Below are 57,671 nucleotides of genomic sequence, written 5' to 3'. Positions count from 1 at the left end.
TTCCCTTTTAAAAATGTATTGTTTGGTTAAGACTGCCCCAAATGATGAAAGCCCGGACACTTAAATTTTTAAATAGCAATGAACCACCTGAACAAATCAATGAAATAATAAACCGTCTAATCCTCTATTCACAGCTACACCCCTGTTAAAATCTGATAAATCCACCCAACAAAGCATTGATAGTACAGATAAAAAGAAATCAAAGATTAAACTAAAAAGGTATAACAGGGAGTATGCCGAACAGAGAATAACCCAACAGTTCAATTACAACAAAAACCTCCCTGAATACTTTGAAAACACATACTTAAATCAGAAATTTAAGGAACGTTCAGTCTTGCCAACAATTATTATCATGGACGAAGAGAAAAAAACTGCAAATACAAGACAGGTCGCACAGGCATAACTGGTTTATGTTCTTTTTCTATAATGAGCAGGCCTGTAATTACAGTTTATCAGAGATAGTCCATGAGACCTGAAGTTGAATGAGAAAAGGTTACCAATATGGTGGTAACCTTTTTCAATAAAGACACAGATGATTCAAGGTGCAGCCAATCAATAAGCATCAGAAAAGGTTACCAATATGGTGGGAACCTTTTTGAATAAAGACACAGATGATTCCAGGTACAGGCAATCAATAAGCATCAGAAAAGGTTGCCAATATGGTGGGAACCTTTTTACCAGACCACAGTGAATCTATTAACTTTATGATTATCCCTTTCCTGATTATTGGGAAAAGATTTTCTGATTTGAAAAACTTTGTCTGCAAAGTGAGGGTAACCTGAAAAATAATTGTCTTATTTATGCAACGCACAAAAGTTTTTTTGCATCTTATTTACAACTGTATCAAAATTATCGATTTCAAACTATACTTAATTTATGAAAAAGCTACTCTCATTATTTATTGTCGGACTATCAACCGTTACTATTTCTTTGGCTCAGGACAAAGAAACTCCCTATTTAGTAAAAACTTATCAGTCATCTGAAGTACAAAACCTGAATGTGCGCACCTCAGGTGGCGGCATTACCGTAACAGGTCAGCCGGGTAATGAAACCCGTGTTGAGGTGTATATCAGACCCAATAACTGGAACGGAAATTCATTAAGCAAAGCCGAAATAGAAGAGCGTTTGGAAGAGTATGAATTAAGTGTAAAAAAAGAAGGAGGAACCGTCTATTGCCTGGCTAAAAGAAAACGTGAAAGTGGCTGGAACGACTGGAAAAAATCATTGAATATTACTTTCAAAATTTATTCACCTGAGAAGGTCTCTACAGACTTACAAACCAGCGGTGGTGGAATTAATCTCAAAAACTTAACCGGAAATTTAGAATTTACTACCAGCGGCGGTGGTTTAAAATTAGCTAACTTAGGTGGCAATATTAAAGGAAGAACCTCTGGAGGTGGAATTGACCTGACAGGCTGCCGTGATGTAATTGATGTATCTACCAGCGGTGGTGGCATTGGCGCTGATAACTGCAAAGGTGATATCAGACTAAGCACTTCTGGCGGTGGTTTGCGCTTAAAAGGGCTTAATGGTACCATTAAAGCTACAACCAGTGGCGGCGGTGTAAGAGCAGAAGAAATCAGCGGTGAATTGATTACTTCAACTTCGGGAGGCTCTATTCACTTAGACGACATCAGAGCCAGTGTAAAAGCGTCAACAAGCGGTGGTGGTATTGATGCCGATATTAAATCATTTGGCAAATATCTTTCTTTATCAACCAGTGCAGGTAGCATTAATGTAAGAATGCCTATGGACAAAGGCTTAGACCTTGATTTAGATGCCAACCGTGTGCGTGTACCTGAAATCAAAAACTTTAGTGGAAGAATTGAAAAAGACCGTGTAAAAGGTTCGGTAAACGGTGGCGGGATTCCGGTAACAATGGATGCTAACTCCGGTGGTATTCACATTAATGAATAAAATTGTAGCACTAACTTCCCGTTCGCCATATTACATTTTTCCCCTGTTAGTATAAGAATCGAATCACAACGGCGAGCTTCCAGCTCGCCTCACAAATAATATAAACATGAAAAAACTACTTATTTTCTTTTTCTGTGCAGGTATTATCAGCACAGTATCGGCACAAAAAGAAGTTTCAGCTAAGACTATTTTTGATGCCATAGATAAAGGCCAGTCGGTTAACTATGACGGAGTAACCATCACAGGTAAATTAGACCTGACTGAACTTTCTAATAAACAACGCGTGAAAAAGAACAGAGATTACGAAGAATTTAAAAGCACTGTAGAAGTACCGGTTTCTTTCAAAAACTGTACTTTCAAAGATGATTTCATCGCATATAAAAACAATGAAGATAAAAGAGGCGGCAGAAATTGGAGTATAAGTATGGGTGATGGTGAAACATATACCACTGATTTCGAGAAGAGCGTGATTTTTGAAAATTGCACTTTCGAAGGCCTGAGTGAATTCAAATATTCTGATTTTGCAGAAAAGGCATCTTTTGCCGGTACAAAGTTTGGCAAAGAAGCGAATTTCAAATACGCTGACTTCAAAAGAGAATCAAACTTTGCCAATTGTACTTTCGGCGAATATGCCAACTTCAAGTATTCAAAATTTAAATACGACGCTGATTTCTATAGTGTGAATTTCAGAGAAAATGCTGATTTCAAATATGCCAACTTCAACGAACGTGTAACTTTCAAGAGTTCAACCTTTAATAATCACGCTGATTTCAAATATACTGAATTTAAGGATTCAGGTAATTTTGACAATACAAAATTCAAAGGTGGAATTGATATGAAGTACTCAAATGGCAAAAAATACATGAACCGATAACACCTTTTTTATAACCCTACCCCTTGTCCGAAGGCGTACAAATCTTGTCCGTTTTCGGACATTTTTATTTTACAATATCAATATAAACAACTGATTTTCAGGCAATTAAATTTAATGGCATAAACTTTGGCATTTAGATATATATCTTTTAAATCTGGAAATCGGCCAAGAAATACTATCTTAACGCATAGAACTAATCAATTCAATCAAAATGATTCAATTAAAAAACATATCTAAATACTATCCTGCAGGCTTCGGAAAAATTTATGTATTAAGAAACGTCAATCTTACTATCAATCAGGGTGAGTTTGTATCAATCATGGGGCCATCAGGTTCTGGCAAATCCACCTTATTACATATCTTAGGTTTGTTAGAAGAAGCATCAGAAGGAGAATATTTATTTGAAGATGTACCCGTACAAAAACTTTCAGAGAAAAAACGTACTGAATTACATAGAACCAGTATTGGCTTTGTATTTCAGGCTTACCATTTGATAGATGAACTGACTGTTTATGAGAACATAGAAACACCGCTTTTGTATAAAGGGCAGTCGAGTTCTGAACGCAAAAGCCGTGTTGCCGACGTATTGGACAGATTCAACATGGTAGCGAAAAAAGACCTTTTCCCAACACAGCTTTCGGGTGGGCAACAACAATTAGTAGGTATCGCCAGAGCCATTGTAGCAGAGCCAAAAATTATCTTTGCCGATGAACCTACCGGAAACTTACACTCCGAGCAAGCCAGACAAATTATGGAACTATTTAAAGAATTAAATGAGAAAGATGGGGTAACTATCGTACAGGTAACACACTCAGAAGAAAACGCCGCTTTTGGCAATAGAATTATCCGACTGAAAGACGGCTGGGTAGATTAACATAAGATTTTTGAAATTAGTGATTTAAGCAATACAATGAAGAATTTAATCAAATACTTACTGTTTTTTTCGTTTACATTGAGTCTTTCAGGTGCATTTGCACAAAATAGAATGACCCTGAAAGAGTGTCTTGATGTAGCCATTAAAAACAATTTAACTTATCGTGAAAGCCAGATACAAGCCGAGGTAGCCAATGCAGAATTGGTGAGAGTCAAATCCTTACAATATCCAAGAATAGGCTTTGGTGTCGGCCAGGATTTACGTATCGGTAGAAGTATCGACCGTTTTACCAACTCTTATATTGAAGAATTGTATAGTACCAATGGTTTCGGAATTGATGCCAGCGTTACTTTATTCAATGGTTTTCAGATTAAAAACCAGATTCAACAAAATATTCTGTTAAAAGAAGCCGGGGCAAAAGGTATCGAAGCAAGCCGCAATCTGATTACTATAAACCTGCTGCAAGCCTATTTACAGGTATTGGCATCTCAGGAATTAGTTGAAGTGGCACTCCAACAGGTTGAAACATCAAAAGCGCAATTGGATAGAATAAACAAGATGGTAAGCGCAGGGATTGTGGGTCAGGCAGAGTATTTCTTGGTAAGATCTCAACTGGCTAATGATGAGTTTTCGTTTGTCACTACGAAAAACTCTCTTAAAACCAACCGTTTGCTGTTGTTTCAGTTAATGAATCTGACACCAAGCAATAATATTGTTTTTGAACCTCTTGCCGACGAGGTAAATATTTATAAAGTAGATGATAATTTCGTCAATCAATTATATGACCAGTCTCTTGCCAATTTCCCATCTGTTAAAAGAGCTGAATTACAATTAAGAAGTTTCGAGAATCTATTAAGAGCAACCAGAGCCAATGTGATGCCAAACATTTCGTTATCGGCCAGTTATGGAGCCTTTTACTCTACTTCAAACAAAAACGAAAATTATGTGCAACAGATCAATGGTACTCGTAATGGTTCATTGTCCTTAAACTTTAATATTCCGATTTTAGGAGGTTTACAAAACAGACCACGTATTGCAGCTGTGAAAGTACAGAGACAACTGACTGAAAATAATCTTAACTTAGCAAAACTTCAGTTACGCCAGGCCATTGAGCAATCATTCCAATCGTTTGATGCTGCCTCTGAAAGATACAAGGTGGCTACAGACCAGGTAAATATCAATCAGGATAATATCAAAGCAGTAGAAAGCAAAATCAGTGCAGGTACCGTTAACTCTGTAGAATATGTATTAGCTAAAACCAATTTTGATCGTGCCAGAAGTAATCTGGTGCAAGCCAAATATGAGGTTTTATTGCAACAAAAAATACTGGATTTCTACAAAGACGGAGAATGGAAAATTAATTAATAAATATAATTTTTAAAAACTGGCTACGGCAGATTGTCGTAGCTATTGTTTTTTATCACCTCGCTTGTATCAGCACAATTAGCCAGTAAGGTAGCATTAGTTTGTTGCAATTGCGGGTGTACAAAGTCAGGAGCAACTTCTGCCAGAGGTGTTAATACAAACCGACGTTCCTGAATAAAAGGGTGAGGAATGGTGAGATGAGCCAGATTAATAATTTCATCATTAAAGTATAAAATGTCAATATCTATTGTCCTTGCTCCCCATTTTACTTCACGTATTCTACCCATCGACTGCTCAACTGCCAATACCTTTGTCAATACTTCCACTGCTTCATATTCGGTATTAATGCAAATAACCTGATTCAGAAAATCGTTCTGCTCTTTCAGCCCCCATGCGGCAGTCTCATAGATACTCGATTGTGCCACAGTGGCCCCGATAGTCTTGAAGATACGTGTGCAAGCAAGTTCTAAGTTTTCCTGCCTATCGCCAAGGTTTGACCCAAGTCCAAGATAAACCTGATTGATTTTCACTAAACAGTTGTTAAATTAAAAGATTGAAGTACTTCTGCTATTTCAGGAAGCAAAGTAGGATTTTTCTCGAAAGCATTGCCGATAACAATAATATCAGCCCCTGCTTCTAAGGCATCGTGTGCTTTTTCGGCAGAATTAATACCCCCGCCCACAATAAGCGGCGCATCAATATTTTCTCTTACCCGACGAATCATCTTAGGTGCTACCGGGTACATAGCTCCGCTACCCCCATCAAGATATATCAGTTTTAAGCCTAATAATTCTCCTGCTATGGCTGTGCAAGCGGCAATATCAGGTTTATCGTGAGGAATAGGTGTCGTATTGCTGATATAAGAAACAGTAGTCTGCCGTCCGCTATCTATCAGAATATAACCTGTTGATAAGATTTCCAAACCACTTTGTTTAAGGATAGGAGCTGCAATGACGTGTTGTCCGATGAGATAATCAGGGTTACGTCCGGAAATCAATGAAAGCAATAATATGCCATCGGCCGAGGGTTCAATATGCAGACCATTACCAGGAAAAATGATAACAGGAATATTGGACTGGCTTTTAATGATTTCAATCATTCCGGCCATAATATTATTGGTAATCAGGCTTCCACCTACAAAAAAGAAATCTACCCGATTTTCGACGCAGTTGTATAAGAAATGTTTAAAAGCGGTGGTCTCAACTTTATCAGGGTCGAGTAAAACAGCTAAAGCTTTTTTCTTTTGCTGTTTGTTTTGTAATATTTTATCAAGAAGTTGCTTCGGCATCTTTCGTTGTGAGGTGGTCAATCAATTCTAACAATTTTTCTTTTGCAACAGCCAACAGCACTGAAGTAGCGGCACCTTTCAGAGCACCCCATAATAAAGAATCTCCTTCTTTTTCTTTTACAGGTTCAGGTTCTTTAAGTAGCAAAGGCTCATTTGCTATTGTTTCTTCATCCCCCTCAGGCAAAAGCAATTCTGTTATTGCATATACTGCAACAATAATCCCTCCGATTACCAGTGCATTTTTACCTGCCTTTTTCAAGTCTCCTATCTGGGTTTCAATAGCTCCTAAATACTTATCTATAGACTCCTGCAATAACTCCTTGCGTTCTTCTCGATTCGTTTTTGGTGGTACAATCGGTACTCTTGTTATAGTTTCTCTTAGATTTTTCACTTTCCCACAGATTTTTGTTCAAAATTATTGAAAAATGCTAAAAAAAGAAAGATTACTGCCTGTTTATAGCAATTTAAGCTAGTAAACGTAATAACTCAATGTATAGTATAATAATTTTTATTGTCTATACTAATTGATCTTGCCTTTCAATATTAAACTTTGACACCCCTATAAAAGTTTCAGTTTTTATAGCTAATTTTTATCAGCTTTGGTAACAAGCAGTTATTGCTTATAACTTATCTATACAACCAGACATCATATTTTTCTCCTATTTTGAAACGCTCTTTCTCCATGGGTAATTCTATAAAAGCATCTGTCTCTACCAAACTTGCCAGATCACCTGAACCATTCCCCTCGATGGGTATAGCTTTCCAGGTTCCTGTCTCGGTTTTTTCTAATTTTACCTGTAAAAAGAACGTTAATTCAAACTTGACTACAAAATCCTTGCCCAATTCAGCACTGATGCGTGTGGTATTAAGTCCTTGCGAAGCATCAAGCCAAAGTTTGAAATACCGATGCAAACACATAAAAGTTGAAACAGGATTCCCAGGCAAAGCAAATACCACCTTTTGCTCCTTTACTCCAAACCAGAATGGTTTACCTGGTCTTTGAGAAACCTTATGAAATAGCTTACGAACACCCTGACTCTCTAAAGCCTTTGGTACAAAGTCAAATTTCCCGGCAGATACTCCTCCACTTAAAATCAACACATCATAGGTCTCCAGATATTCGCTTATCTTCTGCTCAATTATTTCCTGACTATCGGGTAGTAACACAGTATCAGCAGTTATACCCCAGTTTTTTAAACACGCTTGTAAAGCATAACTATTAGAGGTGCGTATCTGATGTAGCAAAGGGGTTGAAGTAATTGGCACAATCTCTTCTCCAGTAGAAATCACAATGGCTTTTATTTGCCTTTGTACTAAAATCTCGTTTTTACCGATAGTCGCTGCTATCCCTATTTCAGCCGGACTTATCTTCGCACCCTTGGTTACTATGATGTCATTCTGCTTACGGTCTATACCTTTTTTATGAATATTCAGACCAGTTTTAGCTGGTATAACCTCAATCGTCGCTACTTTATTCTTAATGCTTATGTCTTCATATCGAATCACAGTATCAGTTCCAACAGGCAACATCGCCCCGGTCATTATTTCTATACAATGTTTAGGATTTTCTAAAGTAGCCTGTGGTTTGCCTGCGGCTACGGTTTGTTCAATCGGGAACTCTGTTTGCCCTTTTTCTATCTGCTCATACGCAATCGCAATACCGTCCATAGACACCCTGTCAAAAGGCGGAAAATCTCGGTCAGCCTGCAAATCTTCTGCTAACATCCGACCCAAAGCATCTTCAATGTTTACCTTCTCACTTGTAAGTCTTATTTTGTAAGTCAGAATAATTTCTTCGGCTTGTCTAACGGTTATCATATATAGCTATAATTAAGTATTTCTTTTGTAAACTGCTATTTGTTTAGCTGGGTTTCAAGAAATAAGCCTTAAATTAAGGCAATAAAACTCAATTATGAAGCAATTTATTTTTCTAATATTTTTATCAAGCACCCTGCAAGCTCAGAATATCAAACTAACAATTGATGATTATGTTGTTAAAAACATTTCAGAGATAACCCCTTCTTATGTATTACCCTTGGTTTCTTTCGAAATTAATAAACAGGTCTATTCAAGTTTAAATAAAGACTGGCAATCAAAGTTCAGTATCAGCACTACTGATAACGGCTATTTCAGAAATGCGTTGAAAACTACTATAATCTTTAAAAATATTTCGAAAGATACCCTTACAATTAGAAACGTAGTACCTTTTGGAATTTCAGAAAAACACGTGTATATAACTGGCTTAGGTGACCATTGGCTTTCGAGAACTCATCTCTTCCAGCCGGATAAATTACCAGTAAATGTAATTGTTCCTGACAATGCCTGGGAAATGGGCTTTACTACCATTGCGTTAAATAATAGTAGTAAAGTTTGTGCGATAGCCCGACGGAAGAGCTGGGAAAATGCTACTCGTAGACGCTTTGAAACGATTGTCGCACCTGAAGGATCTGTTATTTATGAGGTCTTTACTGATTTTTATCAGGGCACTTGGCAAGAGGGTTTGAGAAAGGTTTTTCAGGAGAATTATTTATATGATACCGAAAAATTTGATGAAACTCTCTACCAGAGGAAAGATTTACATTGGATACAGGATACCTACGTGATGCACCTGATTATGGCTTGGGATAAGTGGTTTTATAATGAATCGACCGCATCTGAAGAACAGGAAGGGTACAATGCCTACAAAATTTTTTTGGAACATGGCAAAAAACTCTACGGCGGAAATGATGTTGTAGGAATCTGGCCTACATGGCCCACTCTTGGACTTGACCAACGCAACCAATGGGAATTGTTTAAAGACCTACCGGGTGGCTTACCACAGCTCAAAAATTTAGCAGAATATTCAAGAAAGCAAGGCACCAAATTCTTTATTTGTTATAATCCCTGGGACGAAAGTACGAGTTATAGCACTTCGGCCAAAGAGGGTAGTAAGGGGCATTTAGATGGTATGGCTGAACTGATAAAAGAAATTTCGGCAGATGGGGTGGTATTGGATACCAAAGGAGAGTCGAGCAAAGATTTGCAAGAGGCAGCTGACCATGTGCGGAAGGGCGTAGTGATGTATTCGGAGGGAATGGCTGTACCAAAAAATATGCCTGGTATTATTTCGGGCCGTGTACACAATGCCTTGTATTATCCACCTATCCTTAACCTCAACAAGTTTATCCGACCAGACTTCGCTATTTTCAGAGTTGCTGAATTATATCTTGAACCCATCAAACGAGAATTCGCCACAGCATTCTTCAACGGCTATGGTACCGAACTGAATATTTTCAGAAACGGTAAACCTTTAGAATGGTTAGATGAGCAATACCGGTATTTAGGAAGAACCTCAAGAATATTAAGAGAAAACTCAGCCTTGTTTCATACGAAAGCCTATACTCCCCTCATTCCAACCTTAAAAGATAAAATCTATGTAAATGCCTGGAAGAGTCAGGAAACTTCAAAAAATGATGTACAACTCTATACCATTTTCAGCTTGATCGCTGAAGGATTTAAAGGTGCATTATATGAAGTAGATTCAAGTGCTGATTTTCATTATATAGACTTATGGCATCATAAGGAATTAAGTCCTATACCACAAAAAGATAGTAAACGATTCTTTATTGAAGCCGAAACAGATGCTTTTAATCAATCATGGTCGGGTACAAACAATGAAGGCGAAGTAGATTGCATAGCAAGATTTCCGAAACTATTAGAAATTGAGTTGAATGTCTATGAAGATATATTGAAAGTGGAAGCCAGTTCCGGTACTGAAATCCGAATATGGGCAGGTAAACCCAGTTATGAAAAAATCTTTCAGTCATTCAGCATTCAAAAACCTTTATCTATCAAATTGATGGATTATTTTGGCACCTATGAAGGTAAATTTGTAATACAATTATTCGATAATAAACAGCTAATTGATGAAAGAATTGTGGAGATAAAAACAGGTACACCTCGGTTAGTAAGTAAAACAATGCCAACTAAAGCATCTGGCGGTAATCCAACAGATATTGTCAAAGTTCCGGCAGGAAAATTCAGGTTTACTATTACCAGAGATGATGACTGGGTATTTTATCCTGATGGCCAAAATGGTACAGAATATGAAATGAAAAATTTCTCTATCGACCAGAATTTAGTAAGCAATAGAGATTTTGACGAATTTCTGAAAAGAACTGCTTATAAACCTGTCAATGCCGCTAACTTCTTAAAACATTGGAAAGGGCGTAAGATGCCTGATTCTTTGGCTCAGTATCCGGTTTTTTATGTGAGCTATGAAGATGCCCAAAAATATTGTACATGGAAGGGTAAACGCCTGCCTACTGAACAAGAATGGCAATACGCTGCCCAATATCCTGATAACAGAGATTATCCCTGGGGAATGAGTTTTGACTCTACCAAAGCCAATACTGGTAATGGAAGGATAGATAAAATCGGTCAATATCCAACAGGTGCAAGTTCTTTAAAAATAAATGATCTGACAGGAACTGTATGGCAATTAACTAACGATATATATCAGAATGGGTCTTATAAGTATATCATGCTGAAAGGCGGCTCCTATTTTAAACCTGTATCCAGTTGGTGGTATGTGCAGGGTGGTCCACAAAAGCTTTCGCATCGCCAGCATTTACTAAGGGTATCTCAGGGTTTTGAGCGAAATGCAACGGTTGGTTTCAGATGTGTGAAAGATTAATCAGGGCGTTTTAGATACTCGTTTATACGCTACAGCTAAATAGGTTTTATTCAGACATTTACGCATCGATATATCGACAATCAACAAAAGACCTATTGAAAAAACAAGCTTGCCAATGGTATAAAGAAAAGCCGTATAAGTAGCAAAAACAAACAGGCTCAGATACACATAAATATCAAGCACAGCTATGGCAATTGTACCAAGTATAATCTTATACCAGTTTTTTGAAAAGGCTTTGTCCACAAAAAAACTCATACAAACACTAATGGTAGTTATAACCATAGCCAGCAATACAATAAAAAAAAAGAGTTTATTTGAAACATAATATTCCTGATAAACCTTCAGTAAAGAAAAACTAAAGCCTATCACAAAAAGTACCCCTGTAAAGGTCGCATAGCTTATATTTTTGACGTTGACTACCTGATCTCTCAACTTTACCCTTTGTTTAATAAGAAGCGTTAATAATACAGTATAAATAAGGCTGTTATTGAAAATATTAACCGCTAATAAAGACTCTGCATTTACTGAATAATAATAGATTTCAGAAAAGACATTAAGAAAAAGAAACATCATTACCAGATAAAAAATATCCGGGTTTTTTATTCTCTTTCGCTGTACCCACAGATAGCCCATACATAGTAACACAGGTGCCTGATTTAATAATTTAGATAACAGCAGTTCTTCCCATGCAAGCATTTTTGGCAAGGGAACAAACTGAAAAAACAAGGAAGTCAGAATGACAACTATCCCATATAAGGTAACAAATTTGAATGACATGCAAATAATATTTTACAAAAGCTAACGTACATAATTTAATACAGCAGTTTATTCTAAACTCAATAACTAAGGCTTTTCAGATAAGAAATTTCAGGCAGGTGTTGAATAATAGTGAACAATAATATTTTACTTTCAAGAAAAAACCAAATTTTAGCTATCATAAATCGGTTTATTTCTAAACTTAAGCCTTTTTGCATCTCTACCGGAGAAGTTTGTACGGATTTCAGCACATACAGATAAGGCAATTTCTTCTGGCGTATTTGCTCCGATGTCTAAGCCAACGGGGCTGAAGATACGGCTTTCATTTTCGGGTGTAATCGGTTTCCCTTCCTCATTCATCCGGTCATACATCTTTACTGTGCGCTTTTTAGGACCTAAAAGTCCTATATAGGATATATCTGTTTTCAGCAGTGTTTGTAAATTGTGATAATCAGTTTCGTAATCGTGGCACATCGAAATAGCCGCTGTATATTTATCAATTACAGGTACATAGTCTTTAGGCATTACAGCATCGGCTATAGCAAAGAGGGAACGGTGCATTTTGTTAGGATTACAAACCACAATTACTTTCCAGCCTAATTCTTTTGCCATACGTACCATAGGGTACACATCATAATTACTACCGTAAACATACAATTGTATAGCTGGAGGGATAATCTCAATGAATAAGCTAACAGACAAGCCATCAGCCAGAGTGTAGGTTCGGGAGATTGATTTAGTATTTACCAAAACCAGCCGAATTTCCTCTGTCAACTTTTCTTTAATATCATCTAAAGGAAAAATCTCATTAAAATGGTCAGTAGAATCAAACCTAAATACCTGGCCTAATTGAATAACTTCATTACTTCTGTTTAATGCAGTTATGGTAACTATTACATTCGGACTACGCTGGTCAAGGCAATACCTTATTTGGGAAACAGCATTTAGCTTATCCTGTGGTTCAAGAGGGGTAATCAATACGTCAATAATGCCGTTACAGCCAAGTCCAACGCCTATCTGATAGGGATCATCGTCAGAAGTATCATAAGTAATCAGGGTTGCTTTGTTTTGCGACATAGCCAGCCGTGCCTTTTTCAGGGCATCCCCCTCTAAACAACCACCACTTATCCCACCAACCCACTCTCCAGATTCCATCACTAACATCCGTGCGCCTGTACGTCTATACGAAGAGCCCTCTACACGTACTACTGTTGCCAAAGCTGCTTTGTTTTGATTAAAATCAATTTTCTGATAGGCTTCAACAATTTTTTTAATTTCTTTCATATATATCCTGAAAAAGGGCATAGTATATTTTTATTAATCCTCATTATTCTCTTTTTTTGCCCAAAGCACAAAGGCAGCCTGAGCTTCGTCGCGAGCCAGAGGTTCAATTGTGATTTTTCTTTCAGAAAGTGGTAAAGGTATTTCATGATAAAGAAAAGCATCATCGAAACCTATTGCAGCGGCATCATTACGGGTATTACCATAGTAAATTTTCCCTAACTTTGCCCAATAAATTGCGCTCAGGCACATAGGGCAAGGTTCACATGAGGTATATATTTCGCAACCTTGTAATTCATAGACACCTAATTTCTTACAGGCATCTCTGATAGCTACTACCTCAGCATGGGCAGTGGGGTCATTATAAGCTACTACATTATTATGCCCCTGACCTACTATTTCACCATCCTTTACTATTACCGCTCCAAAAGGGCCTTGTCCGATACCTTCCTGACTACCTATAAAAGATAGTTCAATGGCCTTACGCATAAATTCTTTTTTTTGATCATCCATGACTTTTTGCTACAATTCTGGGAATCGTCTTAAAGTGAATTTTGTCAGATGTCTTACTATAATTCTAATCTACCTCCATTCTCCGATGATTTGAGAAACCCGTTATACAATCAGCCTGACACACTCTTCATTTGACTTACTACTTTTATTATATGTTCAACAGCAACCTCAATGTCTTCGCCCTTAGTCATTCTCCCTAAACTAAACCTGATGGACCCATAGGCTGAATCATCATCCAACCCCAGTGCCTTTAAAACATAAGAAGGTTCAGTAGAGGCCGAATTACACGCCGACCCATTCGATACTGCTATTTGATTTATGCTCATTAACAGCTTCTCTCCATCTATTTTCCCGAAACAGATATTAGTTGTATTAGGCAAGCGTTGTGCAATGGCACCATTTATTTTTGTCCCAGGTATGGCTTCCAAAATGCCTTTTTCTAATAAATTCCGTAAGTTTTGTATTCGTATGATTTCCTCTGGTATATTTTGTCTGCAAATCTCGCAGGCTTTGCCTAATCCAACAATTCCTGCCACATTTAAGGTTCCTGAGCGCAAACCTCTTTCATGTTTTCCACCATCTTGTTGGGCAACAATACTTAGTTTTTTTCTGATATACAAAGCTCCTACACCTTTGGGGCCATAAAATTTATGAGCAGATAGACTTAGCAAATCTACCCCATCTGCTATTACATCAATTGGCAATTTCCCCACTGCTTGTGTAGCATCAGAATGAAATAATACTTGATGTCGGTGGGCTATCTGCGCTATTGTTTTTAGCGGATACGTAACCCCAATTTCATTATTAGCTGCCATTACTGAAATCAGAATGGTAGTAGGGCGAATACTGTTCTCGAGCAATACTAAATCAATATTGCCCTCACTATCTACGGGCACAAGAGTAATTTCTGCTCCTAATTTCTCCAAATGCTGGCAAGTATCTAATACTGCCTTATGCTCTGTCTCAACTGTAATAATATGATTCCCTTTCCGGTTCAAGGCTTCGTAAACACCCTTAATTGCTAAATTAACCGATTCTGTAGCTCCACTTGTAAAAATAATCTCTTTTTCAGAAGCACCCAAGAGATCCGCCACCTGCTGGCGAGCTATACTTATTGCCTCTTCGGCTTTCCAGCCAAAGACATGAAACCTGCTGGCAGCATTACCGAAATGTTCTGTCAGATAAGGCAACATAGCTACTAATACCTCTTTGTCAAGAGGTGTAGTGGCATTGTAATCCATATAGATAGGATATTTCATCAATTAATCATGAACAGGTCCCACCTGTTATTTTTATGAAAGTAAAATTACTGATTTTATAGATTATCGAGGCTTAAAAAGGAATGTCTTTCAATAGAATTGTTTTATCTTTTGAAATATTTTAACTTTTTCAAGAAAAACCAAACTTTATTCGGTAAAGGAATCAAAATACAGTAGATTTTTACGTAGTTTGTTTCGTCAAAACATTAATACTCGTAAGAAAAATGCTGGAAAATTCTATTGATTCTGTTTTCACACAAGAAATTCATAATAAATATCTTGTATTTAATACGCTTTTTTCAAGGTTGCCTTATGATAAGATGACTAAAATCGGCCAGTTAATGCCTTTTCTGCACGACATGTCAGAAGCCGATTTTGAAGCGGGCAAAGAGCCAAAAGAAATTATTGACACGTTTTTTAAGCAATATACCTCTATCAAAGAAGAAAAGGAAAAAATAGATCTTTTGTTCAGGTTTATTACCTATATAGAACGGCAGGTTGTATTGTTTGACAGTGTTGAGGATTCGGCTTTTGAGAAACTCAATCCCTTGAATGGGAAGGGTACTTTGCAAGGTACTCTTGATTTAGCTCTGCAACAAGACAAGTTAGCAGAAGTACATGAGAAGTTAAAAAACTTTAAGGTTCGCATTGTTTTTACAGCTCATCCTACCCAATTTTATCCAAGTAGTGTTTTACGCATTATTCAGGATTTAGAGCAACTGATTCCTAAAAACGATATTAATGGTATTGATTCTCTTCTACAACAGTTAGGTAAAACGCCTTTTATAAACGAGCAGAAGCCAACACCTTTAGAAGAAGCCCAGAGTATTATCTTCTACCTGCGCCATGTGTATTATCAGGTAATTGGCGAAATTCATGATAAACTCAGGTCATATTTTCAGAACGGAAGCGGAGGATTTAACCCCGTATTGGAATTAGGTTTCTGGCCAGGCGGTGACCGAGACGGCAACCCTTTTGTAACGGCTGAAATATCGAAAAAAGTATCGATAGAACTTCGCACAAGTATTCTGAAATGCTATTATAACGATTTTAAAATTATTTGTCGTCGCCTGACATTTAAAGGAGTTATGCCTTTATTGACAGCTATCAGTAATCGCATTTACACTAACATGAATGGGTTGAAACATGATTTAACCCTACATGAATTACTGTCTTCTTTAGATGAAGTAAGACAACTCCTGATAACCAAACACAAAGGTATATTCCTTAATCTGTTAGACAGGTTTATTCAGCAAGTAAAACTATTCGGTTTGCACTTTGCCAGTCTTGATATTCGTCAGGATAGCAGCATCCATGAAAATGTAATGGAACAGATTAATCAGAAATATGGTATCTCTGACAAACCTTATGATAAGTGGAGTGATGTTGATAAACTCCGGTTTTTAACAGAACATGAATTAACAATTAAGGAAGAGGATTTTGAGGAAACCTTGACAAAAGATACTTTCAGGACGGTTCGTATTATCAAAGAAATACAAGAGTTAAATGGTGAAAAAGCCTGTCATCGGTATATAATCAGTAATTCTACTTCTACGTTTTCAGTATTAGAGGTATTAGCTCTCTTCCGTTTTTGTGGTTATAAAGCAGCTGAAATCAAGGTAGATATAGTCCCATTGTTTGAGACCATTGAAGGGTTAGATAACTCTCAGAGTACCATGACAAGCCTATACCAATTGCCATTCTACAAAAACCATCTTGAAAATCGTGCGAATCACCAAACAATCATGTTAGGCTTTTCTGATGGCACAAAAGACGGAGGTTATGTAAAAGCAAACTGGGAAATTTATCAGGCTAAAGAAAAACTGACCCGCATTTCAAAAAAGAATCAGATAGAGGTTATTTTCTTTGATGGCCGTGGTGGCCCTCCAGCGCGTGGCGGTGGCAAAACCCATCAGTTCTACGCTTCTCAAGGGCCTACTATTGCCAATAATGAAATTCAGATAACAATCCAGGGGCAAACCATTACTTCTATGTATGGTTCACGCTCGCAAGCCATGTATAATTTTGAGCAATTATTGTCGGCAGGTATCATTAATGATGTTTTTCAGGACGATAAGTCAATCATTAATAAACAGGAGCGCAACCTGATTGAAGAACTGGCAGAAGAAGGGGTAAATAAATATTTTGAATTGAAAGAGCATCCGCTTTTTGTACCTTATCTTGAAAATAAGAGCCCCCTGAAATATTATGGTTTAACCAATATCGGTAGCCGCCCAAGCAAGCGGAGTTCAGGTAAAAAGCTGACTTTATCTGATTTAAGAGCAATTCCGTTTGTGGGTTCTTGGAGCCAGTTGAAGCAAAATGTGCCAGGTTATTTTGGCTTCGGAACAGCCCTGCAAAAGGTAATAGATGAAGGTCGCTTAGAAGATTTAAAGTTGCTTTATGAAAACTCGTTGTACTTTAAAACCTTAATAGAGAATAGTATGATGGGTTTAACAAAAACCTATTTCCCACTGACTTACTATATGAAAAAAGACCCAGAATATGGCGAGTTCTGGCAGATTCTTTTTGATGAGTACAAACTGACCGTAAAAAATATGCTGCTTGTAACAGGCCAAGAAAGTTTAATGGCAAATGAAAAACTCAGCAAGTTATCTATAGATTACCGCGAGCATATTGTATTGCCTTTGCTAACAATACAACAATATGCCCTACAAAAAATTGAGGAAACAACCGACGAGAAACTACGATTAGTTTACGAAAAAATGGTTACCCGCTCATTGTTCGGTAATATAAATGCCAGTAGAAATTCGGCATAGTGTTAGACAATGACCCTTCAAAAACAAATAAGCACCATAAAACATAAATTTTATGATGCTTATTTGTTTTATAATATTCTATAATAATCGCTGAATTATAAATTATCATATATCAGCTCAATTACAGTCGTCAATTGTAGCCTTAAATACTGAACCATTTTTAGATTCAAAACCAGGTAATAACTCTACCTTATTTTTGGCGGAATAATCAATTTTGCCAGTTAATTGGATTTTCTGTGTGCTCTGAATAGTCTGTTTAGTTTGATACGGTGATTCTGTATTAACAACTGATCCCTGTAAAAATAAACTACCGGGAAAACAGGTAGAAACTGTTACGCTTTTAGGTGCAGAAGTTATAGCACAATTAAGCGTTTTGCATTGTACAGTATAAGTATCAGTTGAAGGAGGGCTTATTACAAGCGGATTATTAGTTGCTCCTGTAGACCACAAATAAGTGGCATTGCAACCCGAACCAGTTAGTGTTACACTCTCGCCAGGGCGTATTTGTGTAACAGAAGTAACAAAGGTTGGTGTAGTTGGCAATGGAAAAACCGACAAATTAACAATAGGGCTAAAAAAAGTCTTTTTTGAAGATTTCCTGACAGAAGCTGCCAAGCGTGCAGGAGCGGTTGTCAGAGAGTTAGTATTATTATTTATGGTTGTCCAATTCAGGCGTTCATAACCAACAGGTGGTAAAAAAGCAAAAGTATTACAACAGTTAGAATTATATCCTCTTGCTTCATCATCAGTATTATTACGGTTCGACCAGTAATATTGGCTATAAGAACCAGATACTGACAACGTAATCGGAGTTGATGGGTTACCGGGATTACAGGCTAAAGTTACTGTCAACAAAGGCGAGGGCATCATCGGTATTGAATTAGCAAAAAAGTCATTATTCAAACTTGCATCCCAGGCATTGGCAAACTCTGCTTGCCCGGCATAAGTATCAAAATGGATACCATCTGTTCGCTTATCTCCTCCGGTAATATAATCTGTTTCAGGACCTGCAAAAACATTAGGCACCGGAGGTATTGTAACAAACTCATTAGAAAAGCCTTGTATTAAAGTATTCTGGCCAACAATTGGGCCAAAATGCTCGTCAGGGTTTCTGGAAGCACGTGCCACTACCCATGCCAAAGCTTCGTGTTCGGCATTCTCCCGGGATTTATTGATTACATCTTTAATATTGTTATAATAGGTCTGAAAATCTGTATTGGGATCGCTTTCGCCCTGATGCCATAACACAGCTCTTAGCCCGGTCAGGCTGGCATAAATAGCCACCGAGTTTTCTAAGGCACGGTAAGGGGCCCCGTAATCTTGCCGAATCCAGTTTGGGCCATCAAATGGTAACCCCTGAGAAGATTTCCCCCATTGATCACTTGAAGTTCCACCATGCGCAGCACCAAAAAAAAGAACAGGAACACCAAGTTTCTGTACCAGTAAATCACCCAATCTTCCCCATGCCCAAGGCACATAATGAAAAGGCCCTATGGCTGTAGAATCTCCTGATAAATGCGAAAAACCAATGGGTAATCTGTTATAATCTGAATAGGCATCGGAGAAATCTATAGTACTAACTCTATCATCATTTGCCGACGTACTTACTCCAGCACCTCCCTGGGCATTTGATTGACCGGCTATAGCAAATACTTCTCCTACGCCAACCTTTTGAATAGTTTTAGTATCAATCAGGGTATTGTTTTTAAAAGCTCTTACATGTATTTGATACCATCCTCCTTGTACGGTAAGCATTCCTGAAAAATAACCATTTGAAGGGTTATTCTGAATGACAGTCCAATTGGTAGAAGTACCACCTTCAGGCCTGGCTACTGCCTGGGCTTCTATTCTATCAACTTCTGATAAATACGTACCTCCAATAATGACTGTTCCCTGATTGGAATTATTACGTTGGAACACCATACGTTCCATAGGGTGAGAGAGTACAATCTGAGCGGTGCTTTTAAGACTTATAAACAAAAAAGCAACACAAATCCTGACAAAGATGCGATTAATTAACATATTAAGTACCGGCTTATAAAGTTGCTAAGATTTATACACCACGGCAGTAATAATACTGTATAGGTTGTAACGGCATACAAATGTAAGAAAAAATTATTGTGGAAATGAAATTTTACCCATTGATACACTTGGTATTCCTTTACGTGAACCAAAATCTGTTTTGCCCCCTACTAAAGCTTCATTAGCAAGAGTAGCAAATAAAATGGCTTCTTTAGCATCGCCTGAAATACCCAGATCATCAGTCAGTCGAAAATCAAAATCAGGCAATAACTCTTTCAGAAACTGCATAATTAGCGGATTATGTACTCCACCACCACTTCCATAAATTCTGAATGAGCCAGGATTAACAATATATTCAGGCAATTGAAGGATCGATTTCTGAATGGCTTCAGCAATAGTCTCAGCCGAAAATCTACAAAGGGTAGCTAAAATATTTTCGTCTGAAAGATACGTTGTATTGCTTTGCTGTTGCGCATTTGCCAGATATTCTAAATTGAATAGTTCAGGACCAGTGGTTTTCGGAAAAGGCTTCATAAAGAAATCATCCTGCTTCAATGCTGTCAGTAATACCTGATTTACATCTCCTTGTCTGGCAATTCTGGCGTCTTCATCATATGGTAAATCGAAGTATTTCTTCATGTAGGCATCAATTATTGTATTTCCCGGGCCGGTATCTGAAGCAAAAACTTCGTTTGCATCTAAATTACCTGCCAGATATGTAAAATTTGCAATACCACCCATATTAAGCAGAATTCTGTTTTCACCCCGTTTAGAAAAAATCAGGTAGTCGCCGTAAACGGCTAAAGGTGCTCCTTCCCCCCCTGCGGCACAATGCTTCTGACGGAAATCGGAGAGTGTAATGATTCCGGTTTTTACTGCCAGATGATCGCCATCACCGATTTGAAGTGTAGCATTCGGGAATTTCTCAAGTCTGTGCAGGATTTTAGGTGAATGAAAAACCGTTTGTCCATGACTTGCAATTATATCTACTTTTTCAGTGGGTATTCTCCATTTTAAAAGCAAATCATTCACTATTTGTCCATGTAAATTGCCAATCCAAGGGTTTAATACACATAGTTGCTGAAAATCTATTTCTTTTCTGGCAAATACCTTTCTTATTTCATCTTTTATATCTTCCGGAAAGCTTATGGTATCAAAATGCATTAATACTATTTCAGTATCTCCACCGCTTTTTCTGAACTCACACAAAGCCACATCTAATCCGTCCATTGAAGTACCAGACATCAACCCGACAATTATTCTTTTCTCTTTCTGTGCAATGCTATAGAGTTTTTTTATGTTTTGATTCATTTAGACTTAGTATTTTCTTACTCTCTTATATCTTTAACTTACAAAAATAGGGTTTAGAATTGAAAAACAAATGGGATTCTTTTTCTCTAACGTTTATATTTACAAAGGTTTATATTTAGAACATGTTTAAAAATTATATTCGGTAAATATCATAACCGATTTAGGATAATTTGGCAATTAGTCCATAAAATCCATGCTTCAGCACTTTTTGTCGTTTTTTCATAGTCTTTAGAGTGCCTACGAAAGAAATTAAGCCATCCAAAAGTACGCTCGTTGACCCATCTCCATTTTACAGGAACAAACCCTTTTTCAGAAGGTGGTTTAGAAGCAAATTCTACCTCTAATCCTATAATATTCTCTTTTACCCATCCGTAAAAGACCTTTTTATAAGCATCATCCACTAATATTTTTCGCATCCTCTCCAAATATCCTAAACAATGTTCCACTAATAGATGAGCTTTTACTCCATCATGAATATCAGCACTATGCACTACTACTCCCCATATTAGGCCAAGTGTATCTACTATAATATGCCTTTTTCTTCCATTAATGCATTTGTTTCCGTCAATACCTTTATCTTCTTTGCAAAATGAAACCGACTTAACTGATTGACTATCAATACATAATAAACTAGGAGTTTCCTTTTTACTTTGTCGCGTCCTTTCTTTTTTATTTAATTCACTATTTATCCTGTTTAATGTCCCGTTAAGAGCCCATTTTCTAAAATAATAGTAAATTATTTGCCATGACAAAGTAGGATGATTTAGGTTTCTCCATTGTGTTCCAGTGCGCAGTATTTCTAAAATCCCATTAACTATTTCTCTTAAATTATGTTTACGTTTTCTATGTTCATTTAAAATTTCTTCGATAACTTGCCATTGGGTATCGGTCAATTCAGTAAACTGAGTTTGCATTAAATTATAGGTTTGGTCACTTACAATTTACGCAACCGATACCCTTTCTCAAAATTTAAACATACTCTTAATCCTCTATCAATGAAAAAACTTCTTTTCGCCGTTATTATTATATTTCTCTTCCTCTCGGGGGTATATTATTATTTGCGTAGTCAATTGCAGGATGATTCTATTCCTTTAGCTAATAGCTTTTCAGGCGAAAAGGCGATGTTTATTTTTCCTCATCCCGATGACGAAATCACGAGTGCTGGCACTTTGAAATTATTAGACAAAAAAGGCATTGAAACAAGTTTGATTACCTTTTCTCATGGTGAAGCCGGGTGGAGCAATGGGCTTGTGAATGAACAAGATTCAGTTAAAAGGAGATTTACTTTGGGAAAATCAGGTTTAAAGAATTAAGTTCCGTCAGACAATTATTAGGTGTGGGCAATCAGGAAATTTTAGATTTTCCTGATAGCTGCATCAAAAACCTGTCGCCGGATTCTATGAAAAAAGTAATCAGAGAGAAAATAATACGCTACTTACCTACTATTCTTTTTACTTACGATGATTTGATTGGTTTATATGGCCATCCATACCATCGCCTGATAGCACAATATACCAAAGAAATCTTTTTAGCTGAAAGAGGCAAAAATGGCTTTTCTGTTAAAAAACTTTATCAGGTTACTCTCCCGAAGCCAATGATTGAAATTGCAAAAAGGATTTCAGCCAGCTTTAAGAGGAACTTTGGTAATGCTACGTTGCCTACTCCTACAGTGGCTGTTAAAATAACAGAAGTAGGTGATTTCAAGAAACAAGCCATGCTGCTTCATGTTTCTCAAAGACCCATTTTTAATGATATGCAACCTTATTTCGATAAGATACCTGTCTGGATATACTATCGTATCTTTGATAAAGAGTATTTCATAGAAGTAAAGTAGCCTATTTATTCTCGTAAATCCAAGTCAGGATTTTTTCTACTTCCTTACGAACCTTAGTTGTTGACTGATTGAAATTATTATTCATAAAGCTCACCAATAAGGTTTTCCCTTTTTTTGTAATCAAATAGCCACTTAAGTTATAAACACCACCTAAAGATCCTGTTTTAGCAAAAATGAATGGTTTGTCAGTATTTTTATAGCCATTCTTCAGTGTACCCGACCGGCCTCCAGCTGGTAAAATAGAGTAAAGTTTTTGCTGAGGTATTTCTGCTCTCATCTTCTCTAAAAGTTTTATGATAGAGCGGGGGGTAAAAAGATTGTATCTTGATAACCCAGAGCCATCTACCCATTTAGGTGTATCAGGTAAATCCAGCAGGTATTTTTCAGTAATAGATTTAATAACAAAAGAAGAATTGAGTGAATCTTTTATAACCGCTCCACAAAGTAGTAACAGATGTTCGGCAAGCATATTATCACTTTCCTGCATCATTAATCGATATACATCCTCAGAGGGCATACTATAGATAGTTTGCGCATCTTTTGGCACAGGAATATGTTTCAGGCTCACGTTTCGGTTCAAGGTGTCTATCAACAATTGTTGGGTTAACCCTGTAAAGGTTTTATAGGGTATATCCTGCTTATAATTATTTTTCTCCAGGATTGACTTAGGCAATAAAAAGACATTATCTGTTTGAGTACGGGTAATTGTATTCCCTCCATCTTTTTTTTTTTTATAAAAACTGTTTTCAAAAATAGATGGTTGGAGTGTCGTAGTTCCTTTTTCGATATTTATCCTGACTATATTTCCATACATAGGTAGTGGAGAAATTTCGGCCGAATAATAATCATTGTAATCATCCCAGGCCCAGCCTTCTCCCATGGCTGTATTTGTAAAATTACCATCCGAAAAAGTCAGGAACTTAAGATTTTTATAACTTTTCAGAAATTCAAATGCCTTTGTATTTTTTAGGTCATGGTGAAAAAACGTCGGGTCTCCTGTGCCCCAGAAAACCAGAGTATCTCCTTTTATAATATATCGCAAAGCAGGAATCGAATCACCCAGGATTTTGGTACAAGCATAGTATGTAAACAACTTAGTGTTAGATGCGGGTGTAAAATACTTGTCGGCATTTCGCTCAAAAAGTGTTTTTCTCTCGTCTACGTCATAAATAGCCATGCCAGTAAAATTCTGAGAAAACACCCTCGAAGTATCAATCAGTGTAGCATACGGTCTCTTTTTTGACAATTTCTGTGAGGTTGTACAAGAAATTCCGATAAAAGCCAATAGGGTTAATAGGATAAGTTTCTGCATATTTTTTATTTTTTGCGAATTTACATCAAGGTTACTATTATTTGCAACGATTAATAAAGTGTATTTATGGGAAATATGAAAACTTTTCTGATTCTTCAATCTCTTAGTAAAATGATTCTTTACACTTGTTAGTTTTTAAGCAAGTAGAACTATTTCTTTTTTTGCTCCGTTCTGCCCTTAGCATAGAATAACACTCTCTTTCTCCTGAACGACATTATATTTTCACTTCTAAATCTATTAGGTATGAATCATCTCGACTTATCTATTAAAATCGCTATCAATAACTGGCAATTGCAAATTATTGCCTTCAATAGCCTACTCGAAAAACTCTCTGACCAACAGCTAATAACTGAAATAGCTCCGGCTAAAAACAGAGGTGTCTATCTTTTAGGGCATCTGACAGCCGTCCATGATTTAATGCTTCCGCTTTTACACTTCCGAAAAGCTCTATACCCTGAATTACACTCTGTTTTTGTTGAGGCAGCCGATAAAACAATCGTTGAAATTCCTCCAATAATTCAGTTAAAAGAACAATGGGCAGCAGTAAATGATACTTTGATATGGCATATAAACCATTTACCTGTTGAAGAATGGTTTACGCAACATAATAGTATTTCGGAAGAAAATTTTGCAAAAGAGCCCCACCGCAACCGGTTGAATGTACTATTAAGCAGAACCAATCATTTGAGTTATCATAGAGGACAATTAGCCTTGCTGATAAAGAAAAGCTGACAAGAGATTATATCCTTTATAAACATAATAGCGACACTCTCATTTTGGGAGTGTCGCTATTATGTTTATAGTTTTCAGTTATCGGCTTACAACAAATCTTTTTACTACAGACCCTGTTTCGGTATATAATCGAACCAGATAAGTACCTGCATTAAAATCGCTTACATCTATTTTCTGATAGAAAGTATTTATATCTGTAATAAATTCTCTGTCCATCACTTTTTTACCGTTTGCGCCAAATACTTCCATTTTTACACGACCTGGTTTAGCCAAGGTAGTGCTGATTTGTATTTCGTCAGGCGATGGATTTGGCGATAAAGTAACTGCTTTTTCTAAACCTGGCTCTACTGCTAAGACAGGTGGCGGTGGTGGTAATTGTATTTTGAGGTTATCAATGGCCCATCCCCAACCATAAGTTAGCTGGTCAGAGAATAAACGGAAACGAAGCAGAATAACATCTCCGCCCGAAAAATCACCACTACTCAACATCTTAATAGTTCTTTTACGATATAGTGAAGGAACGCCTACCCCTTTTGAGTCTGCCGACTCAAAAGGCTGTCCGTCTGCTCCCATAACAGTACCCGAAACATAATTGTTAAATATTCTTTTCCATTCCGAATCACTTGTGGCATCATAGCCATCTTCAAATGGTATCCAAGATGCTCCACCATCGTAAGATCCCTCAACTACCACATAATCATAGAAATCAGCATCACCATATAAAGATCCGTTTGCACCGGGCTCTATCAATGCAATTTCATCAAATGTGATATTGGCTGAATCGTCTTCTGATTTTAGTTCTATTGGCTTTAAAAACAAAGCCATTGTATTAGATTCAAGGTTTTCGTCTCCCCCGTTTTTATAGGGGTGAGCCGAATGTAAAGCACCATCGCTAAAACCCGATGGTTGTGTAATACCCCAACCACCTATACCAGCAAAATCTTCATTAGGGCTATTAAAATCTGTACTGTAGGTTAAAACAGGCGTTTGTGTATTCAGATCTGTTACCACAAATTCATAATAATCAGGTTTAGGCCTTACATTAGTTCCCGGCGTATTAAGGTATGATGGCAGAACAGTGGTATTCTTATTCTTCGAATTATCAATAGCTACAATACGATAGAGCACATGGTCGCCTTTTTTCAAATCACCAAAAACGGCTTTACCCAAATAAGCAAAAGCATCATTTCTACCCTGCGAATAGGCTTTATCATCTGTAGCCGGATTATATTTTTTCAGACCAACCGGAGCTTTTGCCTGTCCGTTCACCATATATTCTACATAAACAGTATCTATTCCGTGTTCAAAGTCATCTTCAGCATTCAGAAAGATGTCAGGTTTAGATGTTGATGGTACAAATGTAAGTGGAAGGTTTGAAACAAAAGGCGATGAAACGTCTTCCTCACCAATCTGGAAACCATAGTAGCCTTTTAGCGGAGCCTCTGCAGGAATAGTATTTTTGCGTTTAAAATTATCCTCTACTACAATATAGTATCTAATAATTGAACTTGCTGCTGTAACAGGGATAACCGCTATATACTCGTTCGTATTACCTGCTCTTGTCAGGTTTATAGCTTTTGCCTTGGTAATTGTGTCATTTTCTGTATAATATACCTTCGCACTACCTGCTACTAATGTCGTATCACTCAGGATAGTAGCTTTTACTATTACACTTTTAACAGAATTTTCGATACTTTTAATTGGTGTATGTAAAATCGAGGTGCCTTTCCAGCCCATATCTGCAAACATATTCTTCACTAATGGCCCTGGATCTCGGATTACTTCTCTTAAACTTGCTGCTGATGTCATCAAAGAGTTAGGATTCCCTGACGTATAAGTATTATCATCAACGTGAGAAGTACTCGAACCTGCCTGATAGGTGAATGGAGCATATAACCGTGGCTTTTCATCGCCCTTTGCGGCAGAGGCAGGGCTATTAAAAAATAAATTATTCCCAACTAATTGTTGACGTAATGCAGCAGATGGATTAGGGAAAATACCTGTATCTATTAATTGTTGTCCTGTGGCATTTTCTACAAACTGATCGAAAATGAATGGTGAGCCTGTTTCATAGCCCCATGCCGCAGTAGATGAAGTCTGGGTTGAGCGTAATGAAGAAGTAAAACCCAAGCCATGACATAATTCATGCAAAACTACAGAAGCAAAATCAAACTCATTGCGCCCTGGAGTACTTGTACCTAAATACCATGGAGCAGAACTGTTAAATTCTGCTACAATATCGGCATCGTTAACGGAATTCAGTTCTTGCCCGGCTATTTTTTCAGCTAAGGCAATGGGATACCATGTACTTGCTTTTTGCTGACCGGGAAAGTTCCGTGTAAAATCTGCAGGACTTGCCTGACCTAAAATAGTACCTGCTGTATTACCGCTATCAATCGGATGCCATATAGCATCAATACGGATAGGAACAGGTGAACTGATAAGATTCGACCATATATCAACCGCTAACTGGAAAGCTTTTTGAGCAGCAGGAGAAAACCCGCTATAATTAACAATAAAAGTAGCTTTAGCAGTCGATCTTACATATTTTCCTTTCAGAGCCTCTTCTATTTCTTTAGCAGGAGGAATATAAGTATTCGCATCAACATAATTACCCGGACACACAATCATCTTCCCTTTCATAAATTCAATTTTATTCGGGTTGGTCCTGGCAAGCTGTTCGTGGCGTGGTTTAATCGTTTTCTGGGCAATCGCTGACATTACCAAAAGAGTTAGTATGCCAGAAAGGTAAATTTTTCTCATAATCTTTAGCGTCAAATCCTGTTTCCTAAGGGTCTTAAAAAAATACGAAATTCAATGGGTCAAGGTTGCTTTGAATTTTTCTACAAGGTATAAATTCTCACGAATATAATAACGTTTTTATTAAGCGAATATTAGAAATAGTAGTAGAAGTATTATTTATCGGCTAACTTTCCTGAATACATAAATTTATTCATCATTCTGCTTAAACTTATTACTAATCGTCAGGGATTACCTGTCGGATTAACAAACTGAAAGCTTATCTTTGCATTAATAGACGAAAACTGCGATTTGAACGATGCAAGCATCAAAAGAAATATTATTAAAATATTGGCGGCATGATTCGTTCCGGCCTTTACAGGAAGATATTATTAATTCTGTATTAGCTGGAAACGATACGTTAGCGATTATGCCAACCGGGGGAGGGAAATCGATTTGTTTTCAAGTGCCTGCCTTGCAGATGGATGGAGTCTGTATTGTAGTTACTCCACTCATTGCACTAATGAAAGATCAGGTAGAGCAATTAAAGAAAAGAGGGATTAAAGCGGCGGCCATCTACTCTGGTATGCATCGCACCGAAATAGACTACACACTTGATAATTTTGTATATGGCGATTATAAGTTTCTCTACGTTTCGCCCGAGCGGCTATTGACAGAAATTATGCAGGAACGTACCAAGCGCATGAAGGTATGTTTACTGGCTATTGACGAAGCTCACTGTATTTCACAATGGGGTTATGATTTCAGACCACCCTATTTAAAAATCCCTGATTTCAGAAAATTTACTATTAATGCCCCGATGATTGCCCTGACAGCCACAGCCACTAAAGACGTCAGGGAGGATATTCAGCAAAAATTGGAGTTGAGAAATACTAAGGTATTCCAACAGAGTTTTGCCCGGCCTAATATATCCTATTCGGCTTTTTGTGAAGAAAGCAAAGAACGCAAACTGTTTGATATTCTCCAGAAGGTACAGGGATCGGCTATTGTATATGCAAGAAGCCGCAGAAGAACCAAAGAGATTTCAGACTGGCTCAATCGTAACAAGATAAGTGCTGACTTTTATCATGCTGGATTGGCTATGAATGACCGTTTTAAAAAACAGGAAGCCTGGATTAAAAATCAGATTCGGGTAATAGTAGCAACTAATGCTTTTGGCATGGGTATAGACAAGTCCGATGTAAGAGTAGTTATACACCTTGATTTACCCGAAAATTTAGAAGCCTATTATCAGGAATCGGGTCGTGCCGGAAGAGACGGACTAAAGTCTTATGCGATTCTACTCTATTTTAAGCCTGACTTAGTGGATATATACAAGCAGATAGACCAGAAGTATCCACCTATTGAGAATCTGAAAAGGATTTATCAGGCATTAGCCAACTATTTTAAATTGGCGGTAGGTGCGGAGAATTTTGAAAGCTACGATTTCGACTTTCAGGAATTTATTAGTACGTTCGGCTTAGTAGCCAATGATACCCATAATGCATTGAAAAAATTGGAAGATGAAGGGCTGATACAACTAAGCGACTCTTATTTCAGCCCCTCAAAGCTGGTTTTTAAAGTTGATAACCACAGCTTGTATAATTTTCAGCTTAAAAACGCAAATTATGATAAGTTTACGAAAATACTCTTAAGAATGTATGGTGGGCAATTGTTTACTGAATTCACTACCATTTCAGAAAGTGCCATAGCCAGAAATTTCTTTGCTCAGAATGCTGAAGTAGAAAAAATGCTTGAGTATCTTCATGAGGTTGGGATAGTTACTTATCAGAAACAAAAAAGTATTCCGCAACTGATTTTCCTGACTGCCCGACAAGATGCTAATTATCTATCTATCAATCGGGTTGAGCTGGAACGACGCAAAAAGAAAGACGTCGAAAGGGTAGATGCCGTAGTACAATTTGCGCAGGAAGACCGCCGATGCCGTATGCAATTTCTACAACAATATTTTGATGAATTTACAGAAAATACTTGTGGTATCTGTGACAATTGCCTGAAACAAAAGAAGCGTGACATACCTTTTGATATCTATGCCAAGTACCGGCAAAAAATTTTAGAGATTCTTCCAGCCAATGTGATTCAGGTAGTAGACTATCATTTCTTCACTAACAAAGACTTTGTAACAGAGGTAATCAGACGAATGATTGAAAATGAAGAAATTTGGTATAGTGAGTTGGGCATTTTACAAAAAAAATAACAATTGTAGCGCGAACCTCTGGTGCGCAGTAATCAAAATAACTTTATGTCAGAATTCACTCATATAGATGCCGCAGGTAACCCCTCAATGGTGGATGTAAGCGAAAAAAGCATTACCAAACGCCAGGCCAAAGCCCGAAGCGTTGTGGTATTAGATGATGCCATACTCGAAAAATTGCAAAACGATGAAATACATACCAAAAAAGGGCCAGTATTTCAGACAGCTATTATTGCCGGAGTAATGGCCGCCAAACGTACGGGTGATTTAATACCACTCTGCCATCCTCTGGGACTTGAAAACTGCCAGATTACAATTATGCTGAATGCAAAGAAAGAAGTGGTAATTGAATGCATGGCCTCGTTAACCGGAAAAACAGGGGTTGAAATGGAAGCACTAACCGGAGCAAGCATTGCGGCCTTGACTGTATATGATATGTGCAAGGCTTTTTCGCACAGTATTATTATTAAAGAAACCCGTTTGATTGAAAAATCGGGTGGTAAACGAGACTTTAAATTGGACACTGAATGAACGGGCTGATTCTGATTGGAGGCAAAAGCTCACGTATGGGTACAGACAAAAGCCTGCTCAATTATCATGGTCTTTCTCAGAGAGAACACCTGTTTTCTTTATTAGGTAAATTTTGCAAAGAAGTCTATTTTTCATCAAGAAAAGAGCAAGGGCTTTCAGAAAATGTCATTATTGATACCCTTGCTATCAGCCCCATCAGTGGTATTCTATCGGCCTTTGAAAATAATTCAAAAACTGCTTGGTTGGTATTAGCCTGTGATATGCCCTTGGTTACTGATAAAGCGATTGAACTACTACTCAAGCACAGAAATACCGAAAAAATGGCCACCGCTTTCTACAATCCCGAAATTACTGCACCTGAACCACTCATTACTATTTATGAACCCAAAGCCTATCCTTTGCTAATTGAATACATAAATGCAGGGCATAAAAGCCCAAAAGTTTTTCTTCAAAATAATAATGTGCAGTTGATATATATTGAAGAAAAAGGGTTTTTGAGAAATGTAAATACAAAACATGAGTTTAATGAATATCAATCAATCTCAATGCAATAGTTTCCACCTATCAAGGCGTAGCCGATACCCAAACCTCTCCATCTTCAAAAATCTCTTTTTTCCAGATTGGCACTGTTTCTTTCAGGGTATCAATCACAAATTCACAGGCAACAAAAGCTGCTTTTCGATGTGCCGATGAAACGGCAATTACTACCGGAATTTCACCTACATCCAAAGTACCTACCCGATGATGTAAAGAGATTTTTTTTAGAGAGAATTGCTCAACAGCCAATATTGCAATTTTCCTCATCTCCGAAATAGCCATAGGCTCGTATGCTTCAAAATCAAGTCTTATTACAGCTTTGCCCTTGGTCTGGTTGCGCACTGTCCCTACAAAAACCACTATTCCTCCGACATCATCTGTTTTTACAAAATCAAGGCATGCTTTTTCAGAAAGAGGTGTATGTAAGAGTTGTATATCAATCATGGTTAGTATCAGATTTTATTATCCTCCACTCACAGGTGGAATCAACACTATTTCATCGTTTTCTTTCAAAGTCATAGCATCTTCAGCATATTCTTCATTCAAAGCAATGCGTAAAGACTTCAACGTAGCAAACTTAGGAAATTGTATTGAAAGCTGATTTTTCAAATCTGCTACGGTTGCTTCAGAGGGTAAAGAAAGTTTATATTCAAACTGCCCAATAATATCTCTTGTAATACCAAAACACAATACCTTTAAATTCATTTTTTTGTTAACTTTTCCAATACAACACCTAAAATCTATTGATTGATTCCTTGTAACAAATGTATTTGGAAGCTCATTTCCAGATTTGACATCCTCATTTTTTGTAGAATAAAATTCTCTGCAAAAAAGAAGGGTATTTCAATAATAATTCCTTGTAAGCTGACTATTTTTGTTAGAAATCAGTCCAAATTTACTCTGTGCTTTATTAGAATGAAAAAACTACTCACTTTTATTTTTATTTCCACTCTTTTAGGTGACGCTTTTGCGCAAAAAACTGAAGATTTAAGTCAGTATTTTAAGGAGAAAGATCTTGAGGGAGGCTTCTTCTTATATGATTACCAAAAAAAAGAATATATAGTGAGCGACAAAGCCGACTTTACAAAGCCAACTTCACCTGCTTCAACTTTCAAAATCCCCAACTCGCTCATAGCCTTAGAAACAGGGGCAATTAAAGATGAAAATGAAGTTATCAAATGGGACGGTCAAAAACGCTGGCTTGAAGCATGGAATGCAGACCACGATTTAAAGAACGCTTTTAAAAATTCAACTGTCTGGTTTTATCAGGAATTAGCCCGAAGAATTGGTGAGAAAAATTATCATCAATTCCTGCAAGCCCTAAGCTATGGCAATCAGGATATAAGTGCCGGGTTAACAACCTTTTGGCTTGGTTCGAGTCTGACAATTTCTCCGAAAAACCAACTTGAATTTTTAGTAAAGTTGTATGAAGAGAAATTACCCTTTTCAAAAAGGACATTAGAGATCGTAAAGAAAATTATGATTCGGAAAGAAACGCCTGAATATACAATAAGAGCCAAAACAGGCTGGGCTGATACTCCTCCTAAAGACATAGGCTGGTATGTTGGCTACGTACAAAAGAAAGACAATGTATATTTTTTTGCCACAAGAGTTTATAAACCTGTAGAAAAAAGTATTCCGACTTTTGGGGGAGACCGAATTGAAATAACGACCAAAATTTTAGAGAAACTCGGCATTATCTGATACCTTAAAACGCAATAGAAAACTACTCGTATGAAGATTAAAACCCTGATTGTTGATGATGAAGTAAGAGGAAGCCAGGCTCTTGCTAAATTACTGGAACGCTATCCTGAAATTGAACTTCTGGGTGCAGCTCATTCGGCAGATGAGGGCATCGCTACTATTCAAAGGCTGAAGCCTGACTTAGTGTTTCTGGACATACAAATGCCTGGTAAAACCGGATTTGATATGCTCAATGCCATGCCGGAGGTAAAATTTGAGGTAATCTTCGTAACAGGTTATGACCAGTATGCTATTCAGGCCTTTAAGTTTGGAGCGATTGATTACCTGCTTAAACCTGTTGATATAGATGACCTTGATTACTCGGTAGAAAAAGTAATAGACCGGATTAAAAAGAAGGATACTAATCACAGCATAGAGTTATTGCTACAGAACATACGCACACCTAAGAACGAAAATATGCAACTGGCTCTTCCGACCCAGGAAGGCGTATTTTATATTCCGATTTCAGAAATAATCAGATGTGAGTCCGATGGTAGCTATACTGTTTTTCATTTCTCTGACAAAAAGAAAATCATTGTTTCGAAAAACGTAAAGGAATATGAGGAATTACTAACCCCATATAGTTTTTGCAGGGTACACAATCAACATCTTGTCAATCTGCGTCACGTAAAAAAATATGTAAAAGGTGAAGGTGGATTTGCAATCATGTCAGACAACTACGAGGTAGAGGTAGCCCGACGTAGAAAAGAAGATTTTCTGGCCGAATTGGGCAAAATAACAATCAGATAACCTCTACAGAAAGTTTAAAATTTTACAGGAGAGACACGGCTTTTCTTACTTAAAATAGTCTCTATCTAAAACTAAGTAGAAGATAAAAGCACACTTTAAAGTATTCTATCATAATTGCTACTTACTCATCTGTTTTCAGATAACCCCAGTTTTCACCTGATCGTATGCGATTCAACTGGGTGTGCGTGATACCAAATTGTTTTGCTATCATTTTCAGACGGGTATTTTCATTCTGAAGCATCTTCTTGATCATTCTGACCTTGGTCTCAGTCAACTTGTAGTTCTTCGTATTTCTCGGAATCGGCTTATTCTTTACAGCAGGGTTTTCGCGATTATGCTCTACCATTTCATCTTTTGTTACCCACTTCAGGTTTTCAAAATGGTTATTCATTTTGTCGTAGTCAAGGTGGATAACAAATTTATGTTCAGGGCTTTCTCTCTTCACAAAAGTTTCAGCCACTAATTTATGTATATAGCGATTAAATGTTTTTCCTTTAGGTAATCTTACATTCAAAGACCTGTATCCCTGAATAACTGAACCTTTAATAATTGTACCTTTGGAATCATTTTGCAAACTACGGAGCCTACCAAAATTTGAGACCTCATAGCGAGGTGGATTTTCAACTCCTTCTACGTCAATGACAACTGGTGTCCATCGTTCTGCCCAAAGAGCATTTTTTTCACTATTCGTTCCTCTATTCATCACAAAAATTATATAATTATTAAAACCTTAACTATATCATAATATGCATAAAAAAGTATGCCAGCAAAATATGAGTATAAGCATCGACAGTTAGGATTTCTTCGCATAATAACAACATTTCTGATAAAAAATTGTTTCAAAATATTGTTTTAATCTAAAATTAAGGAACAAAAACCATTTATCTAAATGTTTTCAAATTAAACAACACGACACCGAAATGTCAAAAAAAACTTTAGTAATAGGAGCATCTACCGATCCGACACGTTATGCATTTTTAGCTGCCAACAGATTATTACATCATGGTCATGAAATTGAACTCATAGGTAAAGACCAGGGAAAAATTGGCAGCAAAGAAATACAGACAAGCAAGCCTGATATAGAGAGCATAGATACAGTAACTATGTATATCAGTCCCAAACGTCAGCCAGAATATTACGATTATATTGTAGGATTAAAACCCAAGAGAGTTATCTTCAATCCAGGCACAGAAAATCCCGAGTTTGAAAAATTACTTGCTCAAAATAAAATAGAACCTTTAGAGGCCTGTACACTTGTCATGCTTTCTACAGGGCAATATTAATGAGTGATTTTTATTAAGCCGAAAAATAATTCTTTTTCAGCTCAAATATTTATTAAATGGCAAGAGTTTTTAGCTTGCCATGCGTCCTTCAAATCCTAATTCCAAAAGTCGTTCATAGGCAGTCCAAACCTCCTGAGGTATATCCATTGCTATCAGAAAGCCCTTGCTTGGATAAATCTTCAGCCTTTGTAAATCACCTGTCATATTACTTATGACACGTTCTTTAGAAATACCTTCAGCCAGACAGCGTACCATATAAGAATCATAAGTATCCGGCAAAGCAGAAACCACAAAGTCAAACTCTTTAAACTGCACCATTGCTGTAGCATAAGTACGACGAACCATATAAGGTTTCTGAACCAGAATAAAACTCTTAAAATTTAGATTTTTTTCTTTCAGTAGTTTTTTTGTACATATAAAATTTGCTCCTGTATTAGTCGCTTCGTTCTCTAACAGAATCGCATCAGCAGGTACACCTTTGCTTACAGCAATATCAAAAAATGCTTCTGCTTCGGTTTTAGGCATTGCATTTCTCAATTCACCGACAGGCCGCACTACTCCCCCTGAAAAAATAATATAGGGAGCAAAACCCTCGTTATACAATTGAGCGGCATAGTCGGCCACGCTTGGATCGTGGCTGCCTAATACAAAAATACAGTCAGCTTTTTTTAATGACTGTTGCAAAAAATGATAGTCAAACAGCACTCGCGCGTAATTATCAGTAAGGTTTTCTTCCATTTATCAACATTTTTTACCTATGAGCAAAATTAATGATTATCCTCATAAATTATTGATACTTTTACTGCATAACTTCGTCAGAAGTTAGTTTTAACAAAAAATCAAATTAAGACAATGGTAAATGCAAAACACTTAGCTACATTCGTGCTGGGAGCAGCTGCAGGTGTAGCCTTACACAAATATTTACAGACAGAAGAGGGGGAAAAAGCATTGGCTGATTTAAAAGACAAGGCCAACCAGTTTAAAGGTGAAGCTGAACAAGCAATTGACAAAGCCCCTGAGTATTTTGAGAAACTGAAAACCGAAGGGGCAGAAGCCTTGAAGCAGTATTTTCCGGGTGCTGAGAAATTCTTACAGGATTTATTTGGCAAAGGCCCTGAAAATCCGACACCGCCAACAAGTGAACCGCAAGCATGAAAAACAAAGGCTAACTTTTTAGGTTAGCCTTTGTTTTTGAAACTCTTTTAAGCTTTCTTGATTGTAAAACTGATTTTGTAATCCTGCAAACTGATCGGATCTGGTGTTTGCGGATACGGAGACACGTCTGTCACTTCAATAAGATAAGTATTCCCATTCAGTTCTACTGTAGTAGAAGAAGGTTTCTGTTCGCCACCTTTTATTTCAATAACCGCCTCTTTAGTAGCTCCTTTTTCAGAAACGCTTATATAAACTTTAACCATTCCTTCCCAAACACATACAACGCTTTTCGGACAACGGCTATCTTCTATTTTTGTAACTTTTACCTCAACCCCTTCTTGCAACACTACTGCTTTAGAATATGCTGTTTCAATTGTACTACCAAACGAAGCTTTTTGCTCTGTTACTTCGTCTTTCGAACACGCAGTTGCCAATGCAACCATCATAACTACCATTAACCTTTTCATAGAATTGTCCTTTAATTTTTTTAAGCTATCTTTCATACTATCAGAGTTTTTAGTTCAAAAACCATTCCATGCTATTTTGTCTAAAATTCTCTACATTTATTACTATGATACTAATTAGTGCTAAAAGGTTGGAACATTTCTGAATTTATTTAAATAAAGTTAGCTAACTTTAGAATTGTCCAATCAATTGTCATTCGAAATTACTTTACTTTTCCACCAGTTTTCGTTGGGCTTCCATTTAATCTTAAGTATTTCCTTACGATGAGCTTCCAGCTTTTTAAGTTGTTTTGTATTTATCTCCTGCTTCCATTGAGCCAATGCTTCTGGAATATAGTTTTTATCCGGTACGGGAGATGATGCACATGTTTCATTTAACCAGTTAAATAGTATTTTCCGTAAGCGCACTCTTTCCTTTGTATTTGTTTGAGCTACATTATTGTTTTCAAAAGGGTCTGTATCGAGGTTATAGAGTTCTTCATGCTTGTCTTCGTAATAATAAATGAGTTTCCAGTTATCTTTCACTACGTAAGAAGCAGGCTGGCTACCTTGATTGCTGTAGTGCGGATAGTGCCAGTATAAGGCTCTGTCTTTTATCGCCTGGCCTTTCAGCAACGGGCTGATATTTGTCCCGTTTAGCTTTTGTCGGATATGATATCTATCATTAAGTGTCAGATGCAGTAAGGTAGGAAAAAAATCTATCCCTGATACAGGCGTATCAGATGTAGGCACTTGTTTCAGCCACGGAACATAAACAACCAATGGAACACGTGTGCCGCCTTCCCATTGCATACCTTTACCGCCGCGATAATGTAGTGGAGCTGTAGAATAATCATCGCCCGAGTTAACCCCTCCATTATCCCCGGTAAATACAACTATTGTGTTTTTATCGAGTTTTAATTCTTTTAGTTTTTGCAATATTACCCCGACGGCATCGTCCATTTGCTCAATAAGGCCAGCATATACAGGATTATCCTGATATTTGCGGGTAGGAAAAAAATGTGAAGTATCAAATCCTACATCATGTATTCCTTGCTGGTCAGATTTGTCGCGGTATTTCTTCCATTTAGATTCAGAGGTCTGAATAGGTGCATGCACTTCATAAAAAGAAAGATACGCAAAGAAAGGCGTATTCTTGTTTTGTTCTATAAATAAACCAAGTTCTTTTACCAGTTTCATTGCATAACTCATACCTTGTTCCTGTGGCCTGTCAATAAGCTTTTCATTATTAAAAGGTGAAAAATATCCGCCAGAATAAGGTCCCCCACTCTCAGAGCCTCCGATATTCACGTCAAAACCTTTGTCGGTTGGCGAAGCATTTTCTGATTCTTTTCCCAAATGCCACTTGCCTGCCATTACAGTTTTATAGCCATTATGGTGCAATACTTGAGCAATGGTTGTAAGGTTAGCATCTATCGATAGTTGATATGGCGGTGGTAGTAATTTTGTATGCCTGCCTGTTTTAGACCACGCTTCTCCGGTTTTTGCATATAGATAGTCAGTAATACCATGCACTGTAGGCCATGTTCCTGTAAGAATACTCGCTCTTGAAGGGCTACAAACAGAACTGGCTGAATATCCTCTTGTAAAAATTGTTCCTTTTTTAGCAAGTGAGTCTGTATGTGGTGTTTCATAATATTTACTCCCTGAAAACCCCATGTCATCGCAGCCCAGGTCATCTACCAGTATAAAAAGAATATTGGGTTTTTCAGGAGTCTTCTCATTAGAAATACCTGTAAAAAGAGACAATATTATTGTAAAAATCAAATGAGAAGTGTATAACATAGGCAACGATTTAGTGACCAAATTTAAAAATTCTCAGTAAAAAGACCCATTATGCTCTATTAAAAAATTTCTACTAACTCTACTTTTAGTTTTTTTGTATTGTTGAATCTGATACTCAAAAAATTACCATTCCCTCAACAATCTACCCATTTATGTAGTTTTTTTTGAAAGATATTCCTCTAAACTTCTATATTCGTCTCGAAATCATAAACCCAATTATATAGCTATGCGTTCTCACGAAATTGATTACAAAATATTTGGCGAAGACATTCAGATTGTCGAAATCGAGCTTGACCCTTATGAAACTGTAGTAGCCGAAGCAGGCTCTATGCTTTTTATGGAAGACGGCATACAGTTTGAAACAAAAATGGGCGATGGTTCACAGCCACAACAAAGTTTTTTAGGTAAACTTGTGCAAGCAGGAAGCCGCGCATTGATGGGTGAGTCTATATTCATGACCCACTTTACCAACCGGGTGCCTCAAATGAAGCGTAAAGTAGCATTCGCGGCACCGTATCCAGGCACTATCAAAGCAGTTAATCTGGCTGAAATAATGGGGAATACCCTGATAGTACAAAAAGATGCTTTTTTATGTGCCGCTTTGGGTACAAGTATCTCTATTCACTTTAACAAACGCCTGGGCTCCGGTTTTTTTGGTGGCGAAGGCTTCATACTCGAAAAAATTCAGGGCGACGGTATGGCATTCATCCATTCAGGTGGGGTGGTTATTGAGCGTCAGTTAAATAATGAAACCTTACGCATTGATACTGGTTGTGTAGTCGGTTTCGAACCACAATTACAATTTGATATTGAGAGGGCAGGCAGTCTTAAATCAATGATTTTTGGTGGAGAAGGTCTGTTTCTTGCCACGCTTCGAGGTACAGGTAAGGTATGGATTCAATCATTACCAATCTCGAAACTCATCCAACGTCTGGCTCCTTATGGTGGCAATGCCAACAAAGAGAGCGGTTCTATTTTAGGTGGTTTAGGTAATATGTTTGAAAGCTAAGATTTGAAATACATTTGAGCAAAAGCACAGGTAGTTAGCTGCCTGTGCTTTTTTGGTAGACTAAATATAAATAGTACTAAAGATACGGATAATTTATTGCTCCAATGATAGATACGATAATCTCTGTTGTTTGAAACAAATAAATAGATTGAATATAGATTAAAAGCCACAAAAAAATCATACTTATCCCTCCATTTGTGCTATAAAATCTGCTAACTTGCCGTGTCTTTTATAACAACCAAAACCTCCTGCAAAACTATGATGATTGATCGCAGAAAATTCTTACAACAATCGGCTTCTTTGGCTGCATTGGCCTTGATTGCTAACAGAGTAGAAGCCAAAGGTACGCTGAAACAATTCGGTTGCCAGTTATACAGTATCCGTGATGTATTGCCAAAAGACCCTAAAGGCTATATGAAGCAATTGGCTGATATGGGCTACGAATATTTTGAAAGCTACTCAAAAGACCCATTCTGGGGAATGACTCCAAAAGAAGCAAAAGCTTATCTGTCTGACATTGGTGTGAAAATGGTAAGTACACACCTGGGCCTGCCTGACACAAACGAGGAAATGATTGCCAAATGTGCTGAAGCAGGCTTAAAATATGTAATTTGTCCGGCCATTGGTATGCAACCATCAGCAGATGCCTGGAAACAAAAAGCAGAGACTTTCAGCAAGCATGGTGAAACTGCTAAAAAATATGGTATCAAATATGGCTATCATAACCACTCATATTCATTCCAGAATGCCAATGGCGTAAAAGGCCAACGTATCTTATTAGATAATACCGACCCATCATTAGTGATGTTTGAGCTGGATATGTGCTGGATTGAAGCAGCAGGTGAAGATACATTGGCTCACCTGAAAGAATACGGTAAACGCTACGAACTTTGCCATATAAAACAATTGGAAACTAAAGACCCTAAACCAAAACAAACTGATTTGGAGAAAGGTATTATTAATTATAAATCTTTATTGCGTGCAGGGAAAGATGCAGGCATCAAGTATTACCTGGTAGAACAGGAGCAATACCCGGTAAGCCCGATTGAGAGTATGAAAAGCGATGCAGCTTATCTGAAAGACCTGAAGTTTTGATTTGCATATATATTAAAAGGGTGACAAGGTTTTAAACTGTGTCACCCTTATTTTTTGATATAATGCCTATTGTCAGTACTTAATACACTTAAAAGTCAAACGATGATAAGGCGTAAGTCCATTTTGAAGAATGGCATTGCGGTGATGAATGGTCGGATAGCCTGCATTTTCATGCCAACGATAACTTGGAAACTCCAAGCCTAATTCTTCCATTAAATCGTCACGATAGGTCTTGGCAAGAATAGATGCAGCTGCTATCGACAAAAACTTTTCATCGCCTTTTACAATACAGGTATGCGGAATAAGCGGATAGGGCACAAAACGGTTACCATCAACCAGTAAGTGTTCAGGCTGGATTTTCAAAGCCTCTACTGCCCGGTGCATGGCCAAAAAACTTGCCTTTGAGATATTAATTTTATCTATTTCTACCTCGGTTGCCTTTGCAACATAATATGCCAGTGAATCTTTTTCTATTTCTGATCGTAGCTTAATCCGTTGTTTTTTTGTGAGTTGTTTTGAGTCATTCAGTAACGAATGTTTATAGTCTTTTGGCAAAATGACTGCTGCCGCCAACACAGGTCCTGCCAAACATCCCCTCCCTGCTTCATCAAGCCCCGCTTCTATCACATGTTTATTATAATATGACCGCAGATTTTTCTCTTTCATATACTTTCAGCTTCTAAAAAATATTGTTCAGATTTCTTCATTTTACTTACCAGATAATAAAAACGTGTGGTCAATAAAAGTGCCGACATAGTTAAACCTGCCCATAGGCCTATCCATACACCAATGGCATCTTGTTTCAGGTTGAATCCTAAGAAATAGCCTAATGGTAAAGCTACACCCCAATAAGCAAACATGGTGATCCAGGTAGGAATATTTACGTCTGCTATCCCTCTTAAAATACCCAAAGCCACTACCTGAATCCCATCTGATAACTGGAAAACTGCCGCTATAAGCATGAGTCTCACAGCGATTACTATTACTTCGTTATCAGCAATATATAATTCTACCAAAAATCTATCAAAAAGAATCATTACCAACATCATCAATGTCATAAATGTACCAACTAAAAGCAAAGCAACATTACCTGACATCCTTATTTTCTGAATACTTCTTAGTCCTCTGCCTTCTCCTACTCTAATCCCCCCCGCTACACCTAAGCCCGCTGCCATCATATACGTAATAGAAGCTAAATTAATAGCAATCTGATGAGCCGCCAATTGGTTTTCACCTAACCAGCCCATCATAACAACAGCAAACGAAAAAGCGGCTATCTCAAAGAAAAATTGCAAGCCACTCGGCACACCAATCTTAAAAATATACCTTACTAAATCTCTGACAGGCTGAGGATTATACTTTTTACGGAGGTATTTCTGAAAGGCTTTTGCTTTGAAAAGATAAATCAGCATGGCAATTACCATTAATACACGTGTGATAAGTGTGGAAACAGCAGCTCCATTAAGCCCCATAGCCGGAAAACCCAGATACCCTTTAATAAGTACAGCATTAAAAACAAAATTAAAAATAAGCCCCATAATAGTAATAATCATGGCAACATATGTTCGCGACAATCCATCCGAAAGTTGTTTTGAAGCAACAAATAGAAAAGTAAAAATATTTGATATGACAATAATCCCCATAAAAGTAGGAGAATTGGCATTGATTTCGGCAGATTGCTGAAAAACGTCGAAAAAATAAATACAAACAAAACCTATTATCCCTAATATCAGACCAAACCAAAACGCAGCCCACAGGCCTGCCCGGAACAGACGATTCACCTCTGATATATTTCTTTCGGCTTTAGCTTTAGAGATAAGTGGTGCAACTACAGCGAGTCCTCCAATACCAATAGAAGCAATTACAAAGGCAATGGAATTGGCAATACCGGCCACACCTAAACCAATTTTGCCCAGATAATGCCCAACCATGATATTATCAGTTACTCCCATCATTATAGAGCCTAACTGCGCCACCATAATAGGAAAAGCCAACAATAAAGTCTTACTCGTTTCTTCTACATAAGAAGCTGATAATATACTTGTTTTCATAGCCTTTGAATAAAACAAAAAGCCGGTTTTACTGAATTTATTTTATTGTACAATACCCTTTAGCAGAAGACCTCAACGATAGGCATAGTTTCTCAGGAATTAAATGCCAGTGTGGTAAGCCCGGATTAATATCTCAAACATAAAAATATTATGTACCCGTAAACAACATCTACTCCTGCAAAAAGATTTATTGCCAATAAAAAATTTTTACTGTTATAAAACGATTTAGTATAGCTACCTTATACTTCATATGCCTTTGATATGCCGTATTTCATCACAAAAGTATATAAACAAAAAGTCGGATTAAGAAAAATATACAATTTTCTTAAAGAATTTTCAACACACAATATACTTACTATCAATTATTTACCTTTTTTAATGTTTTTTTAAATCTTCAAATCTCACAATTTTATATACCTTTGTAACTTCATTATTTAAACAAGAGAATTCGTATGATTATAATGGGCGTTATTGTTGCCTATTTGTTAGGGTCTATCCCTACTGCTGTTTGGTATGGTAAAATCTTTCATGGGGTTGATATTCGTCAGCATGGTAGTGGTAATGCAGGAGCAACCAATTCTTTACGTACTTTTGGCCGGAAAGCAGGCATCATTGTTCTCGTTATTGACTTTCTTAAAGGTTTTCTTGCCGTTCTATCCGCTCAGTTTTTATTTTCAGATACTGATAAATACTTACCTCTAATGATGGGGCTCACCGCCGTAATAGGGCATTTATATCCGGTTTTTGCACAATTCAGAGGAGGTAAGGGTGTGGCTACCGCTTTGGGCGTAATCGCTGCTTCTTTTCCATTGACCGTTATTATCTGCATAGTAGTTTTCTTTATCCTTGTTTTCCTTACAAAATACGTCTCATTAGGGTCTATGATAGGTGCTTTGGCTTTCCCTATACAAGTTGCATTGAATGTATGGGATGTAAATCCAAAACAAGACCCTTATTATCTGGCTTTTGCCTGTGTGTTATCCCTCATTCTCGTATTCACCCATCGCCATAACATTCAGCGTCTGATGAACGGAACCGAAAATAAATTCGGTGCTAAGAAATAAATCCCTCATTCTAAAATTGTATTCTCTCCATCAATTACTTTACTTTGTAGTAGAGAAACGGCTACTTTTTGCCGTATAAGTCATACATTTACCCAATTCGCTTGGATATCAATAAAACAAATCTATGAGTACTTATATAGACCAGAACAAAGACCGTTTTTTAAATGAGTTGTTTGATTTTCTAAGGATTCCGTCTGTCAGTGCTGATTCTAAATTTCAGCCTGATATGATTCGCGCAGCCGAGTATATTAAAGAAAAGCTATTATCAGCAGGGCTTGATAAAGCCGAGATAGTGCCTACGGCAGGGCATCCGGTAGTATATGCCGAAAAAATTATAGACGCTTCTTTCCCTACTATTCTGATATATGGGCACTATGATGTGCAACCTGCTGACCCTTACGAGCTATGGGATTCTCCGCCGTTCGAGCCAACTATCAAAAAGACAAAAATACATCCTGAGGGAGCAATCTTTGCCCGTGGTTCTTGCGACGATAAGGGGCAGATTTATATGCACGTAAAAGCCATTGAAATGATGCTGGCTGATGGCAATTTGCCTTGTAATGTAAAGATTATGTTTGAGGGCGAAGAAGAAGTGGGATCTGAGCATTTAGGCACTTTTGTGAAAGAAAACAAAGAGAAACTGAAAGCCGATGTGATTCTGATTTCAGATACTTCGATTATTGCCAATGATATTCCATCGGTAGAAACCGGTTTACGTGGTTTAACTTATATGGAAGTGTCAGTTACAGGGCCGAATCGTGATTTACATTCGGGTGTATATGGGGGCGCTGTAGCTAATCCGGTAAATGTGCTTTGTGAAATGATTGCTTCTTTGCATGATGCCGATGGCAAAATAACAGTAAAAGGCTTTTACGATAAAGTAATCGAACTAAGCCAGGAAGAAAGAGACGATTTAGAAGCTGCTCCGTTTAGTCTGGAAGATTATAAAGATGATTTGGATATAATAGAGGTAACTGGCGAAAAAGGATATACCACCCGTGAGCGTGCTTCTATCCGCCCGACTTTAGATGTAAATGGTATCTGGGGAGGATATACAGGCGAAGGCTCAAAGACTGTCTTACCATCGAAAGCCTTCGCTAAAATCTCGATGCGCCTGGTACCAGATCAGGACTGGGAAGAAATAGCTGAATTATTCGACGCTCATTTCAGAGCCATTGCTCCGCCAACGGTGAAAGTAACTGTTACCCGCCACCATGGTGGACAACCTTATGTGACCCCAACCGAATCGGCAGGATATAAAGCAGCGATGCTGGCAATGGAAGAAGCCTACGGCAAAAAACCTGTTCCAACCCGTGGCGGAGGGAGTATTCCGATTGTGGCTTTATTTGAAAAAGAACTATGTTTAAAATCTATTTTGTTCGGCTTTGGTCTGGATTCTGATGCACTACATTCGCCAAATGAACATTATGGTTTAGTGAATTTCTTTAAGGGAATCGAAACCATTCCTTTGTTTTATAAGCATTATGCCGAACTAATGAAATAAATCATACGGATGGATACCCAATCAAAGCAAATCGGTTTTGAGCAGTTGCAGGCATTACTCCAAGATAGAGTAGTAGATAATGAAACCACTCGCAACGAGCATGGCGTAGGTTTCAGTTATCATGCCTGCACCCCGCCAGATTGGGTTGTGTATCCATCTTCTGCTGAAGAAATTTCCGAAATCGTTAAGATTTGTTCGGCTCACCAGATACCTATTATCCCATTTGGCGCAGGTACTTCGGTTGAGGGACATATATTAGCTATAAATGGCGGAGTCTGCATAGACTTTCATTTGATGAATCAGATTCTTGAAATCAATCATGCTGATATGTATGCCACCATTCAGCCAGGCGTTACCCGTAATCAACTGGATGAAGCCCTGCAAGGTACAGGATTCTTTTTTCCGATTGGGCCTGGCGTAAATGCCACATTAGGAGGCATGGCAAGTACCCGTGCCTCCGGCACAAATGCCGTACGGTACGGTACAATGAAAGAAAATGTACTATCACTAAAGATTGTATTAGCAGACGGACAAATCATCAAAACAGGAAGTAAGGCTAAAAAATCTTCGGCAGGCTATGACCTTACACATCTTTTTGTAGGTGCAGAAGGCACTTTGGGCATCATTACCGAATTAACCATCAAACTCCATAGCTGTCCTAAAGCCATATACGCAGCAGTATGTTCTTTCCCTACGGTAGAAGCCGCTGTTAATACGACCATTACGATTATTCAGAAAGGTATCCCTATTGCCAAAATTGAACTATTAGATGCACAGATGATGACGACTATCAACAGATATTCTGACCTGAATTATGAAGAAGTGCCTACGTTATTTTTAGAATTTCATGGTTCGGAATCAGAATTAGAAGAACAGATTACACAGGTAGAAACCATTGCCAAACGTTTTGGTGCAAAGGAGTTTATCTGGGAAAAAGACGAAGCGGCTCGTATCAAACTGTGGCTTGCTCGTACAGATGCTGCCCCTGCTTCTGTAGCTTATCGAAAAGATGGGCAATTGATGTCGACTGATGTGTGTGTACCTATCTCAAGATTAGCCAAATGCATTACTGAAACTCAGTCGGATATTCAGGAAACAGGTATTTATGCTCCTATCTTAGGTCATGTAGGAGATGGCAATTTTCATTTGACTATTGTGATTGACCCTGATGATGCCGAAGAATTTGAAAAAGCCAAAGCCCTCAATAAAAGATTAGTAAAACGAGCTTTGGACATGGAGGGTACTTGTACAGGCGAGCATGGAATAGGTATTGGCAAACTTTCCTACATGACCTTAGAACATGGTGAAGCTGTAAACACCATGTGGGCAATCAAAAAAGCCCTTGACCCTCTGAATATCATGAATCCGGGCAAGTTATTACCTTCAACCGATTAAATTTTTCTATCTGGTCTCCACCTGGCAAAGTTTATTATCCTTGAAAGTCGTAATAAATAAATTTTATTATAAACTTTGCAAATGTTTCATTGACCCTCTCAAACCTATGAAAACTTTTCTTTGCGCCCTGCTTTTTGTTCAGATTTGTTTTGCTCAAACACCTAATTTTGTTCCTCAAACGATTGACAATCAGGTAAGTATTGGCTATGGCCTGGCCATTGGCGATGTGGATGGAGACAAAAAACCTGATATACTGATGGCCGACCAGAAACAATTTGTCTGGTATCGGAATGGCGACTGGAAGCGGTTTGTGATGATTGAAAACCTGACAGCCCGTGACAATGTCTGTATTGCTGCAAGAGATATAGACGGCGACGGAAAAGTAGAAGTAGCTGTTGGGGCAAACTGGAATCCGGGAGAAACTAATGATTTGAGTAAGTCTGGTTCAGTTCATTACCTGATTCGCCCAACCGACCCTACGCAAAAGTGGGAGGCAGTTGAATTGCACCACGAGGTAACCATCCACCGTATGAAATGGGTAAAAACCAAAAATACATTTCAATTAGTGGTTGTACCTTTGCACGGTTTAGGCAATAAAAATGGTGAAGGCGCAGGAGTAAAAATATGGGCGTATGATAGGCCAACAAACCCTAAAACTGATTGGAAACGAACAATCATTGATTCCACCATGCACCTGACACATAATTTTGAGATAAAAGAAGACAAAAATACTACCTGGATAACCATCGGCGGAAAAGAGGGTTTGCGTACCTATCAATACACCGACAAATGGGAGAAATCACCCAAAGTGCATGGAAATATGCAGATAGGCGAAGTAAAATATACAGAAGTGGGCAAAAATGGCTATTTTGCAACCGTTCAGCCGATGCATGGTAATAAACTGGTTTGGTTAAGCGATACGAAAGAGCCTGTTGTTCTGAACGAAAATCTGAATCAGGGACATGCCCTTGCCTTAGCAGATTTCCTTAAATTAGGTAGACCACAGATAGCAGTGGGTTGGCGCGAACCCAACAAAGATAAAAAGGTAGGTATCAGATTTTATGTACCTGACGCAACACTATCGCAATGGAGTGAGTACACCATAGACAATAATACAATGGCTTGCGAAGATATACAAAGTGCTGATTTAGATGGTGATGGCAAAATAGATTTAATTGCCTCAGGAAGAGCTTCTAAAAACCTGATTATTTATTGGAACAGACAATAAAAACAAAACTACTATAAAACTTAATATGTCTCTTGGTTTAGAAAAACTGGCAACAGAATCGACTTCGCATTATGATAATCTTGAAAAGATGTCAGTGCACGAATTACTGGTAAATATCAATAATGAAGATAAGACAGTACCCAACGCTGTCGAAAAATGTATTCCACAGATTGAGGCTTTGGTGAGTCAGATAGTACCGCGCATGAAAGCAGGCGGTAGAATTTTTTATATTGGCGCCGGTACAAGTGGCCGTTTGGGTATAGTTGATGCCTCAGAATGTCCACCAACTTTTGGTGTACCTCACGGCATGGTAGTAGGTATTATGGCTGGTGGAGACAAGGCCATCAGAAAAGCCGTTGAAAACGCCGAAGATGATATTGAACAAGCCTGGATAGATTTAGAAAAATATAAAATCAACGAGAAAGACACCTTGATTGGTATTGCGGCTTCCGGCCGAACGCCCTATGTAGTCGGTGGGTTAAGAATAGCTCGCCGGAACGGAATCCTGACTGGCTGTGTAGTTTGTAATACAGGAAGTGCCATAGCCGCCGAAGCCGAATATCCGGTTGAAGCCGTAGTCGGACCCGAATTTGTAACCGGAAGCACACGCATGAAAGCAGGCACCGCCCAGAAACTGGTATTGAATATGATTTCTACCTCGGTGATGATTCAGCTGGGAAGAGTGCGTGGCAATAAAATGGTAGATATGCAATTGACCAACCTGAAACTGGTTGAAAGAGCAACAAGAATGGTGATGAACGAACTGAAAATCCCACACGACGAAGCTCATGCCTTAGTACTTCAGCACGGCAGTGTTAGAAATGCTGTGGATAGATATAGGAACAATTGAGCGGCCGTCGCGCGGTTGATTTTGCCTGAACTATGATTTACCTGATTCTAATGAAAGATTCCCAAAATAGCTTAAAGAATAACTTTACAGATTATAAATCATTGTAATCCTAAAATCAGTTAAATCATAGTTCAGATAAAAATCACTCATTCACTAAATCACTAATTCGCTCGATAAATTCATGTGGGATTGGTTCTCAATAGATTGGCTTACTCCGCAAACCCTGCGTTCATTTGTTTGGGCTGATAAGTTATATCTATATGCCATCACCGGAATCCCTTTTTTGTTTTTGCTTCGCTGGTTGTTTTATAACAGAGGTCAACAGAAATTAGGTTTATCATTGAGTAATCCTCAACTGCAAACCAGATTAATCAGCTATCTGCGTTTCCTTCCACCTTTATTTTTTATTCTGGGTATTACCTGTGTGTTGCTTTCATTAGCGCGCCCACAACGCGTAAGAGAGAGTAAAGAGCAGTTTTCAGAGGGTATAGATATTATGCTGGCAATGGATATTTCAGAGTCAATGTTAGAAAAAGACCTGAATCCTAACCGCCTGGATGCTGCTAAAAATGTGGCCCGTGAGTTTGTTAAAGGACGTTTTCAAGATCGTATAGGCTTAGTCATTTTTGCAGCTGACTCTTATTCTATCTGTCCACTCACAACAGACTATGAAATGCTGAATGAGTATCTGAATGAAATTAATAGTGGCATGATTCAGACTTCAGGTACGGCTATCGGCAGCGCTTTAGCAACTTGTATTAATCGTCTGAGAGATGTACCGGGCAATAGTAAAGTGGCCATTATCTTAAGCGATGGAGACAATACTGCCGGAACCCTCGACCCACTCACAGCCGCAGATTTAGCCAAATCATTCGGTATAAAAGTATATACCATTCTGGTAGGTAGAGACAGCAAAAATGTAAAAGTAGATGAAAGCACCCTGAAAAAGATTGCCCAACAAGGCAATGGGCAATTCTTTACAGCTACCGATAACCAGACACTCAAAAACATCTTCGAGCAAATCAACCGCCTGGAAAAAGTAAAAATCAAAGACAGCGTCTACCGCGATGTTGAAGACTTCTACTACATCTACCTCAACTGGGCAGTAGCCTTCCTTCTAGTAGCCTTCTTCTTTAAGAATACTTTTGTTGGGAATATTTTGGAGGATTGAGGAGCAATTTTCTATCTTTAAAAAGTTTCTGATAAACCAAAACATGAGCAAATTATCTATCTCTCCTGAAAAGTACGAAGAGTTACTTTCTTAAATTTTCAAAAAAGTGGGACGTTGTCCCACATATTAGTCAACCTTACTATTATTAAATTGCATATAGATTTATTTTACCTATCTTTCCTTATCATAACCCTTCTTATAATAATCTAATAAAGAATCAGCATTTTCTCTTCTCAATAGATTGAGATTAGTATCAACTTCATACATCTTGTTTTTATTTTCATCATACAAATAAAAATAACTACCTCCTTGACTTAATAATATTTTAAAAGGCCTTGGAGGATTATACTTCCAGTTAACAAATTCTCTAAAGTCTTCCAACCTAAAGTCGGTTATCTCTCTTTTGAAATCAAAATCTTCTTCCATAATTTTATTTTTTTAATTGATTTTTTAAATCTGTTATTAAGTTTAACAACTGTTTAGTTTCTTCTTTTAAAACTTCAATCATAACCTGCTGTTCCTGCACAGCTTTCACTAAAGGCACAACAAATTGTGAGTATGATAAACTATAAGTCTGATTTTTATCTTTAGGTATAGTAATTCCATCAAAATCATAGCCTGTTTCAATCATCGCTTTTTCAACTTCCTGTGCGATAAAGCCACTATGTTTGATGCTTTTTGAAAAGGAAAAATCTGCTTCCTGAGAACTTTCGTCTCCATTAGTAAACTTATCAAATGCTTGTGTATCAAAATTGTAAGATACAGGTCGGAGCCTTGTAATAAAGTCTAAACCCTTAATATCTTCTTTAATATTGTTTTTGAATCTTCCATCTGATGGGTAACTATAGGCAACTTGCCCTTCAATAACTGTTATGTTAGAGTTTCCTAGTCTTATTTTGTTTGATGCATCTACGGTGGTATTTGCACCAATTGCTATTGAGTTATTAATATTATTTACAGTAGTGTTTGCGTTATCGCCTAAAAAAACGTTATTGTTACCTATAGTTATAAAAGAACCAGATCCTGTTCCAATAGCTATATTATTGTTACCTGTTGTATTGGCAAAAAGTGATTGATGACCAATTGCAGAATTTCTATAACCTGTTGTATTATAAAAAAGAGCGCCATTTCCACTTGCAGTATTATAATACCCTGACGAATTGTTAACAAGAGCCCAGCTACCGATAACAGTATTTTGGTATCCCGTAGAATTGGCATAAAGTGAGTTATAACCTACTGCTGTATTTTGCCCCCCTGTTGTATTAACGCCTAAAGAAGAATTGCCAATTGCAACATTTTCTTTTCCAACAGTATTAGAATAAAGAGCTAACCTCCCTATTCCTACATTATTATTTCCAGTCGTATTTCTAGTAAGGGCATAAAAGCCTATTCCTATATTATTAATACCATCAGTGTTGGAGGAAAGTATATTAGAACCTAATCCTAAATTTACATTATTCAGGTTATTCTCTTTTCCCCTTAGTCCTTTAGGCGTTATTGTAATTGAGCCATCTGAAGAATTTTCAGTATATATTTGAGCCTTGACTTTTATATTGATTATTACAACCGATAAGAAAAGGAAAATCAATCTTTTGTTTACTTTATAAGCATAACCTCTATCCATTTTCATAAAATTTTCTTGTGTTACTTTAGAATTTGATTTAAAACTATTCTTCGATTACTTCCCCACTCTATTCACTTCTTTCCCAGCCAACAACTCAATCTTCCTTTCCAAATCATCAACCTTTTTCAATTGCTTTCTAAGCAATTCAATTTCCTGTTGTTGGGTTTCTATTTGCTCCTGTTGTTCTTTTATGGCATTGACAAGAGGCATAACAAAATCAGAATAGGCCAGTGAATACCTGCCATCCTCTGCTTTTTTAAGTCCGCTAAACGGTACTTTTAAGTCTTGCATAATGGCTTCTATATCCTGAGCAATGAAGCCGTCGTAGCGTGTTTTGCCCTTATCGGCAATGAAATTATAAGATACGGTTTGCAGGCGTTTAACAAATGTTAGCCCTAATCGTGAAGTGTAAACTATGTTCTCTTTTAGTCGTCTATCTGATGGGTTTGTCCAGGGTACTTGCCCTTCAATAACGGTAACAGTTGAATCTCCTATCCGGACTTTGTTTGAGGCATTTACAATAGCACAATTACCGATGGCAGTAGCATTTTTTAAATTACTTTGGGAGGGATTGGCCTGATAACCAATAAAGGTATTATTTGACCCTGAAATATTTGCAGAACCTGCGTCATTACCTAAAGCCGTATTTTCATAACCACCCTTGTTGAATTGAAGGGCATAAGCCCCATTGGCAGTATTACGATATCCTTCCCTATTATCCCTGAGCGCATAAAGCCCATCAGCTGTATTCCAGCCACCACTAATATTATCTGCAAGTGCTCCTCTACCCGTTGCTGTATTATAGTTTCCGGTCATATTACTGTATAGAGCCGAGCATCCATTGGCAGTATTCCAGCTTCCTGTTGTATTATTTTTAAGGGCTAACGTTCCGATAGCTGTATTCTCCATACCCCCACTGTTTATCCAAAGCGCATAGTCACCTAACGCTAAATTTGTAACATCATAGCTACTATTAGTCTTACCCTGCAACCCTTTAGGGCTAATCGTAATTGACCCATCTGCATCAGAGTGTGTAAAAACCTGCGCTTGAATACTGACAGTGTTCATATGAGCCAGGAATAAAAGAGATATAAAACCTCTACCTATTTTATCAATTTGACCTATATACGTCTTTGTAAAATTTTTCTCCATCATGTTTTAAAATTTTCGATCAAAACTATCGGGCTCAATAAAGAAAAACTACTTATTTTACATTATAATGGTTACTAATACATTATCTCTAACATGAGAAAACTATTCATCTTATGCCTTTTGCTATCTTGTCCTTTAATTTCAAAGGCAATTACTCTAAAATGGGTTGATGAAGTTGATAGATGTGCTTATAGAATTGATACACAAAAGAAGATTATTGAAAAAGAAACCAGGCTGGGAATCTGGCAAGTTGTCGGGCATATCAATCTGCTCAACGTTGACGAAAAAGAAATTCTTCCAAGTAATGTTATTATATGCTTAACTCCTTCCAATAAAAATATCCGGTATTTATTGGTCGACTGCACCAATCAGGTGTATCAGTTTGATTTTAAAATTTTGAATTTTGAAAGAATAGACAAAACTTATTATAGAGGATACAACTGCCAGAGTGTACGATTTATCAGGAAAGATACGCTGTACTGTGTAGGGGGATATGGCTGTTTTAGAACTAATAATCTACTAACCTATTTCCAGAACGAAACCAAAGAATGGGACGCTATTAATAGTCTAAACAATCCTCCAAGTTCCATTCACAAAGGATTAAACGGGTATTTTAAAGAACGGGATATACTATTTTCTGGCTTAAACTATTACTACAGCGATGCTGAAAATAATGGAAATTTCCTGAATGACTTTGGAATGAATGAATACAGTTTCAAAGAGAAAAAATGGACTTCATTAGGAAAAATAACAAACCCTGCTTTACTAAAAATTGTAAAAACCCCAAACAGAATATTCGATTGGAGCGGGAAATACTTCGTTATCAGAGTATATGAAGCACCTAACAACAAAATTTTTATAATTGACCCCGTTCAGAATGAAGTTTTTAAATGGGAAGATAAAAAACGGCTCTTTGAACCGATATCCGATGCAGGCAGGGACAGTGAAAAAGAATATATAATCGGAGATTCCCTTTATAGCTATAAACTTGTCACAACTGCCCCTCAGAATTATATTTCTAAGCAAGTAGTATCATTAGAACAATTAAAAAAAGAAGCAACATTCATAGGCAAAGTTTATGAGTCATCAGGCCTCAATTATTGGTTTTTAACAGCAATAATTGTCGCTTTAATCATAGTATCTATCCTTTTTTACTTAAAAAGACCAAAAGCTAAAAAGGAAGTTTTTGGGTTGTCTGATAAATTAGATGATGTCGAAAAAGCTTTGCTTGCTATTTTAATTCAAGAGCATAACACTGAGGGCATAGATACAGAACAAATAAATGTACTCTTGAAGGTGAATAATAAAACGATTGAAAATCAACGCAAAACAAGGCATGACTTTATTAAAGCCTTGACATCTAAATTAGAACTAATTTATGGCATTGAAGAACCCATTGAAAAAATACCTTCATCTATTGATAAACGTATCTTTAATTACAAACTGAATGGCCAACTTTTTAAGAAGATAACCAATCAAGCTAATAAAACATGATTGGGCTACTTCTTCCTCCCCCCTTTCTTCCCCAAAATCCTCCCAATCGCCTTCTCATAAGCATCGGCATACTTCATCATGCCTATGTCAGTTGGGTGAGTGCCATCTACGGTTGAGGCAGAATCAAAACCTATATCTGCGCCAGTGAGCAGATGGATATTTTTCACTCCCTCTTTTTTCATGGCGGCATACGTCTTGTTCATCACTTCGCTACTCCAGGTATATCTATTAAAGAAAGTAGTATCTACCCCTACCGCAGGCACTCCACAACAATGCTCAACCAATAAAATTGGCACATCAGGGTGTTTGCTTTGCAGGCTTTTGACTGAGGTACGGATACGGTTTTCTATATCTGCTCCCGGATATACCTTTTTATCAACCAGATTCGGTTGACAATCTAATACAAAAAGTTTGGCATTGGTTTCATTCAGCAGGTCAATAACAGGTTGCTCCAATCGCCCATTTCCTGAAAAACCTAAATTAATGATAGGTACATTGAGTTTTCTACCTAAAATATTTGTCCAGGCAAGGCCTGGTCTGCTGGCGCAAGCACCCTGCATGATAGAAGTACCATATAAAACCAATGGTTGCTGGTTACTCACTTGTAAAGGCGTAAAGTTCTTGTCTTTAGGTGTGCCTATCTGCATCCATTTCGGCATATTATATAAGGGCAAATACAGTCTGTATTCTTTAATCGGTACCCCACTTATCATATTCGTGAATTTATATTGTACTGTATCTCCAAAGTTATAAGCGCCACGTATCCATTGCCAGTTATTATTGGCATCTAAAGCATATAAATCAACCCCACTCACGCCTGTGGCTGGCATATGATCCATGCTTTTAGCTTTTGAAATCTGGTAACGAACTGTCAATTCAGTAGCATCGGTAGTAAATTTGATATATTCCCCTGCTGTATTTTGCCCTAAAGACCATACTGCCTGTCGAACAGTCTTTTCGGCTTTGGCAGGCAATCGGTCATAAGGTCTTACCAAATCAGTCTGCCAGGCCCTTCCCTCAATGACAGGGAAAGTAGCATCTGCAGGATTCCACCACTTCATTTGTTGAGCCATCGATGAAGTGGCAATCAGCATCAGGAAAAAATAAAGACAATAGGTGAGTTTCATAATGAGTGAATGATTGTCTCGAACTGTGATTTAACTGATTTGATGATTTAGCTGATTATTAAAATGATAAATTAAATATTATTAACAATCAGTGCAATCATCAAATCAGTTAAATCACAGTTCAAGACAGAAGTTAGCATATTAATTAATCTCATTCAAAAGCCCCTTCGCCTTCGCTACAGTCTCTTCTGCGGTTTCTGAGGCTAAGTCTTTGATTTCAAAAGTTTTTAAGGTTGCCTCCAGTTTGTTTAGCTGGGTTGTTTGTTGTTTGCTTTGATACTCTTTGCGTAAGATTCGTATCTTCTCAAAATCCTGTATTCCCTCAATAATTTTCTCAAAACGCATAGATGATAATGCACCCGGATATACCTGATAAGTATCTCCGGCGGGCCAGGCTGTAAAGCGACTGTCCGTCGATGGTGATTTTGGCCAGCTATTATATGCCCAGCGGAGATAACCATCCATTCCGGTTGCGGCTGTGTACCAACCCATCCAAACCATTTCATCCGGTGGAGAGAATGTAAAGGCATTCGGATATTTCTCGGCGCAACAGGTGTACCAGGTACTTAACTTATTTTGTTGCTTACGTTTCTGTAAAACATCTTCCGGGTATTTCCATCTTGATGCTACACAATAGTCAAAAATATCATTTTCAATTTCAGCATGATAATCTCCGGCTAAAGACACTTTCCAGTTAGGGTCAATGGTTTTCAGCAATTTAATAACTGACTGCATGGCAGGCATCGGGCGCTCGTCCATTGCAATGGTTGTGATACCAAACCAACCTTTATCCCTTAAATGTCTGGTAAAATCTGTAAGCATAGGTGTCCAGAATTCATTGTAAGCCGGTGTGCCGATGGCTTGGGTGAAAACGGCCTCTCTTCCTGCGGCTTCATCATTATAAGTAAAAGCAATTTTCCAAGGAACCATACTATAGCAATTGATTTGCTTGTTAATACCGCAACTCATCACAAAGTCCACGTATTTATCAAATAACGAATAGTCATAAGTCCATGAACCATCTTTTTTCTTTGTCCATTTAATCAGGCTTGGAAAATCGTCATACGTCTGGTGTCCCCAGGGCTCATTTACAATACTGGTGGTTACGATTTTCTGTCCCGCATCTGCAAGCATTGTATAGTATTTTCGCATCATGGCAAAGTGTGCGTCGCTCCATGGCTCTAATTTATGTACACGAGCTATGGCAAATGGGTGTTGCCAGAAATCCAATCTATACGCCCATTCAGATGGTGGAGGTAAAATTTTATCCACTACTTTCAGAGCTACCTTCAAAGTATATTTCTTATCTGCATTAATTACAACAGTACCAAAATAAAGTCCGGGACTTGTATGAGAAGGCACTTTCACACTCACCCATACAGGCTGCGTTGTGTTCTTTTGTACCTGCATGCTTTTTATATCGACATTAATAATATCTGCTACTTTCGATGAATCAAAATCCTGTGGTTTCCGGTAGCCACATCCGTTTCTGAACTCGTCGGTCATCACATATTGCAAAAAACCTGTACTGATATTCTCCTTTTTTATCAGGTCTCCTTTGGTATTTTTTAAATCACTTACATTCACTGTTACATTGCTCAAATCCTTTTTACTCCATAGCAATATTTGGGTATGTACTTTTTCTCCTTTCCATGCGCCGGCATTCCAGGTATCATTCTGTTTAATTTCGGGCGGTAATTCCTGAGCAAAGCGTTTGCTTCTATTGGCAAAACTCACATTGGTTGTGGTAGAAACCTTGCTCCATTGCGTAGCCAGTTGCGCAGGATTCGTATCTGGCTTTTTTTGCAGGGCAAGGCTTACATCTTGTGCCAATACTATTTGTGTAAACAGGCAACAAGCGATTAATACTATTTTTTTCATTCGTGTGTATTGTAGGTTTTGTTCGTATTAAATATATGGTTGAATTTCATCTCAAATTAAGCAAAAATATTGTAGAGTTCTTAATACTTTAGATTTAGAGAAAGGATTGTAGCTTAAAAAGCATCAACGCATATCAAACAATAAAAAAAGTATTTATCTTTACTCAACCTTGAACATTCAACTATGAAAAAACTCTCCGCTCTTATCGTGCTGATAGCATTGATCAGTTCGTTTACCTTCAAAGAACTTTCATGGGTTGCTATCGGCGACTCTATCACTTATCTGAACGACCACCAAAAAGAAACCGGAGATCGTGTGATCAGAGGTTATATGACAATGGTTACCGAGAAACTTCCAAACATCAAATACATTAATCAAGGACATAATGGCTGGACATCGGGAGGAATTGCTAATGGCATTGAAAAATTAGGATTAACCAAAGCAGATGTGTACTCTATTTTTCTAGGAACTAATGACTGGTGGCAAGGACGACCATTGGGCCAATTGACTGATTATAAAAACAACACGGGCAATAATACAGTCTATGGCTCTTTCAGAATCATTGTAGATAAATTGAAAAGTCTTAATCCGGAAGCGCCGATTATTCTGATTACCCCTATGCAGCGGGTAGATTTTGTGTATATAGCCAATCATAAGAACAATGCTTATGGCTCATATAAACCTAATAAGAGTGGGCAAACACTTGAATCATTTGCTTACGCCATTGATTCTATTGGTAAATTTGAAAAATTTCCGGTAGTTGACCTATACCATACCAAAGGCCTGGAAATGGAGCATCTGGTTAAATTCAAACGCCTGAAAGACCCGCAAACAGGTAAATATGTTAATTATACTTTCCCTGACTTCATCAATATTCCTTTCAACCCTGAAACTGATGAATATCCTTATCCGGTAGAATCTATTGCCAAAACTTACGATGGTTTGCATCCATCCGACGCAGGTTATGAATTAATAGCCAAGCCATTGATAAAAATCATGAAGAAATATTGATAGCTCAATAGTTGAATTAC

Annotated in this window: 52 protein-coding genes; 26 read left to right on the top strand and 26 right to left on the bottom strand. The window is 37.6% G+C overall.

Annotation, left to right across the window (positions count from 1 at the left end; genetic code table 11):
• Positions 1–876: 876 nt before the first annotated feature.
• From H1R81_RS07530 to H1R81_RS07515, 4 genes are all read left to right on the top strand, one after another.
• Positions 877–1,917 (top strand): DUF4097 family beta strand repeat-containing protein, encoded by a 1,041-nt coding sequence (locus tag H1R81_RS07530; protein WP_181840096.1) that lies wholly within the window; start codon positions 877–879, stop codon positions 1,915–1,917.
• Positions 1,918–2,023: 106 nt separating this feature from the next.
• Positions 2,024–2,791 carry a pentapeptide repeat-containing protein gene (locus H1R81_RS07525; RefSeq protein ID WP_181840095.1) on the top strand — a complete coding sequence of 256 codons (768 nt, stop codon included), beginning with the start codon at positions 2,024–2,026 and terminating at the stop codon, positions 2,789–2,791.
• Between the two features lie 211 nt (positions 2,792–3,002).
• Positions 3,003–3,665 carry an ABC transporter ATP-binding protein gene (locus H1R81_RS07520; RefSeq protein ID WP_181840094.1) on the top strand — a complete coding sequence of 221 codons (663 nt, stop codon included), beginning with the start codon at positions 3,003–3,005 and terminating at the stop codon, positions 3,663–3,665.
• A gap of 36 nt (positions 3,666–3,701) precedes the next feature.
• A complete protein-coding gene (locus tag H1R81_RS07515; RefSeq protein ID WP_181840093.1) occupies positions 3,702–5,030 on the top strand; it encodes a TolC family protein in 1,329 nt (442 codons plus the stop codon).
• Positions 5,031–5,053: 23 nt separating this feature from the next.
• Here the strand turns inward: H1R81_RS07515 and folK are convergent, their stop codons facing one another.
• The 4 genes from folK to H1R81_RS07495 all read right to left on the bottom strand — a co-directional run bounded on the left by folK (position 5,054) and on the right by H1R81_RS07495 (position 8,136).
• Positions 5,054–5,560, bottom strand: coding sequence for a 2-amino-4-hydroxy-6-hydroxymethyldihydropteridine diphosphokinase (gene folK, locus H1R81_RS07510; RefSeq protein WP_310588057.1), 507 nt, complete (start codon positions 5,558–5,560; stop codon positions 5,054–5,056).
• On the bottom strand, positions 5,560–6,318 hold the full coding sequence (locus H1R81_RS07505; protein ID WP_181840092.1) for a geranylgeranylglyceryl/heptaprenylglyceryl phosphate synthase: 759 nt from the start codon (positions 6,316–6,318) through the stop codon (positions 5,560–5,562). The genes folK and H1R81_RS07505 overlap by 1 nt, the downstream gene beginning before the upstream one ends.
• The gene (locus tag H1R81_RS07500) at positions 6,299–6,709 is read right to left on the bottom strand and encodes a hypothetical protein (RefSeq protein WP_181840091.1); all 411 of its coding nucleotides are present in this window, start codon (positions 6,707–6,709) and stop codon (positions 6,299–6,301) included. Before H1R81_RS07500 ends, H1R81_RS07505 begins: the two co-directional genes overlap by 20 nt.
• A 236-nt stretch (positions 6,710–6,945) precedes the next feature.
• On the bottom strand, positions 6,946–8,136 hold the full coding sequence (locus H1R81_RS07495) for a molybdopterin molybdotransferase MoeA (protein WP_181840090.1): 1,191 nt from the start codon (positions 8,134–8,136) through the stop codon (positions 6,946–6,948).
• Positions 8,137–8,230: 94 nt separating this feature from the next.
• Between H1R81_RS07495 and H1R81_RS07490 the strand changes: the two genes are divergently transcribed.
• Entirely contained in the window at positions 8,231–10,993 is a 2,763-nt protein-coding gene (locus tag H1R81_RS07490; RefSeq protein ID WP_181840089.1) for a formylglycine-generating enzyme family protein, read from the top strand.
• On the opposite strand, the gene H1R81_RS07485 is transcribed toward H1R81_RS07490, so the two are convergent.
• From H1R81_RS07485 to H1R81_RS07470, 4 genes are all read right to left on the bottom strand, one after another.
• Entirely contained in the window at positions 10,994–11,770 is a 777-nt protein-coding gene (locus tag H1R81_RS07485) for a hypothetical protein (protein WP_181840088.1), read from the bottom strand.
• 150 nt (positions 11,771–11,920) lie between these two features.
• The gene (locus H1R81_RS07480; protein WP_181840087.1) at positions 11,921–13,033 is read right to left on the bottom strand and encodes an XdhC family protein; all 1,113 of its coding nucleotides are present in this window, start codon (positions 13,031–13,033) and stop codon (positions 11,921–11,923) included.
• 33 nt (positions 13,034–13,066) lie between these two features.
• Positions 13,067–13,543 carry a nucleoside deaminase gene (locus H1R81_RS07475; RefSeq protein ID WP_181840086.1) on the bottom strand — a complete coding sequence of 159 codons (477 nt, stop codon included), beginning with the start codon at positions 13,541–13,543 and terminating at the stop codon, positions 13,067–13,069.
• A 110-nt stretch (positions 13,544–13,653) separates the two neighbouring features.
• The gene (locus H1R81_RS07470; protein WP_181840085.1) at positions 13,654–14,802 is read right to left on the bottom strand and encodes a cysteine desulfurase family protein; all 1,149 of its coding nucleotides are present in this window, start codon (positions 14,800–14,802) and stop codon (positions 13,654–13,656) included.
• 224 nt (positions 14,803–15,026) lie between these two features.
• Here H1R81_RS07470 and H1R81_RS07465 point away from each other — a divergent pair, with 224 nt between their 5' ends.
• Positions 15,027–17,582 (top strand): phosphoenolpyruvate carboxylase, encoded by a 2,556-nt coding sequence (locus tag H1R81_RS07465; RefSeq protein WP_181840084.1) that lies wholly within the window; start codon positions 15,027–15,029, stop codon positions 17,580–17,582.
• 117 nt (positions 17,583–17,699) lie between these two features.
• On the opposite strand, the gene H1R81_RS07460 is transcribed toward H1R81_RS07465, so the two are convergent.
• From H1R81_RS07460 to H1R81_RS07450, 3 genes are all read right to left on the bottom strand, one after another.
• Positions 17,700–19,604 carry a 3-coathanger stack domain-containing protein gene (locus H1R81_RS07460; RefSeq protein ID WP_181840083.1) on the bottom strand — a complete coding sequence of 635 codons (1,905 nt, stop codon included), beginning with the start codon at positions 19,602–19,604 and terminating at the stop codon, positions 17,700–17,702.
• Positions 19,605–19,697: 93 nt separating this feature from the next.
• Positions 19,698–20,915: an anhydro-N-acetylmuramic acid kinase gene (locus H1R81_RS07455; RefSeq protein ID WP_181840082.1), complete on the bottom strand. Its 1,218-nt coding sequence runs from the start codon at positions 20,913–20,915 to the stop codon at positions 19,698–19,700.
• Between the two features lie 149 nt (positions 20,916–21,064).
• Positions 21,065–21,829 (bottom strand): IS5 family transposase, encoded by a 765-nt coding sequence (locus H1R81_RS07450; RefSeq protein ID WP_181840081.1) that lies wholly within the window; start codon positions 21,827–21,829, stop codon positions 21,065–21,067.
• Between the two features lie 81 nt (positions 21,830–21,910).
• Between H1R81_RS07450 and H1R81_RS07445 the strand changes: the two genes are divergently transcribed.
• Complete coding sequence (locus H1R81_RS07445) at positions 21,911–22,228, top strand: PIG-L deacetylase family protein (RefSeq protein ID WP_181840080.1); 318 nt, start codon at positions 21,911–21,913, stop codon at positions 22,226–22,228.
• Positions 22,229–22,251: 23 nt separating this feature from the next.
• Positions 22,252–22,749, top strand: coding sequence for a hypothetical protein (locus H1R81_RS07440; protein ID WP_310588056.1), 498 nt, complete (start codon positions 22,252–22,254; stop codon positions 22,747–22,749).
• Between the two features lies 1 nt (position 22,750).
• Here H1R81_RS07440 and H1R81_RS07435 read toward each other — a convergent pair whose 3' ends face one another.
• Positions 22,751–24,061: a D-alanyl-D-alanine carboxypeptidase/D-alanyl-D-alanine-endopeptidase gene (locus tag H1R81_RS07435; protein ID WP_181840079.1), complete on the bottom strand. Its 1,311-nt coding sequence runs from the start codon at positions 24,059–24,061 to the stop codon at positions 22,751–22,753.
• Between the two features lie 243 nt (positions 24,062–24,304).
• Between H1R81_RS07435 and H1R81_RS07430 the strand changes: the two genes are divergently transcribed.
• Positions 24,305–24,793: a DinB family protein gene (locus tag H1R81_RS07430; protein ID WP_181840078.1), complete on the top strand. Its 489-nt coding sequence runs from the start codon at positions 24,305–24,307 to the stop codon at positions 24,791–24,793.
• A gap of 78 nt (positions 24,794–24,871) precedes the next feature.
• Here the strand turns inward: H1R81_RS07430 and H1R81_RS07425 are convergent, their stop codons facing one another.
• Positions 24,872–27,556 (bottom strand): T9SS type A sorting domain-containing protein, encoded by a 2,685-nt coding sequence (locus H1R81_RS07425; protein WP_181840077.1) that lies wholly within the window; start codon positions 27,554–27,556, stop codon positions 24,872–24,874.
• Between the two features lie 295 nt (positions 27,557–27,851).
• On the opposite strand from H1R81_RS07425, the gene H1R81_RS07420 reads away from it, so the two are divergent.
• Genes H1R81_RS07420 through H1R81_RS07410 form a run of 3 tightly spaced genes read left to right on the top strand, consistent with a single transcriptional unit; the run spans position 27,852 to position 30,832 of the window.
• On the top strand, positions 27,852–29,750 hold the full coding sequence (locus H1R81_RS07420; protein ID WP_181840076.1) for an ATP-dependent DNA helicase RecQ: 1,899 nt from the start codon (positions 27,852–27,854) through the stop codon (positions 29,748–29,750).
• 45 nt (positions 29,751–29,795) lie between these two features.
• Positions 29,796–30,278 carry a cyclic pyranopterin monophosphate synthase MoaC gene (moaC, locus tag H1R81_RS07415; RefSeq protein WP_181840075.1) on the top strand — a complete coding sequence of 161 codons (483 nt, stop codon included), beginning with the start codon at positions 29,796–29,798 and terminating at the stop codon, positions 30,276–30,278.
• Positions 30,275–30,832: an NTP transferase domain-containing protein gene (locus H1R81_RS07410; protein ID WP_181840074.1), complete on the top strand. Its 558-nt coding sequence runs from the start codon at positions 30,275–30,277 to the stop codon at positions 30,830–30,832. The genes moaC and H1R81_RS07410 overlap by 4 nt, the downstream gene beginning before the upstream one ends.
• Positions 30,833–30,842: 10 nt before the next feature.
• Here the strand turns inward: H1R81_RS07410 and H1R81_RS07405 are convergent, their stop codons facing one another.
• Both H1R81_RS07405 and moaD read right to left on the bottom strand, forming a co-directional pair.
• Complete coding sequence (locus H1R81_RS07405) at positions 30,843–31,259, bottom strand: molybdenum cofactor biosynthesis protein MoaE (protein ID WP_181840073.1); 417 nt, start codon at positions 31,257–31,259, stop codon at positions 30,843–30,845.
• 18 nt (positions 31,260–31,277) lie between these two features.
• Positions 31,278–31,520 carry a molybdopterin converting factor subunit 1 gene (moaD, locus tag H1R81_RS07400; RefSeq protein ID WP_181840072.1) on the bottom strand — a complete coding sequence of 81 codons (243 nt, stop codon included), beginning with the start codon at positions 31,518–31,520 and terminating at the stop codon, positions 31,278–31,280.
• Positions 31,521–31,730: 210 nt separating this feature from the next.
• On the opposite strand from moaD, the gene blaOXA reads away from it, so the two are divergent.
• Together blaOXA and H1R81_RS07390 are read left to right on the top strand one after the other, a co-directional pair.
• Positions 31,731–32,519 (top strand): class D beta-lactamase, encoded by a 789-nt coding sequence (blaOXA, locus tag H1R81_RS07395; RefSeq protein ID WP_181840071.1) that lies wholly within the window; start codon positions 31,731–31,733, stop codon positions 32,517–32,519.
• 30 nt (positions 32,520–32,549) lie between these two features.
• Positions 32,550–33,308, top strand: a complete 759-nt coding sequence (locus H1R81_RS07390; RefSeq protein WP_181840070.1) for a LytTR family DNA-binding domain-containing protein — start codon at positions 32,550–32,552, stop codon at positions 33,306–33,308.
• A 121-nt stretch (positions 33,309–33,429) separates the two neighbouring features.
• Here H1R81_RS07390 and H1R81_RS07385 read toward each other — a convergent pair whose 3' ends face one another.
• On the bottom strand, positions 33,430–34,011 hold the full coding sequence (locus tag H1R81_RS07385; RefSeq protein ID WP_181840069.1) for an NUMOD4 domain-containing protein: 582 nt from the start codon (positions 34,009–34,011) through the stop codon (positions 33,430–33,432).
• 217 nt (positions 34,012–34,228) lie between these two features.
• Here H1R81_RS07385 and H1R81_RS07380 point away from each other — a divergent pair, with 217 nt between their 5' ends.
• A complete protein-coding gene (locus H1R81_RS07380) occupies positions 34,229–34,591 on the top strand; it encodes a CoA-binding protein (RefSeq protein WP_181840068.1) in 363 nt (120 codons plus the stop codon).
• Between the two features lie 69 nt (positions 34,592–34,660).
• Here the strand turns inward: H1R81_RS07380 and H1R81_RS07375 are convergent, their stop codons facing one another.
• Positions 34,661–35,329 carry a YdcF family protein gene (locus H1R81_RS07375; RefSeq protein ID WP_181840067.1) on the bottom strand — a complete coding sequence of 223 codons (669 nt, stop codon included), beginning with the start codon at positions 35,327–35,329 and terminating at the stop codon, positions 34,661–34,663.
• Between the two features lie 114 nt (positions 35,330–35,443).
• Between H1R81_RS07375 and H1R81_RS07370 the strand changes: the two genes are divergently transcribed.
• The gene (locus H1R81_RS07370; protein ID WP_181840066.1) at positions 35,444–35,746 is read left to right on the top strand and encodes a YtxH domain-containing protein; all 303 of its coding nucleotides are present in this window, start codon (positions 35,444–35,446) and stop codon (positions 35,744–35,746) included.
• Between the two features lie 47 nt (positions 35,747–35,793).
• On the opposite strand, the gene H1R81_RS07365 is transcribed toward H1R81_RS07370, so the two are convergent.
• Positions 35,794–36,249 carry a hypothetical protein gene (locus tag H1R81_RS07365; RefSeq protein ID WP_181840065.1) on the bottom strand — a complete coding sequence of 152 codons (456 nt, stop codon included), beginning with the start codon at positions 36,247–36,249 and terminating at the stop codon, positions 35,794–35,796.
• Between the two features lie 147 nt (positions 36,250–36,396).
• Positions 36,397–37,995 (bottom strand): sulfatase, encoded by a 1,599-nt coding sequence (locus tag H1R81_RS07360; RefSeq protein WP_181840064.1) that lies wholly within the window; start codon positions 37,993–37,995, stop codon positions 36,397–36,399.
• 226 nt (positions 37,996–38,221) lie between these two features.
• Between H1R81_RS07360 and H1R81_RS07355 the strand changes: the two genes are divergently transcribed.
• A complete protein-coding gene (locus H1R81_RS07355; protein WP_181840063.1) occupies positions 38,222–39,004 on the top strand; it encodes a TIGR00266 family protein in 783 nt (260 codons plus the stop codon).
• A 258-nt stretch (positions 39,005–39,262) separates the two neighbouring features.
• Entirely contained in the window at positions 39,263–40,099 is an 837-nt protein-coding gene (locus H1R81_RS07350; protein WP_181840062.1) for a sugar phosphate isomerase/epimerase, read from the top strand.
• Positions 40,100–40,171: 72 nt separating this feature from the next.
• Here H1R81_RS07350 and H1R81_RS07345 read toward each other — a convergent pair whose 3' ends face one another.
• Both H1R81_RS07345 and H1R81_RS07340 read right to left on the bottom strand, forming a co-directional pair.
• Positions 40,172–40,765: a ribonuclease HII gene (locus H1R81_RS07345; RefSeq protein WP_181840061.1), complete on the bottom strand. Its 594-nt coding sequence runs from the start codon at positions 40,763–40,765 to the stop codon at positions 40,172–40,174.
• Positions 40,762–42,150: an MATE family efflux transporter gene (locus tag H1R81_RS07340; protein ID WP_181840060.1), complete on the bottom strand. Its 1,389-nt coding sequence runs from the start codon at positions 42,148–42,150 to the stop codon at positions 40,762–40,764. Before H1R81_RS07340 ends, H1R81_RS07345 begins: the two co-directional genes overlap by 4 nt.
• Before the next feature lie 452 nt (positions 42,151–42,602).
• Between H1R81_RS07340 and plsY the strand changes: the two genes are divergently transcribed.
• From plsY to H1R81_RS07310, 6 genes are all read left to right on the top strand, one after another.
• Positions 42,603–43,214 carry a glycerol-3-phosphate 1-O-acyltransferase PlsY gene (gene plsY / locus H1R81_RS07335; protein WP_181840059.1) on the top strand — a complete coding sequence of 204 codons (612 nt, stop codon included), beginning with the start codon at positions 42,603–42,605 and terminating at the stop codon, positions 43,212–43,214.
• A 124-nt stretch (positions 43,215–43,338) separates the two neighbouring features.
• Positions 43,339–44,718 (top strand): dipeptidase, encoded by a 1,380-nt coding sequence (locus H1R81_RS07330; RefSeq protein ID WP_181840058.1) that lies wholly within the window; start codon positions 43,339–43,341, stop codon positions 44,716–44,718.
• Between the two features lie 9 nt (positions 44,719–44,727).
• On the top strand, positions 44,728–46,113 hold the full coding sequence (locus H1R81_RS07325; protein WP_181840057.1) for an FAD-binding oxidoreductase: 1,386 nt from the start codon (positions 44,728–44,730) through the stop codon (positions 46,111–46,113).
• A gap of 106 nt (positions 46,114–46,219) precedes the next feature.
• Positions 46,220–47,341: an FG-GAP and VCBS repeat-containing protein gene (locus H1R81_RS07320; protein ID WP_181840056.1), complete on the top strand. Its 1,122-nt coding sequence runs from the start codon at positions 46,220–46,222 to the stop codon at positions 47,339–47,341.
• Positions 47,342–47,366: 25 nt separating this feature from the next.
• Positions 47,367–48,191: an N-acetylmuramic acid 6-phosphate etherase gene (gene murQ, locus H1R81_RS07315; protein WP_181840055.1), complete on the top strand. Its 825-nt coding sequence runs from the start codon at positions 47,367–47,369 to the stop codon at positions 48,189–48,191.
• A 181-nt stretch (positions 48,192–48,372) separates the two neighbouring features.
• A complete protein-coding gene (locus H1R81_RS07310; RefSeq protein WP_181840054.1) occupies positions 48,373–49,362 on the top strand; it encodes a VWA domain-containing protein in 990 nt (329 codons plus the stop codon).
• A gap of 171 nt (positions 49,363–49,533) precedes the next feature.
• Here H1R81_RS07310 and H1R81_RS07305 read toward each other — a convergent pair whose 3' ends face one another.
• Genes H1R81_RS07305 through H1R81_RS07295 form a run of 3 tightly spaced genes read right to left on the bottom strand, consistent with a single transcriptional unit; the run spans position 49,534 to position 52,141 of the window.
• Positions 49,534–49,788, bottom strand: a complete 255-nt coding sequence (locus H1R81_RS07305; RefSeq protein WP_181840053.1) for a hypothetical protein — start codon at positions 49,786–49,788, stop codon at positions 49,534–49,536.
• Positions 49,789–49,792: 4 nt separating this feature from the next.
• Positions 49,793–50,986, bottom strand: coding sequence for a tail fiber domain-containing protein (locus tag H1R81_RS07300; protein ID WP_220275189.1), 1,194 nt, complete (start codon positions 50,984–50,986; stop codon positions 49,793–49,795).
• Between the two features lie 54 nt (positions 50,987–51,040).
• Positions 51,041–52,141, bottom strand: coding sequence for a tail fiber domain-containing protein (locus H1R81_RS07295; protein ID WP_181840051.1), 1,101 nt, complete (start codon positions 52,139–52,141; stop codon positions 51,041–51,043).
• A 90-nt stretch (positions 52,142–52,231) separates the two neighbouring features.
• Between H1R81_RS07295 and H1R81_RS07290 the strand changes: the two genes are divergently transcribed.
• Positions 52,232–53,632, top strand: coding sequence for a hypothetical protein (locus H1R81_RS07290; RefSeq protein ID WP_181840050.1), 1,401 nt, complete (start codon positions 52,232–52,234; stop codon positions 53,630–53,632).
• A gap of 5 nt (positions 53,633–53,637) precedes the next feature.
• On the opposite strand, the gene H1R81_RS07285 is transcribed toward H1R81_RS07290, so the two are convergent.
• Positions 53,638–54,759, bottom strand: coding sequence for an SGNH/GDSL hydrolase family protein (locus tag H1R81_RS07285; RefSeq protein WP_181840049.1), 1,122 nt, complete (start codon positions 54,757–54,759; stop codon positions 53,638–53,640).
• Between the two features lie 141 nt (positions 54,760–54,900).
• Positions 54,901–56,640, bottom strand: coding sequence for a DUF4091 domain-containing protein (locus H1R81_RS07280; protein WP_181840048.1), 1,740 nt, complete (start codon positions 56,638–56,640; stop codon positions 54,901–54,903).
• A gap of 183 nt (positions 56,641–56,823) precedes the next feature.
• Here H1R81_RS07280 and H1R81_RS07275 point away from each other — a divergent pair, with 183 nt between their 5' ends.
• On the top strand, positions 56,824–57,651 hold the full coding sequence (locus tag H1R81_RS07275) for an SGNH/GDSL hydrolase family protein (protein ID WP_181840047.1): 828 nt from the start codon (positions 56,824–56,826) through the stop codon (positions 57,649–57,651).
• Positions 57,652–57,671 lie beyond the last annotated feature (20 nt).

The sequence above is a fragment of the Emticicia sp. BO119 genome, assembly GCF_013912375.1.
Classification (GTDB): Bacteria; Bacteroidota; Bacteroidia; order Cytophagales; family Spirosomataceae; genus Emticicia.
This window is presented reverse-complemented; position numbering and strand designations above follow the sequence as displayed.

What these genes read in the sequence shown, in the direction of transcription:
- moaC (WP_181840075.1), top strand. Translation starts at nt 29,796, where the DNA reads ATGTCAGAATTCACTCATATAGATGCCGCAGGTAACCCCTCAATGGTG.
- blaOXA (WP_181840071.1), top strand. Translation starts at nt 31,731, where the DNA reads ATGAAAAAACTACTCACTTTTATTTTTATTTCCACTCTTTTAGGTGAC.
- H1R81_RS07345 (WP_181840061.1), bottom strand. Translation starts at nt 40,765, where the DNA reads ATGAAAGAGAAAAATCTGCGGTCATATTATAATAAACATGTGATAGAA.
- H1R81_RS07410 (WP_181840074.1), top strand. Translation starts at nt 30,275, where the DNA reads ATGAACGGGCTGATTCTGATTGGAGGCAAAAGCTCACGTATGGGTACA.
- H1R81_RS07305 (WP_181840053.1), bottom strand. Translation starts at nt 49,788, where the DNA reads ATGGAAGAAGATTTTGATTTCAAAAGAGAGATAACCGACTTTAGGTTG.
- H1R81_RS07455 (WP_181840082.1), bottom strand. Translation starts at nt 20,915, where the DNA reads ATGAATCAAAACATAAAAAAACTCTATAGCATTGCACAGAAAGAGAAA.
- H1R81_RS07515 (WP_181840093.1), top strand. Translation starts at nt 3,702, where the DNA reads ATGAAGAATTTAATCAAATACTTACTGTTTTTTTCGTTTACATTGAGT.
- plsY (WP_181840059.1), top strand. Translation starts at nt 42,603, where the DNA reads ATGATTATAATGGGCGTTATTGTTGCCTATTTGTTAGGGTCTATCCCT.
- H1R81_RS07320 (WP_181840056.1), top strand. Translation starts at nt 46,220, where the DNA reads ATGAAAACTTTTCTTTGCGCCCTGCTTTTTGTTCAGATTTGTTTTGCT.
- H1R81_RS07285 (WP_181840049.1), bottom strand. Translation starts at nt 54,759, where the DNA reads ATGAAACTCACCTATTGTCTTTATTTTTTCCTGATGCTGATTGCCACT.
- H1R81_RS07360 (WP_181840064.1), bottom strand. Translation starts at nt 37,995, where the DNA reads ATGTTATACACTTCTCATTTGATTTTTACAATAATATTGTCTCTTTTT.
- H1R81_RS07445 (WP_181840080.1), top strand. Translation starts at nt 21,911, where the DNA reads ATGAAAAAACTTCTTTTCGCCGTTATTATTATATTTCTCTTCCTCTCG.
- H1R81_RS07450 (WP_181840081.1), bottom strand. Translation starts at nt 21,829, where the DNA reads ATGCAAACTCAGTTTACTGAATTGACCGATACCCAATGGCAAGTTATC.
- H1R81_RS07425 (WP_181840077.1), bottom strand. Translation starts at nt 27,556, where the DNA reads ATGAGAAAAATTTACCTTTCTGGCATACTAACTCTTTTGGTAATGTCA.
- H1R81_RS07330 (WP_181840058.1), top strand. Translation starts at nt 43,339, where the DNA reads ATGAGTACTTATATAGACCAGAACAAAGACCGTTTTTTAAATGAGTTG.
- H1R81_RS07405 (WP_181840073.1), bottom strand. Translation starts at nt 31,259, where the DNA reads ATGATTGATATACAACTCTTACATACACCTCTTTCTGAAAAAGCATGC.
- H1R81_RS07310 (WP_181840054.1), top strand. Translation starts at nt 48,373, where the DNA reads ATGTGGGATTGGTTCTCAATAGATTGGCTTACTCCGCAAACCCTGCGT.
- H1R81_RS07525 (WP_181840095.1), top strand. Translation starts at nt 2,024, where the DNA reads ATGAAAAAACTACTTATTTTCTTTTTCTGTGCAGGTATTATCAGCACA.
- H1R81_RS07505 (WP_181840092.1), bottom strand. Translation starts at nt 6,318, where the DNA reads ATGCCGAAGCAACTTCTTGATAAAATATTACAAAACAAACAGCAAAAG.
- H1R81_RS07485 (WP_181840088.1), bottom strand. Translation starts at nt 11,770, where the DNA reads ATGTCATTCAAATTTGTTACCTTATATGGGATAGTTGTCATTCTGACT.
- H1R81_RS07275 (WP_181840047.1), top strand. Translation starts at nt 56,824, where the DNA reads ATGAAAAAACTCTCCGCTCTTATCGTGCTGATAGCATTGATCAGTTCG.
- H1R81_RS07290 (WP_181840050.1), top strand. Translation starts at nt 52,232, where the DNA reads ATGAGAAAACTATTCATCTTATGCCTTTTGCTATCTTGTCCTTTAATT.
- H1R81_RS07355 (WP_181840063.1), top strand. Translation starts at nt 38,222, where the DNA reads ATGCGTTCTCACGAAATTGATTACAAAATATTTGGCGAAGACATTCAG.
- H1R81_RS07520 (WP_181840094.1), top strand. Translation starts at nt 3,003, where the DNA reads ATGATTCAATTAAAAAACATATCTAAATACTATCCTGCAGGCTTCGGA.
- H1R81_RS07390 (WP_181840070.1), top strand. Translation starts at nt 32,550, where the DNA reads ATGAAGATTAAAACCCTGATTGTTGATGATGAAGTAAGAGGAAGCCAG.
- murQ (WP_181840055.1), top strand. Translation starts at nt 47,367, where the DNA reads ATGTCTCTTGGTTTAGAAAAACTGGCAACAGAATCGACTTCGCATTAT.
- moaD (WP_181840072.1), bottom strand. Translation starts at nt 31,520, where the DNA reads ATGAATTTAAAGGTATTGTGTTTTGGTATTACAAGAGATATTATTGGG.
- H1R81_RS07475 (WP_181840086.1), bottom strand. Translation starts at nt 13,543, where the DNA reads ATGGATGATCAAAAAAAAGAATTTATGCGTAAGGCCATTGAACTATCT.
- H1R81_RS07460 (WP_181840083.1), bottom strand. Translation starts at nt 19,604, where the DNA reads ATGTTAATTAATCGCATCTTTGTCAGGATTTGTGTTGCTTTTTTGTTT.
- H1R81_RS07435 (WP_181840079.1), bottom strand. Translation starts at nt 24,061, where the DNA reads ATGCAGAAACTTATCCTATTAACCCTATTGGCTTTTATCGGAATTTCT.
- H1R81_RS07495 (WP_181840090.1), bottom strand. Translation starts at nt 8,136, where the DNA reads ATGATAACCGTTAGACAAGCCGAAGAAATTATTCTGACTTACAAAATA.
- H1R81_RS07325 (WP_181840057.1), top strand. Translation starts at nt 44,728, where the DNA reads ATGGATACCCAATCAAAGCAAATCGGTTTTGAGCAGTTGCAGGCATTA.
- H1R81_RS07465 (WP_181840084.1), top strand. Translation starts at nt 15,027, where the DNA reads ATGCTGGAAAATTCTATTGATTCTGTTTTCACACAAGAAATTCATAAT.
- H1R81_RS07490 (WP_181840089.1), top strand. Translation starts at nt 8,231, where the DNA reads ATGAAGCAATTTATTTTTCTAATATTTTTATCAAGCACCCTGCAAGCT.
- H1R81_RS07470 (WP_181840085.1), bottom strand. Translation starts at nt 14,802, where the DNA reads ATGAAATATCCTATCTATATGGATTACAATGCCACTACACCTCTTGAC.
- H1R81_RS07340 (WP_181840060.1), bottom strand. Translation starts at nt 42,150, where the DNA reads ATGAAAACAAGTATATTATCAGCTTCTTATGTAGAAGAAACGAGTAAG.
- H1R81_RS07295 (WP_181840051.1), bottom strand. Translation starts at nt 52,141, where the DNA reads ATGATGGAGAAAAATTTTACAAAGACGTATATAGGTCAAATTGATAAA.
- H1R81_RS07375 (WP_181840067.1), bottom strand. Translation starts at nt 35,329, where the DNA reads ATGGAAGAAAACCTTACTGATAATTACGCGCGAGTGCTGTTTGACTAT.
- H1R81_RS07300 (WP_220275189.1), bottom strand. Translation starts at nt 50,986, where the DNA reads ATGGATAGAGGTTATGCTTATAAAGTAAACAAAAGATTGATTTTCCTT.
- H1R81_RS07380 (WP_181840068.1), top strand. Translation starts at nt 34,229, where the DNA reads ATGTCAAAAAAAACTTTAGTAATAGGAGCATCTACCGATCCGACACGT.
- H1R81_RS07280 (WP_181840048.1), bottom strand. Translation starts at nt 56,640, where the DNA reads ATGAAAAAAATAGTATTAATCGCTTGTTGCCTGTTTACACAAATAGTA.
- H1R81_RS07430 (WP_181840078.1), top strand. Translation starts at nt 24,305, where the DNA reads ATGAATCATCTCGACTTATCTATTAAAATCGCTATCAATAACTGGCAA.
- H1R81_RS07530 (WP_181840096.1), top strand. Translation starts at nt 877, where the DNA reads ATGAAAAAGCTACTCTCATTATTTATTGTCGGACTATCAACCGTTACT.
- H1R81_RS07365 (WP_181840065.1), bottom strand. Translation starts at nt 36,249, where the DNA reads ATGAAAGATAGCTTAAAAAAATTAAAGGACAATTCTATGAAAAGGTTA.
- H1R81_RS07420 (WP_181840076.1), top strand. Translation starts at nt 27,852, where the DNA reads ATGCAAGCATCAAAAGAAATATTATTAAAATATTGGCGGCATGATTCG.
- H1R81_RS07385 (WP_181840069.1), bottom strand. Translation starts at nt 34,011, where the DNA reads ATGAATAGAGGAACGAATAGTGAAAAAAATGCTCTTTGGGCAGAACGA.
- H1R81_RS07370 (WP_181840066.1), top strand. Translation starts at nt 35,444, where the DNA reads ATGGTAAATGCAAAACACTTAGCTACATTCGTGCTGGGAGCAGCTGCA.
- H1R81_RS07350 (WP_181840062.1), top strand. Translation starts at nt 39,263, where the DNA reads ATGATGATTGATCGCAGAAAATTCTTACAACAATCGGCTTCTTTGGCT.
- H1R81_RS07480 (WP_181840087.1), bottom strand. Translation starts at nt 13,033, where the DNA reads ATGAAAGAAATTAAAAAAATTGTTGAAGCCTATCAGAAAATTGATTTT.